The organism is Embleya sp. NPDC127516 (assembly GCF_044765325.1).
In the GTDB taxonomy this organism is placed as follows: domain Bacteria; phylum Actinomycetota; class Actinomycetes; order Streptomycetales; family Streptomycetaceae; genus Embleya.
The window spans coordinates 57,672-113,301 of sequence record NZ_JBIWJT010000034.1 but is presented as its reverse complement, the minus strand read 5'-3'; the positions used below and the strand labels follow the sequence as shown (position 1 = coordinate 113,301).

Sequence of the window (55,630 nt, the reverse complement as noted above, 5' to 3'; positions counted from 1 at the left end):
GCAGGACTACCAGCAGGGGAATCATTGTTTTACCTCCGACCCGCTTGTGCCCCACCCATTCGGGCGCATGCCTGAAAAGATGGCGGTTTACCGGGGTGTTTCCGGGACAGGATTCGGCGCCGTTTCCACCATTCCCACCGTTCCCTCGAAGCCCTTTCGCCGCGGTTTCCCTGTTTCCCTCGCGACTGCCAGGGCCGGAACCAGCGCCCGTCGGGCTCGTCGGGCATGGGTGCGAGTGGGTGGGCGATGGGATCGCGAGCGTGTTCACTCCGAAAGCGGCCGCGCCCATGACGTCGCGCAACGGCCCGGCACGGACCGTGGTCCACGCGTCCTGAGCGTCGGGGTGGGTGTGCGACCGGATCGACGGGGCAGGCGCGGCTCGAACCATTCGAGACGACGGCTCCCGCCGTGGCAATCCGCCTGCGGTGAAGGAGTTCGTCAGGAGTTGAGGAGTTCCCTGTGAGCACCGGCGACAACGTGTGGGGTCACCGTCCCGAGTCCGGCTACACCGCGGGGACGAGCCTGGCCGGATACAAGGTCGATGCCACCGACGGCCACATCGGCAAGGTCGACAAGCACAACGACGACGTCGACGCGTCCTACCTGGTGGTCGACACGGGTGTGTGGATCTTCGGCAAGCACGTCCTGCTCCCCGCGGGCACGATCGCGAGCATCGACACCGAGAACAAGGTCGTCCACGTCTCGCGCACCAAGGAGGAGATCAAGAACTCCCCCGAGTTCGACAAGGACAAGCACCTCGACGACCACGACCACCGCAGCCGCACCGGCGACTACTACGGCAACACGACACCGGGTACTCCCGGCGCCCCCGGCGCCGGCCCCGCAGGCACGTTGTAGTCCACGCGCAGACCCGACGATGGGTGGCGCTCCCTCGGCAACCAGGCCGGGCGGAGCGCCACCGGCGCGAGGGCACACGACGGCAAAATCCCACCATCGTGTGCACGACGGCTTCGCCGATCGGCACTCTTTGAATGTCGCGCGGGTCGAGAGGCGTTCGGCGGCCTGCGTCGTGTTGCGGCCCGCTTCGAGACAGTGACCGAGGAGGGATCGAGATTCAGGCCCATCCCGCCTCCACACGGTGGAGACCGCCGCCTCCCGGCTGCGCGACCTGGGCGAACGTTCGGCGGTCCCCTTGCTCCCGGCCCGCGACGCCGTCACACCCGGCAGTCACGCCCGAGCGTCGCGCCGCGCCGTCACCGCGGAGCGTGCGGTGGGGCGGGGAAGGTGGCGGAGTGGGTGTCGCGCCGTTCGGGGTCGGCGGACGACGCGTGGTCGGGGGCGGTGGGTCTGCCGTACCAGTCCAGGCAGACGACCAGGGCGTCGTCGTCGGGGACGGGGCGTCCGCGGTGGCCGGTGAGTTCGCGCAGGACCGCGCGAGGCATCTCGGCGGGCGGCAGCAGCCGGGTGGCGCTGATCGACCGGGCCAGCGCACGTTCGCCGTAGGCCTCGCCGGCCGGCGAGGCGACCGCGTGGACGCCGTCGCTGACGAACACGAGACGGTCCCCGGGCCGGACGTGGAATTCCTGCGCCGTGTAGTCGGTCTCCTCGAACATGCCCAGGGGCAGTTGCGCGTCGAAGTCGATCGGGGTCACCATTCCCTCGCGCAGGAGCAGCAGGCGCGGGGAGCCGGCGTCGACCACCTGGACTCGTCCGGTGGTCAGTTCGAAGTCCAGCAGCAGGACGGACAGGTACGCGTCGCCGCGGTGCTGGGCGTAGACCGCCTGGTCGGCGAGGGCCGCCTGGTCGGCAAGGGGGATGCCGGCGCGTCGGGCGTTGCGCAGGGCGTTGATCGTCAGGCTGCTGAGCAGGGCGGCGTCGATGCCCTCGCCCATGCCGTTGGTCACCGTCAGGACGAGGTGGTCGGCGCCGGCGGACCAGTCGAAGTTGTCGCCGTGGACGGCGTAGGCGGGCTCGAGCTGGGCGCCGATGGCGTATTCGTCGCGGCTGCAGGCTCGCCCGGGCAGGAGTTCCCACTGCATTTCGGCCGCCAGGGTCAGGCGGTCCTTGCGCCGGGCCCGGCGGTAGAGGTCGGTGTCGCGTTCGGCGACGGTCACCGCGTGAGCGAGCATCTCGGCGATGTCGGCGAGTTCGGTGGGGATCGCCGGCGAACAGGCGTCGGTCGGAAGGGTGACGGTGAGGACACCGAGGCGGTCGCCGCGTACGGTCACCGGGAGGTGGACGACCGTGGCTTCCGCGTATTCCTCGCGTGCGGGCTCCTGCGCGCCGAAGACCCGGCCCTGAGGGCTGTTGTCGATGGAGAGGGGTTCGGCGAGGGGTTCGGTGGCGGGCGGGAGCGCGGACACCGGAAGCAGGGCGGTCAGGCTGTAGTCGGCCATCAGCAGCTCGACGGATCCTGCCCGGTAGTGCCGCGTCAGCACGCCGCGGATGGCGTCGAGCAGTCCATGCGGGGGCGCGGCGCGCAACGCGCGCTCGGCTTCCTCGTATGCATTCACAGTATGTCTTCAGCCGTTCTCTGCGGGTGCGGCAAGGAGCACCCTTGTGGCGTGTCTGCGGAACGGCCCGGACCGCCTGTCGGATCAACCGCTTTTATAGCGTCTATTGTGGTGACGGCACGGCCGTCGGACCGACGGCCGTTTCGGGCGTCAGAGTAAGGCGGTGAGCGGGGTTACCTCCTCTCGACACGACCATTCGGACGAGACGGCGCGCGTTGCGACCGCGGCGGCCGAGTTGCTCGAGATGCTGCTGGGGCGCGCGTCCACGGCGCCCGTTTCTCCGTCACAGCTACGCGCGCTGTTCCTGCTGGAGCAGCACGAGGGCATCAACCTGCGCACGTTGGCCGACGGCTTGCGGTCGACGCCCTCCTCGACGAGTCGCCTGTGTGACCGCCTGCAGGCCGTGGGCTTCGTCGAGCGCCTGCCCAGCGCCAACAGCCGTCGTGAACTGCAGTTGCGGCTGAGCGGGCGGGGCTGTGCCTTCCTGGCGGATCTGCGGGCCCGCCGCGAGCGGGAACTGGCGGTCGTCACGGCGCGCATGTCGGGCGAATCGCGGGCGATGTTGCTGAAGGGGCTCGAATCCCTGCGCAACGCCGCCGTTCCTGTCATGGACGAGGCGGCGGACAACCCATCGCTCGCCCGGCGAGCGCGAACCGCCTGAGGCGACCGACCACCTCGCGCGGCCTGCGCGACGTGCCCCCTCCACCGTGTGCGGGGAGTGCCGAGCACGTCGGGCGCACACGTCCCGACCGGATGCCGGCCGATGCCGATCTCCCATGACGACCCCCCTCCGTCGGACGAGCGAGCAATGACGCCCGGCCGCAGGCAAACGGCTCGGACGACGACATCAATGTCATTCCCTGACGTCGACGGCTGTGCCCTGCCCCCCGGCGTCCCGACGCGAAGCGTATCGAATTATTGATCGATGACAAATGTTGCGGGTGGACATGCGTCACGGTTCGGTACGCGTGATCCGCCGCCGAACGCGCGAGCACGGACGGCTGCGCGCGCCGAGTCGACCACGACTCCCCCGCGCACTGGTCCGATCGGAAGGCCACGAAGCTGAATCCGGCCTACTGGCCTACCGGGCGGAGGAGTTGACGCGGCGCCTCGGCGTGCCGAAGTTGCACGACGGGTGCCTTGGCCTGGTTCGACCCGCGCCGGTACGGGTGGCGGGCGGGCGGTGGTGTCGCGGTTCGGTGGGATGGGGGGGGTGGGCCTCCCAGCCTCTCCGTGTGCGCCGAGGCTCGAGCCCCCTGCGTATGCAAGGGGGCTCGAGCCCACCGCGTTCGGGCGCCGGCCTTCAGCGGGAGGAGGCGGACTCGCCGCCGCTGTTCCCTCCCGCCGCGCAGCCGTGACCATCGTTGTCGGCGTCGGTGCGCCCGGTGAGGTATCCCTTGACGCCGGTGACATCGAGCAAGCGGGTCAGCTGCGCGGGTGGCCGATGCAGGTGCAGGGCGATTCCGGCGGAATGTGTGCGACGACGCAGGCCGATCAGAGCGGACAGTCCGCCGGAGTCGATGGCGGTCAGACCTTCCCAGTCCAGGTGCAGATGACACAGGGCCGGGCCGTGCCGCTCCAGATGCGTGTCCAGCACCGCGTTCACCCGCTGGGTGAACGCGTCGATGGTGTCGTATTCGAGGTCTCCCCGGATCGCCAGGCGCAGCGACTGTGTGTCGCCGGCCTGAATGTCGACGGAGAGCTCGACTGGCACGTAGGAGCTCATGCGATTCCTGGGCCGGAGTGGGCGGGCGCCGTGGGCAGGGTGTCGGTTGCGATGCCGAGGAAGGTGAGGGCGCGGGGAAAATCCCGCAGTTGCCCGGCGAGGACGTCCAAACCCATGCGCAAGCCCGCGGCGGGCACGTGGCGGGCGGCGAGAATGTCCGCGGTCCAGGTGACGAACGAGGTGAACAGCGCGACGTCGTCGACGTAGAGCGCCGTGGCGAGGAAGTCCACGATGTGGGCGAGATCCTCGGCGGTTCGTTCGCGCTGGGCCGCGCTGTACGTACGCATGCCGGGCCAACGCTCGTCCAGGGCGACCAGACACTGCCGCACCAGGGCGGTGCGGCCGGTCCTGACGAGGGTGTATTCCTGATCGGCGAGATGGGGCAGGTCGTCGATCTCGTGTCGCCGACCCGGGCGATGGCCGGCGACACCCTGGGCCAGGTGGTCGGCGGCTCGTCGCGCGTCGGGGGCCCAGGCGTCGGCTCGAAGAAGACGGGCGTAACGGCCGTCCTCGCCGAAGGCGGCGCCGCCGACCATGACCGGGATGCCGAGCGACTGCACGGCGGTCACCGCCTGGTGCGCGGTGGGCAGGTGGGTGGGCAGCGACGCCGACAGCAGCACGGCTGCCGGGTTGGTCTGGTGCACATGCGCGATCAGGTGCGGAGTCGGGGTATGGGCGCCCAGGAAGTCCACCCGCCAGCCGCGCCGGGTGAGGATCTCGGCCAGCAGCCGGGCGGGCAGGGAGTGCCATTCGCCATCCACACAGGCCACCGTGATCCGCCCCCGCGTCTGCGCGAGGGGCGGCGCCGGATGGTGGTGGGCGAGGGCGGCGATGACCCGGTCGGTGATCGCGGTGGCCGCGTGTTCCTCGGCCACACTGATCCGGTCCGCGGCCCATTCGACCCCGATGCGGTGTTGCACGCCCGCCACGACGTCCAGCAGGAGGCTCTCTCCGTCGGCCCCGGCATCGGCCGCCGCGGCGACCAGCCGCATCGCGCCGGGCTCGTCCCTGCCGATCACAGCCGTCCACAGGCGCTCCGAAAGCCCGGAGAGCGGGCATTGCTCCGAGACGTCGGCCATCACGGCTCCCGCCGTTGCGACTCGCGGCTCCCGTGCCCGACCTCGTGGAACTCGTCGTGGGCGCCGGCCGGGTTGGTGATCGCCAGCGTGGCCATGTCGTCGTGACGACCGCCTCCCAACCACTGCGCCGCCAGCATCTGTACCCGCTCCACCACGGCCTCCGCCGGCATCCGCGCACACTCCCGCAAAGCCTCCTGCAACCTCTCCTCACCGTAGAGCTGGTCGCCCAGCGGCCCGCCGCGGGCCTCGGTGATCCCGTCCGTGTAGAGCAGGCAGGTTTCGCCCGGTTCCAGAACCACATCCACGCTCCGCGCCCGGACCTCGGGCAGGGCTCCCACGAGTGTGCCGCCGGTGGCGGCTTCCTCCACCCGACCGTCGGCCCGGACGATCAGCGGCGGCAGATGTCCGGCGCTCGTCAGTCGCAGCAGCACCTGCCCCGAACTCCGCCGGACGGAAGCCAGCACCAGGGTCGCGAACCGGGTGTGGTGGGAGTTCATCAGCGCGTCGTTGAGGAGGACGAGGACCTGCTGGTGGTCACCGGACAGCGGCAACAGCGCGTGCAGGACGCTGCGGATCTTTCCGGTCAGGACGGCGGCTTCCAGACCTTTGCCCGCCACGTCGCCCAAGACGACGAAGGTCTCCTTGGACGCGTCCGCACCGGGATGGACGTCATAGAAGTCACCGCCGACACGCTCGTGGTCCTGTGACGCCCGATAGACACCGGCGTACTCCACGCCGTACACCCGCTCCAGCCGCGGCGGCAGCAGTTCCCGCAGCAGCGTGGCCGTGATCGACGCCTGCTCCGCGTACAGCCGCGCCGCCGACAGCGCGGCACCAGCCCGCGCCGCGAAGAGTCGCGCGAAGACCTCCTCGCCGTCCGTGAACGCCTGGTGCGTGCTGGACCGCAACAGGATCAGCACCCCGGCCGGCACCCCGTGCCCGGGCAGCGGGGTGACGATCACCGATCCGATCACACCGGCGAACCCGGGCGGTACGACCCAGCCGGGGACGTCGTCCGGGTCGATCCACCGCGTCGGCACCGGCGGGAATCCCTGCAACGCCTCCGCCAACCCGGGGACCGTTCGCGCGTCGATGGACACCACCGCCTGCGTGACCTCACCGCCGACCTGCGCGTACGTCAGCGCGTGCCGGCGACCCTGGGCCGGGGCGACGATGACCGCCGCATCGGCGAGGTGATCCGCGGCCATCCGTGCGGTCACCTCCGCGCAGCGCTCGACATTCAGCGACGACAGCAAAGCACCGGAGATCTCCGCGAGCAGCGCGGCTCGCTCACGCTCGCCGCGCAGCGCCTGCTCGGCCCGACGGAGATCGGTATCCTCCACCAGCCACCACACCACATCCCCGTTCTCGACCAGCGAGGGATGTGCCTCGAATGTACGGCCGGCGACAGCGCCCGACACGGCCGCCGGTGGCGCCCCGGCCGACGGCAGGCGGTGGTGGGCCTGTGCGAGCCAGTGCGGCAGGCCGCCTGCGGCCAGACCTTCCCCGGCCTCTTCGGCGTGCGCGAACAGGCGGCGCGCGCCTTCGTTGGTTTCGACGATGTCCCCGCCGCCGTCGGCGACGACAACGGGATAGGGGGCGTTGTTCCACGTGGTGCCGACGTGAACGTCACCACCGCGCGGAGTCTTGGGGGTACCCGAAGTACGGATCACAAGCCGGGGAACGCATCGCGCGCACCCCACCACCTCTCTGCCGCTGGAAAATAGTTGTCTTCCTGCAACCGTGTCCTATGCACCGGCTGTATGCAACACCCGACCCAGGTGCTCACAACTCGACTATTCAGTCACATAAGCACTATTTCGCCGCGTGCACTGGGCTCCTTTCCCGCGGACGGTCGGTGCGCGCAACCGAGCCTGTGCCGGCCGTGCTTGCGCGTGACGTGCGTCCGGGAACGGCCGGCGCGCGGGATCGTGCGCCTGTCCCCCGTGGTGGGGACGCCCGGTCTCGGGCGTCCCCGCCACGGGATGGTTCAGTCGAGGTCGGCTTCCTTCTCCCCGACGACGGTGTCGCGGTGGAAGTGGAACGGGCAGTGCGTTCCGCCCAGGCCGATCGTGGTGACGCGTTCGAAGCGAAAGCCGTGGCGGTCCGGATCGATCGCCTCGATCCAGGAACTGTCGAACGCGCACATGGCGGGCGTCAGTTCCGGGGCGGAGTTGGCGACCAGTACGTCGTGGTAGAAGCAGCGGTGCACGTCGAGGAGGTAGCTCCGGCCGTCGTCCACCGGGCGGTCGAAGGTGAACGTGGCGCCGAAGGATTGCTCCTCGCGGGTCTTCGACAGCGCGACCATGGCCGTGAACGGGTCGGGTGCGGCGTCGAGCATCGCGAGAGTTCCCGCCCGGAACGTCTCGTGGAACGGCTCGACGAACGCGGCTCGAACAGCGGCGAGGGCGTCGTCGCGGCCCAGACGCGGCAGCAGCGTGCGATACGCGGCGACCAGCACCAGGGTCAGACGCAGGTTGTGCCGGGACGGCTCGTCGTCGATCAGGTGCGCGTTGGCGGCCATGAGGTCGTCGTGCAACACGCGGATCGCGCCGAGCAGTTCGTCCGGGAGCGACCGCTCGCGAACGGTTCGGGCGATGTGGTCGTGGAACGCGTCGAGGAGAACTGCGGTGTCACGATCGGGATCGGGGACGTAGCCGCCCTCGTCGATCTCGATGTCGTGGTGGTCGGTGGCCATGACGGTCCTTCCGAGACGGGCTCGGTTCCGACGCACGGCACGGCGCCACCGGGGCAGGGCCGGCCGCGCTCGCAACCGGGCGAGCACGGCAGCGCGCTCCACCGACCGACCAGGCGCTGACGAACTTGGGTGAGTATCAATCTTGCCCGTCCAGTCTGGCAGATGGGCGGTCGCCCTGTCCCGCCCGGGCCACGGTCACACCGCCGTCGACGCCTCCTGCCTACGGCCGGCGGACGACACGAAGTCGTCACCGGCTGCCCGACGTTCGGGCAAGAGGTGGGCATTCGGGACGGATTCCCCTCGCCGCTCCCGTGCACCGACCTCCCGGGCCACGGAGTCCCGTCGCCGGCGGACTGCACCACGACACTCGGTCGGTTCCACGTTCCCCGGCCCGGATCGCCAACGCGGCGTTCCTCGGCCGGGCCCCGACTCGATGGGCGCCGACCCCGTCGCCCCCGGTCACCGTGGTGCGTGGGTCGAAAACGCTGCTCTCATACGTCCTCGGCGGCGGGTTTCAGGGTGCGGCGTCCGGCGACCGCCATGGCGTAGCCCGCTGCGGCACAGAGCGCGGTGACGACGAAGGCCCGCCGGAAAGCGCCGGTCACAGCCGCTCGTTGGCGACCGCGATCAGGACTGCCGAGGCCGAACAGCGCCATACACGCTGCCCGTCGGCGTCCGGCATCCCCCGGCGACCGCCGACGCGACCGCGGCCAAGGGGATACGACAGCGCGGTGAAGTACCGGTACGCGCGAAACACCGCGTCGACACGACCTTCCGCGGGGCCGTCGTGCTGTGCTGTGCGTCCACGCACCCCCCTCGCACCGGGTTCGGCGGCTCGCAACGCGAAGCGGTTCGCGGCGGGGCGCAGGGCCGTCGTCGAGATCGCTCCGGCCCGCCCCGGCCGGATCCCCTGGACCCGGCTTTGCCACCGTCCGGACAAGGAAGACAGATGACCGGCACCATCCGCCGCCGCGGCCCCGACATCACCGGCACGTGGTTGGCCGCGCTCCTCCTCATCGGCAACCTGGTCACGGTGCTCCTGCTCCCGCCCCTGGCCGCCGGACTCCTGGCCGCTCTCACCGGCCGACAACCCACCGGAGCCGAACTGCTCCGCGCCTACGGCGACCCGGATGCCTCCCGCTTTCCACCGCCGGACGTGATCGCGCTCTCGGTCGGCCTCCTGCTGCTGCTCGCCGCGATCGACCTGCCCTTCCTCGCCTACCTCCGCGACCGCGATCGGCGCCGGCACGTGGACTCCACCGCTCGGCTGTTGACACGTCGTGCCGACGTCCGGCGGGTCGGCACCGAAAGCGTGCGCGCCTCGGCGGCGCGGATCGCGTACCCCGTGGCGACGCCCGGGGTGTACGTCGGCCGCAGCGTGCGCGACGGGCGCGACGTGTGGGGCTCGTGGGAGGAGGTCCAGGTGGACATCTGCGGCCCGCGCACCGGCAAGACCACCTGCCGGGTCATCCCCAACATCGTCTCCGCCCCGGGCGCGCTGGTGGTCACCTCGTGCAAGCGGGACGTGGTCGACGCCACCCGCGAGGTGCGTCGACGAAACGGTCGGGTGTGGGTCTTCGATCCACACGACGTAGCACACGAGCCTCCCACCTGGTTCTGGGATCCACTGGGCATGGTGGCCGGCAACCTGAAGGACGCGGTCGGCGTCGCGGGTCTGATCGCGTTCACCCAGCGCGACACCCAGATGCGCTCGGACGGGTACTTCCAGCCGGCGGCGCAGAACCTGCTGGCGATGTTCCTGCTCGCCGCCAGCCTGGACAAGCAACCGATCACCGCGGTGCGACGTTGGTTGCTGCGCCCGGACGACGACGAGCCGGAGACCGTCCTGCGCGGCGCCGGGAACCTGCTGGCCGCCGAGGCGTGTGCGGCGAGCCGCGGTCTCCCCGCGGACCAGCGGTCGGGCGTCTACGGAGCGGCCGTGCAACTCGTGTCCTGGCTGGCGGCTCCCGAGGTGCTGCCGTGGATCACTCCGGGCGAAGGGCGCGAGGAGTTCGATTTCGTGGAGTTCGCCGTCGGCACCGACACGCTCTACATTCTTTCCAACGTGGACGACGCCCGTTCGAATCCCGCCGCCACGCTGCTCACCGGGGCCATGCTGGTCGCCGCCGAATATCGTGCGGCGGCGTGCTCGGGCGGCCGTCTGCCGGTCCCCTTCCTGGTGGTGATGGACGAGGCCGCCAACACCGCGCCGCTGCCGATCCTGCCCGATCGGCTCTCCCACTACGGGTCCCGGGGCGTGGTGGTGATGATGATGCTCCAGTCCTGGGCACAGGGCGTGCACGTGTGGGGCGAGGCCGGCATGGCGAAGATCTGGAACTCCTGCTCGGTGCGGGTCTACGGGGCCGGCGGCTCGGAAAGCGCGATGCTCCGCGCGCAATCGGTGTTCTCCGGCCGATTCGAGGCGGGTACCACCGCCGTCACGCACGCGTCCTCGGGCTGGTGGGGTTCGACGGTGACCAGAGCCACCCGGCCCGAGGTCGTGCTCGACGTGGCAGACCTGGCCGCGCTGCCGCGCGATCGCATGCTGGTGCAGATCAGCGGCGGCAGACCGCTGCTGGTGCGCTCGATACCGTGGTGGGAGGGTCCGCACGCCGACGCGATCCGAGCCTCGATCGCCCAACACGGCCCGTGACGGCGCCACGACGCGCACACCGGTCCGCTACCCGCCCGCGCCCGGCGCCCGACGCACGCCCATCCAGGCGGTCGCGAAATCCACGTACGGTCGGACCGGGACCAGGAAGGCGCGCGCCGCGCCCACCCGACCGCGGGAGATCGCCTCGGGATACCGCTCCTCGAAGTCCCGCCCCAGCGCCGGAAAGTCGTGGTCGCTCAGTGCCACGTCGGAGAAGGACCACCACGAACTCCCGCCCGAGGCGGCGACCTTGCAGGTGTAGCGGCGCTGCGACCGATGAGGGTGTCGGTACTCCGCCAGGTGGGCCACGGAAACGACGCCCCACCCGACGCCGATCGCGAGCACTCGGGCCTGCGCGTCGTACAACCGGCCCATCGGTGAATCCGGGCCGAAATGCGTCCTCCCGTGGCCTCGGGTGACCTCTTCGGCCCGGCCGCCCAGGGCCACGACCGAGGCCAGCGGATGGTCGCTGCGCAGCGCCCCGTCGTCGACACGAATCGACTCGGCGAACGCGCCCACCGCGGCCGACACCGACGCGCGCGGGTCCAACGGCCGGTGCAGATAGTCGGCCAGCTCCTCGACCGTCCGGCCGGCGGTGGCGTCGGCGAACGCCTGGGAGGTGATCGAGTTCTCCGGCGTGTACGCGGGCACCACCAGGGTTCCGTCGCCGCCGAGCACGGCCCGGAACGCCGACCGGAGATCCCGCGACTCGGCCCCGAGGCGGTCTCGACCGCGCACGGCCCGCAGCGAACTGTGCACCATCACCGTGTCGCCGGGTCGTAGGCCCAACTCGGTGAGGTCTCGGGCGAGTTCGACGACCCGGGCCGACTCTGCGCGGTGCGGTGTGGAGTCGGTGTACCAGGACGCGTCGGGAGTCGATGCCGCGAACACTGCTGCCTCTCCCGGGAGTTGGCTCGGCGTGGTGAATCGTGCGTGCCGCGGGCCGGTTCGGCGCCGCCGGATCGCGCGAATTGGCTGATCAGGCGCGGTCCTCGGCCTCGCCTCGGGCACGTGTCGCGCCCGAGAATCGGACCGAGTGTCGCGCACGGGCCCCCCGTCCCGTGTGACGTGTGCACGTGAGCAGGCGGAGGAGAGCAGGGTGGCCCATCCCGATGCCGCGCACCTCGATGCGAGAACCGAGGCGGTCTTGCCCGCTCCCGCGAGGGGGCGCGAACTCTACCGGGGCGGTGACCAGTCGCTGCTGCACCCGTTGCTCGACGCCCACTTCACCCGACACGCGATGGAGGTGGTGGGCCGCAGACCCCTGGACGCCCGCTTTCGGGTCCTGCACCAGGGAACGGTGAAGGCATACGACCTCAGCTACGGCACCGACGTGGTGATCAGTCCCGCCGAGCCACCCGCCGTCTACATCGTGCGCCTCGAACACCGCGGCCGAGCCTCGCTCAACGTCGAGGGCCGCACGCAACCCTTCTCCCCGAGCGTGGTCAACCCCGGACAGGTCGTGGTCGCCCGTTGGGACGCCGACACCGCCACCCGAATGCTCTGCATCCCCCGACAACTGGTGACCCGGGCCGTGCGCGACCAGATCGGCGAGACACCCGAGGAACCACTCGACTTCCACACCGCGTTCGACCCGCGCATCCCCCACGCACGCACCTGGCTCCGGATCGCCCGACGGTTCACCCGCGAGGCCGACAACGGACTGTTCGCCCGATCCCCCCTGGCCGTCGCACACTTCGAACTCGCACTCGTACACGGCCTGCTCGCCACCCAGCCGCACCGCCTGTCCGAACCCATCCGCCACCGCGCACCGGTCCGCGGCACCGGCCCACTCCAACGTGCCCTCGCATACTGCGAGACACACGCCGGAACACCCATCTCGGTCGCCGACATCGCCGCGGCCGCCCGAGTGAGCGTGCGCACCCTCCAGGAACAGTTCCGCATCCACCTGGACACCACCCCGATGGGTCATCTACGGCGCATCCGCCTGGCCGGCGCGCACGCCGACCTCCTGGCCGTGGCACAGGGCCGGACGCACGGCACCGTCACCGGCATCGCCGCCGCGTGGGGCTTCCCCGAACGCCGACACTTCGCCGCCCACTACCGGGCCGCCTACCACCGGCCCCCCTCACACACCATCGGCGGGCACGCGACCGACCCGCACCACCCCGCGCCCGCCCGATGACTCACGACGTGACCTCACCCACCCGCCGGCGCGCTCGCCAGATCCTTCGCGATCCTGGTCCGCACATGCGCGATGACCCGCATCATGTCCGGGCAGTACACCGTGGGATTGAGGAACCCGCTGCCCGCGCGATAGCGGTGGATGAAGAATCCGCCCCCGCAGACATCGCGGATCGAGCATGAGCGACACGTCGGCGACAGGCCCTCGATCCCGATCTGGCGAGCCACCACCGCCGGGTGCCGCAGCGCCGCGTCCAGCGGGTCGGTGAGCACCGACAATCCCGTGGCCGCCGCGCCGTCGAACGCCGACTTGATCGTGTCCACCTGCTCGATCCCACCGTCGGTGTCGATGGTCACGGTGGTCGCGGGGCCGATCCCCACCTGTTCGGACCGGGTGTGGCCGCCGAGGACCAAACTCAGCAGATCCTCGAACAGCTTGACCCGGGTCTCCTGGCGCGGTGCGTCGTACCAGCGATCGAAGGCCCGCACGATCCAGTCGCCGTAGGGTGTGCGGCTCGACCCCTCCTCGCGCAGGGGCGGCGGAGACGTCCAATTCCCGTGCGGCAGCACGAAGTCGAGCATCGGCGGCTCGTGCGTGAGCAGCGACTCGTACACCTCGACCGGATCGTTCGCCACGTCGATGACGCACAGCAGCCCGCCGAACAATCCCGGCCGCGACGGATCCCGCAGCCTGGCGACCGCCTCGGTCACCGCCCCGTGGCTCCCGCGCCCGTCGGCGAAGCGCCGATGGCGGTCGTTGGCGAGTTCGCCGCCGTCGACACTCACGCCGACCCGGAAGTCCAGTGCGTGCAGGGCGTCGAGCATGCGGTCGTTCAGGAGCAGACCGTTGGTCTGCACGCCGAACGAGACGTGTGTACTCGCCGGCACCTCGCGGCGTACGGCCTCGGCCATCCGCGTGATCAGGGCCGGTCCCGCGAGTAGCGGCTCGCCGCCGTGCACGATCAACTGCACGCGCTCCTGCCCGTGGGCGCGCACGTGTTCGCCGATACGGGCGGCGGTACGGTCCACGACCGCCGTCGACATCGTCTTGGCGCTAGATCGCCAGGATTCGTCGCCCATCTCGTACAGGTAGCAGTAGTCGCACGCGAGGTTGCAGCGGCTGTGCATTTTCACCACGAAGTGGGTGAAGGGCACGGGCTGCCACGTCGTGCCCAGGCTGTCGGGATCGAGCAGATCGGCCGGCCATTCCGCCGGTCTGCGTACGGGAGCTTCGAGGTTGACCACAGTGTCTGCTCCGGGTGGTTCCGAGGATTGCACCGGCGCGATCCGTGCGGGTGAGGGTGTTCCCGGCCGGGTCCGGCGGACCTCGGGAGTGTCCGAGGTCCGCCGGGGCATCAGCCGTTGCGTCGACCTCCGGCGTCACGTGCCGGTCGATCGAGGGTGACTGTTACTCGCCGCCGACGAAGCTGTTGTAGCCGATGCGCGGACCGCCGGCCTCGGACTCGGCGGCGACCCGACGCAGCGCGATGGCCAGCGGGGATTCGCCGGTGCGGTCGAACGCGGCGGGGGCGGCCGGGGAATCGGTGACGATGGACGTGGAATTCACGGGGTTCACGAGTGGCTCCTGTGTTCGATCCGGTGGGGCAACCTCAGGCTAGGAAAATCGGTCATCGCCGGCTCGGATCGCGAACGGAACTCGCGCGATCCGACCCGATCACCGCGCTTCCATACCCCCACCCGCACCCGGGGGTCGAGACCTCGATCCGGGCTGCCCGTCGAACCCCGCCGGCTTCCGTGTGTCGACCCGGCCGAACGCGGACCGCGAGCAGCGCGAGGCTCGGCGCGGTGCCGGGTCACCGGCGCTGCGGACTCCATTCGAAGAGCAGGATGGTCACGTCGTCCCGCAGTTGGTTGCGCTGGTAGTCGAGGATGGCGTGGATGAGCAGCCGCAGCACCTCGGCCGGGCGCTGTCCGGCGGAGGAGGAGCGGATGATGAAGTCGGTGAACCGGTCGAGGCCGAACTCCGCACCGTCCGCGTCGCGCGCCTCCACGACACCGTCGGTGTAGAGCAGGACACAATCGCCCGGTTCCAGGGTCGCCTCGTGGACCTGCCGGGCCGCCGGGGCGAGTGAACCGGCGAGGCCGATCGGAGGCTGTGGGGGGCTGTCCAGTGCCCCGGCGAGCACCCGCTCGGCACGGATCAGCAGCGGTGGGGGGTGACCACAGTTGACCCAGCGCAGCACCCCGGTCTCGGCGTCGAGCCGACACAACACGCCGGTGGAGAAGTGGTCGGGCAGCCACTGGGCGAGCGCCCGGTCGACGGAGCCGACCACGTCGGCCAGGTCGGCGCCGCCCCGGCGGGCGTTGCGCGCCGCGGCCATGGCGACCGACGTGGTCAGGCCGGCGGTCAGATCGTGGCCCATCGCGTCGAGGATCATGGTGTGCAGGATGTTCTTGACCACCGAGTGGTCGAAGGCGTCGCCCGCGACGTCGTACGCCGGTTCCAGGACGGCGGTCGATACGCACCTGCTGCTGCCGATGGTGCGGGGCGGCAGGAAGGCCCGCAGCATCTCGGCGGGCAACCGCATGGTCGCGGTGCGGGTGCGGGCGGCGAGCCAGTCGCTGTAGGCGCGCTTGGACGTGATCAGCATGGCGAACAGATGGGCCAGCATGCGACTGCGGCGCATCCGTGTCTCGTCGAGCGAGGCGGTCCGCACCGCCAGCACGCCCAGCCGCTCCGCACCGTCGACGAGAGGCACCCACAGGATCAAGCTTTCGTCGTCCTCGGCCACCCGTGGAGAGACCGTGCGGTAGGCCCAACCGGCCGCCGAGAGGTCCACCGGCAGCGGCTCCAGGGCCTCGTCGAGTGGGATGAGCAGCTGCTGCTGCAGGTCGACGAGGTAGATCAACGCGGTGTCCAGGCCGAGGGCACGGGCGCATCGGATCGCCAAGGCGGGCAGTTCGACCGGCAGGGCCGTCTGCGCCTCGACGATCAGCTCTTCCAGCCGATCCTCGTCGATGGCGGTGTCGGGACCGGGGAACGCGTGCGGTGTGTCCGACACGAGGATCACCCCTTCCGTGCCCAGTTTCACACCGATCCCGCCCTCCCTCACCTCAGCCCGGCTCACGCCGGCCCGCCGGTCACCCGAACCCGGCCGGGTGATCGACGGGCCTGCGGATCACGCGGCAGGCACCGGCTCGGCCGGCCGACCCTGGACCCGATGCGCGTGCTACGGATCGGGCCGCTCCTCCCGCCGCGAACCGATGTCGCGGATCTACTGCTTGTCGACGACGACGTGTTGGGATGCCTCCGCCAACCCCTGCTCGCTGCCGAGATCGAAGTAGGTGCCGCGACTGACGGTTACGGCGATCGCAGTGGACCGGACGACTTCCGACAGTCCGTCGGTGAGGCGGTACTCTCCGGACTCTTCGTGTTCCCCCACCGCGCCGAGGACGGGAAGAAATTCCGCGGGGAACGCGTACCTGCTGATATTGATCAGGACCTTCCCGCCGTCGGGTCGGGTTCCACCGGCGTCCTTCTCGACGAGATCCGTCAGGTGCAGTCGCCCGTCGCTTTCGACCGTTTCGAGGCGGCCGTAGCGGTCGAGGGCACTCGCCGGCGACGGTTGTCCCACGAGGGCATATCCGCCACTGCCGCCCGCATCGCGCCCCAGTTGCGTGAGTGTCGATTGTCCATGCCGCTCGACGAGCAGGTCGTCACTGGAGACGAAGAAGAAGGCGTCGTCGGCGATGAAGTCTCGTGCGAGCATCACCGGGACGGCGGTACCGTACCGGTCCTCCAGGTCTTGCTCGATGAAGGTGATCGAGGGAACCGAGGCGAGTTCGTCGAGCGCACGCGCCTTTTCACCCCAACCTCGTCGGCCGAGCAGGGCACGCAGTTCGGTGTCGTCCTCGTAATAGCGCTGGATCTGGGTGCTTCCCCGGCGTACCACGATCGCGATTTCCCGCACGCCGGCGGCAGCGCACTCACGGACGATGTAGTCGATCGTCGGCCGGCGTCCGATGGGCAACATCGCCTTCTCGATCACCTTGGTAATCGGGAACATGCGCGTTCCCAACCCTGCCGCCGCGATGACCGCCTTGCGAATGTTGTCCACAGATGTACTCCTCGACGCGCGACGGCAGGGCCGTCCGCCGGGCCGGGCCGCACGGTTGTACGTCGTGCGGCTTCCACCGTCCTCGGAACGGCCCTGGCGGACAGGTCACGATAACGCCGCGAGGGAGTGCCACGAGAAGTCCGGGCGGTGTCAGCCATGCCGGCCGATTCGACGACGGGACCGGACGGGGTGTTCCGCGTATCGGACTCTCAGCCGGGTCCTCGCTGCTCTGCACGATCGGGGTGAGGCACGCTGACGGCCAGGACCGCCGTGTCGTCGTCCACCCCGGCACCGAGGGTGTCGAGCAGGTCGCGGATGGCGTCGATGGCGTGCCGGGCGGTGGTGGGGGCCAGCGTACGGGCGAAGTCGAGGAGGGCATCGTCGCCGTAGCGGTCCCCGCGGCCGCCGGTGTGCGCCTCGGTGAGGCCGTCGGTGTGCAGGAGCAGGGTTTCACCCGCTTCGAGGCGGAAGGTGATGGTGGTGATGTGGGCGTCGGGCAGTGCGCCGATGAGCTGGCCGCCGGGGGTGGGCAGATAGTCGGCAGTGCCGTCCGCGCGCATCAGCAGAGCCGGCGGGTGGCCGCCGCCGGCCAAGGAGATGCGGAAGCCGCCGTGGTCGCCCTCGGGCGTGAGCAGGCCGAAGAGGACCGTGCAGAACCGGGGGTCGATGCCGTTGTACTCGTGGTTGAGAACGGTGTTGAGGTTGTGCAGGACGGCGGCCGGGTCCGGGTCGTAGACCGCGGCGGCGCGCAGCGTGTAGCGGGCCAGGGAGGTGACGGCGGCCGCGGCGGCGCCCTTGCCGCACACGTCGCCCAGGAAGATTCCCCAGGTGCCGTGCGCGAGTGGGAACAGGTCGTAGAAGTCGCCGCCGACCTCGTCGGCCGAGGCGATGTGGTAGTGCGCGGCGACGTCCAGGCCCGGCACGTTCGCCAGGGCCGGCGGCAGCAGGGTCTGCTGGAGTGTGGTGGTGAGGCGCCGCAGGCGTTCGCGCTCGCGCTCGGACTCCCGGCGGGCACGCAGCAGCTCTTCCTCGTAGGCACGGCGTTCGCGGGCGTCGAAGACGGTGGTGCGGATCAGCAGCGGCTGCCCGTCGTCGCCGGTCTTGACCGTGGAGGTCACCAGGATCGGGAGTCGGCTGCCGTCGGCCGCCTTCATCTCCAGCGCGATGCCGTTGATCTGGCCCTGCATGCGCAGCAGGGGCGCAAAGTGTGTTTCGTGGTAGAGGCGTCCGCCGACGGTGAGGAGGTCGGAAAACCTTTTGCGGCCCACCAGGTCGCCGCGCTCGTAGCCGAGCCACTCCAGGAGGGTGGTGTTGACCTTGGCGATCTGCCCGTCCAGCAGCGTGGACAGGTATCCGCACGGGGCGTGCTCGTAGAGATCCTCGGCGCTGTCCTCCAGCAGTGCGGAGAACGTGCGGTCGTGGTCCGTATGCCCGTCCCGGTCACGGCCGGCTCGGGACATCACCGCGGCGTTCCGGCGAACGCGGCGAACGCCTCGGTCGTCTCCTCGGGGGCGCCGAGCCGGGGGTAATGCCCGGTGGCGCTACGGGTGACAAGGCGCACCACCAGGCGCCACATGTTCCGGTCGCGGCCGAACCCGTGCGCCGGCATCACCATCGGTGCGCTTGCCCGGCCGGACACCCGCACCCGGCTCCCGCTTCGCACATTCATACGATCCATCCTCGCAGAGACGTAAAAGGCCAGGACCGCGAGAACGCGCGCTCGCCGCCGTGCGGGCCGTGCCCGGCGCCGTTCACCGCCTTACCGAGCAAGCGCCCGAGCCGCCCCGGAGCCGGACGCTCCGCACGTTCATCGCGGCAGCGCGCCATCGCGGCGTGCACCAGGAGTTCCCGCGACAACTCCACCTCGAAACGGGAAGAGGGTCTCTGCCGTCGGCCGCGGGGGCGGGCTCCCGTTGCTTGCCGTACGGCAAGCAAGTGATCGTCGCGGGACCACGAACGCCCACCCCGCTGCAAGCCGCAGGTGCCACGGACTTTCACTTGACTTCCCACTCAATTCAATATGGAATCAACTCCATGGAAAGTGAGGGCAGACGCTCGTACCGGATGGGCGCCCGGGCCGCGGCACTGGAGGCCACCCGGGCGCGCGTCATCGGCTCGGCGGCCGAACTGTGGTCGCAGCGTTGGCACGACGAGGTGACGTTGCAGCACATCGCCGACGCGGCCGGCGTGTCGGTGCAGACGATCGTCAACCACTTCGGCGGCAAGGACGGCCTCGCCGACGCCGTCGCCGACGCGGTGGCGGCACAGACCGAGCTCGCGCGCCAGGCGCCGACCGGGGACGTGGCGGCCATCGTCGCCGTCCTCTTCGCCGACTACGAACAACAAGGCGACGCCAACGTGCTCTGGATCGCGCAGATGGACCGGATCCCCGCTGCCGCCCGGGCCGCCGCACACGCCCGCGGTCTCCACCGGGCCTGGCTGGAACGGGTCTTCGCCGACCGGCTCCCCGCCGCCGGCCCGGCCCGCGATCACGCGCTGAACCTGCACTACGCCGCCACGGACATCTACCTGTGGAAGTTGTGGCGCCGTGACCTCGGGCTCTCCCGCGAGGAAGCCGAGCGAGCCATGCGCGACATGTTGACCGCGATCGACCCTCGGAAGGAACACCATGCCTAGCAACTTCCTCTTCGCCACGTGGGCCGGCGGCGGAGCCGTGCCCCCCGTACTGTCGGTCGCCCGCGCGCTCCGCGAACGCGGCCACGGCGTGCGGGTGCTGGCCGACGAGTCGCTGCGCGACGAGATCGTGGGCGCGGGCCTGGAGGCGGTCGCCTGGACCACCGCGCCGCAAGGCGACCCCAGCGACCCGAGCAAGGACGTCATCCGCGACTTCGAGGCCCGCACGCCGCTCGGCGCGGCCGCCCGGCTGCGCGACCGCATCGTCTGCGGGCCGGCGTCCGACTACGCCCGGGACACACTCGCCGAGTTGCGTGCCCGGCCGACGGACGTGCTGGTGTCCGAGCACATGCTGCTGGGCGTGGCCACCGCGGGTGAGGCGGCCGGCGTCCCGACGGCCTCGCTGACGACGACGATCTATCCGTTCCCCACCCCGGGGGCACCGCCGCCCGGTCCCGGCTTCGCTCCGGCGAAGGGCGCGCCGGGCCGGCTGCGCGACCGCATCGTGACGCGGTTGTCCGGCAAACCGTGGGTGAAGGGGCTACCGGCCCTGAACAGCGCACGCGTCGAGAACGGCCTGGAACCGCTCGACTCGGTCGTCGAGGCGTTCGAGCGCGTCGACCGAATACTCGTGCTTTCGCCCCGGGCCTTCGATCACGCCGGGCGGCAGTTCCCCGAGCACATACGGCACGTCGGGCCGCGCCTGGAAGACCCCGCCTGGGCCGGGGACCTGACGCTGCCGGACGGCGACGCACCACTGGTACTGGTCGGCCTGAGCTCGTCGTTCATGAAGCAGCACGACCTGCTGGAGCGCATCGCCGAAGCCCTCGGCACCCTGCCGGTCCGCGGGCTGCTGACCACCGGCCCCGCCGTGGACCCGGCAACGGTACGCGCGCCCGCCAATGTCCTGGTCACCGCCTCCGCCCCGCACAGCCTCGCGCTGCGGCACACCGCCGTGACCGTCACGCACGCCGGCCACGGGACCACGGTCAAGTCGCTGGGCGCCGGGGTCCCCATGGTCTGCGTGCCGCTCGGCCGCGACCAGATCGAGGTGGCGCGGCACGTCCGACTGGCGGGCGCCGGCGTCTCCGTGGGCAAGGGCGCCTCGGCGCGCACGATCGCGCGCGCCGTCGAGCGGGTGCTGAACGACCCGTCGTACCGCTCCGCCGCGGAGCGGATGGCGCGGGCGATCGCCGCCGAGACCGCCACCGACCGGGCGGTCGCCGAACTGGAGGCCCTCGCCGAGCAGCGCGCGCCCGGGGCCGCCCGCACACCCGACCACGAGTCGATCGAGCCATCAGGGCAGGCAGGGACATTCGCGAGCTGACGTCCCGTCACCGTCCCCCGCTCCACCGTCCCCGCAATCGGTCCGCGAGATCCTCGGCTCGCACGCACACGTGCCGCCTCCGCGCGGGTCCCGGCGGGAGGGACCGTACGGAGGCGGCGGGTTCGTGTGCGGTGGCCGGAGATCCACCGTCCGCGCGGGGTGCGCGGCGGTCAGCCGACCGGCGCCTCGGCGCGGGTGTCGCCTGCCTCCGGCTCGGTGGGGCGGATGGTTTCGGCGGGCGGGTTCGCGGTGCGACGCGCCCACAGGTAGTAGAGCATCGACGTGACCGCGAGGCCGACGATCCAGGAGATGTCCGCGCCGTCCAGCTTCTTGGTGAGCGCGCCGGTGTACAACTTGGTGGCCAGGAACGGGATCTGCACCACCACGCCCACGACGTAGCAGGTCAGCGCGGTGACGTTCCAACGACCGTAACGGCCGTTCGGGTCGTAGAGCGCGGGGATGTCGACGCGCTCGCGCGAGATGAGGTAGTAGTCGACCAGGTTGATCGCGCTCCACGGCGTGAAGACCATCAGGAGCAACAGTACGAAGTTCTTGAAGTTGGTCAGGAAGTCCGCGCTGGCCGCCATCGCGATGACCACCGTGACCGCCGTGAACCCGATGATGTACGCCGCGCGGGCGGCCTGCGAGATCCGTGAACGCCCGTCGAACGCCGTCACGATCGTCAGGATCGACATGAAGCCGCCGTATGCGTTCAGGCAGTTGACGGTCAGCTTGCCGACCACGATCACCAAGTAGATGAGGAACGCCACGAACGCGGGGCCCGCCAGATCGCCGAGGAAGCCGACCTGGTCCGGCAGGAACGCCTTGCCCGCGACGGCCGCGGTGAGCGCCCCCAGCGTCATGGCGATCTGGGAACCGACGACGGAGCCCGCGAACGTCGACCAGAACGTCGCGCGGTGGCTGGTGTCGCGCGGCAGGTAGCGCGAGTAGTCGGCGACGTACGGGCCGAAGGTGAGCTGCCACCCGGCGCCGAGGCCGATGGCGAGCAGGAACGTCGCGATGTCGAAGCCCGTTACGCCCACGTGCGCGCCGACGTCGTACTGCGTGAAGAGGCGGATCATCAGGTAGCCGAGGCCGAGCACGCCGATGACGGTCGCGATGCGGCCCGCGACGTGGATCAGACGGTAGCCGGTGACCGCCACCACCGCGGTGAGCGCGCCGAAGATCAGGATGCCGACCTTGGCGTTGTCGATGTGCAGCATCTCGCACACGGCCTGACCGGCCAGGACGGTGCCGGTCGCGGCGAAGCCGAGGTACATCAGGATCACCAGCAGCAACGGCAGGACCGCACCGTAGACGCCGAACTGCGCCCGGCTGGAGATCATCTGCGGAACCCCGAGCTTCGGCCCCTGCGCCGAGTGCAGCGCCATCACGGCCCCGCCCAGCACGTTGCCGATGAGCAGGGCGAATATCGCCCACAGCGCGTCGGCGCCGAAGACCACCGCCAAGGCGCCGTCGACGATCGCGGTGATCTGCATGTTGGCGCCGAACCACAGGGTGAACTGGCTGAGTGGCGTGCCGTGCCGCTCGGCGTCGGGGATCACCTCGATGGTGCGGCGTTCCAGCGCGAGGCCCCCCTCGGAGGTCTGCTCGATCGGCATGCGTGGCTCCCAAGGCGTAGCGGCGATCACGCCGAACTGTGTCTGTGTCCCGCCGAATCTGGCATGGGGATGAACAGACTTCAAGATCATGAATGAAGAATTTCATTCGGTGGACACCACATCACACCCCGGCCACGGACGCGCCCAGGCTGATTGCCCGCGGTGAGAGGACTGAGCCGCCTTGTCCGGGCCGAGACGGACGGGCCGCGGGCCGCGTGCGTCGCCTACCGGGGCGGAGGGGATGCGAGCACGATGATGTCGTCCTCGTACAGGCTGCCGGCGACCACCGTGCCCTCGTGCTCCGCGACGCCGGTGACGAAGCCGTACGAGACGTTGTCGGCGCGCAGATCGTGGACGACGCGCGAGTCGAGGTCGAAGGCCATGACCCAGGCGACGGGTGTGGCCTTGGGTCGTAGAGCCTCGGGCAGGTTCCACAGGAGGACACGCGGGAGCCCCGGCAGGGGCAGCAGCCTGTCCAGCAGCGCGTTGCGGGGCGCGGCAATCGACACCCAGAGCAGCCCGTCGCTTCCGAGGCTCATGTTGTCGGGCAGGCCGGCGAGGTTCTCCACGAACGGCTCGTCGGTTCCGGCCTTCGGGCCGGTGAGCCGGTGACGGCTGATCCGGTACCCGGCGGTCTCGGCCACGAGCAGGTGGGAGGCGTCCGGGGCGAGGACGAGTCCGTTGCCGAATTTGAGGCCGTCGCGCAGCACGGTGACCGTGCCGTCGGGGTCTCGGCGGCAGAGCAGGCCGGTGCAGGAGTGCTCGACGATGTCGCCGACGTAGTGCTCCAGGTCCCAGCGGCGGGTGGATACGGTGAACCAGACGGTTCCGTCGGGGCCTTCGACGACGTTGCTGACGAAGGTGAGCGGCCGGCCCGCGATGGTGTCGACGAGCACCTCGACGGATCCGTCGGCGGACATGCGCAGCAGACCCCGGTTGTGATCGCAGATCAGGATGCCGCCGTCGGCGGCCGGTTCCAATCCCAGCGGACGGCCGCCGGTGTTGCCCACCACCGTGTGGGTTCCGGCGGCGGGGTCGATACGCACGATGCGGCCGTCGCCGAGACCGGTGAGCAGGTTGCCCCGCCTGTCGAAGATCACGTCCTCGGGGCCGTGACCGCCGGTGGCGATGCGGCGGCCGACGACCAAACGGCCGGTGACGGCTGTGCGCCCCTCGTCGGCGGGGGCGGGGGGCGGAGTCCAACGGCGGGGCGAGATGAGGCGTCGATTCAAGGACATGTCAGGCTCCCTACCCAGGCGGCGGGAAGCCGCCCGGGGTGCCCGCCACGGCGCGCGGCATGGACGTCCGGCCGTCTCGAAGGCACGGAGTTCGGCGAACGGTTCGGGCGACCTCTGCGAACCCGTCCCGGGTCGGCGGCCCGGGCGGACGCATGGAACGAACCTCGTCCCGCGTCCCGGCCGGACCGCAGGTCGGATGTCCCGTGAACCCCTTCATCGCATACGTTTTGGGTATTATGTGCGTTTCCGTCCCGGGAGAGGGGCCACGCATGGATGGGCTCGGGAAACCGGATCCCGGATCCGTCGACGACGCGAGACTCGGGACGCTACGAACCGCCTGCGCGGACGCCGACGTCGACGAGCTCGAGCTGGCCCGACTGGCGTTGCATCACGCGGTGACTGCGACGGGGGCCCTGGCCGGATTCGTGCACCTGCGGGCGCAGGACCGAAACGTGCTGAGATTGGCCGCGATCAGCGGACTCCGGGCGAGCCACGCGGTTCGGTGGGAGGACCTCCCCGCCGACGGCTCCAACGGACCGGCACGGGCGATGCGCGAGGGCAAACCCATCGCACTGGCCCTCTCCGACGCCGACCGAGGCGACGGCGCCGGTGGCGACGGCACCGGGGGCGACGGCGCCAGTGGGGACGGCATCGACGCGGCCGACGGTCGGCCGCTCGGGTACGGTGCCGCGGCAATGTTGGTCCTGCCCATCCTCGACAGCCGGCAGGGCGTCGGAACCCTCACCCTGATCACCACGACGCCCGTGCCCGAGGAACGACGCGCGTTCCTTTCCCGTCTGGTGGACACGGTGGGCACCCGGCCGGCGCGGGCCTCCACCTCGGAACGCGTGATGCTGCCCTGGTGGTCGGGATCGGGATCACGTCTACGCGAGGCCATGGCGGGCGTACGGGTCGCCACGTGGGAATGGGACATGCGGACCGGGGAACTGCTCATCGACGAGGTGGGCTTCGACGTGATTCTGAAAAGCGCCGGATTGCGCCGTGACGAGTGGGACAACCGAGTCGAGACCTGGATGCAACGGGTGCACCCCGACGACCTGGAGGGAGTGCTCGCGGCGATGGAAGAGGCCATCGCCCGACACGAGGTGTACTCGGTCGAGTATCGGGTGCGTTCGGCGAACGGACGGGTCAACTGGGTCGAACTGCGAGGCCACACCACCTACGCCGACGACGAGACCCCGTTGCGGATGACCGGCACCGGGTGGATGACCACCGCCGAGCGGATGACGGAGCAGGCCGTCACTCGCGTCCTGCGCCATCTCCCCGACGCGTTCCTGATCGTGGACCCCGCCGACTGGCGCGTACTGTACGCCAACGACCGGGCGAGTCTTCTCGCGACCGCCCACACCTCCCTGACCGGACGCACGCCCTGGGAGGTGATCCCCGAACTCGCGGACCGGGGACTCCCGGAGCAGTTCGCGAAAGCGTTGGACAGCGACCTGCCGGTGACGGTCGACATACGGCTGGGCGAGACCTGGCAGCGACTGCGCCTGGTGGTGGCGGACCCCTACCTCGTGGTCTTCATGGCGGATGTGACCGCGAAGCTGGAGGCCGAACGAGCCGCCGTCGAACGCGGACGCCGGATCGGGGCATTGGCGGAAGCCCTCGCCCAGAGCCTGACCACCCGGGACGTGGTCGACGCCGTGGCGGCCGAAATCCTCCCGGCGTTCGGTGCCGACAGCGTGCTGATGTACGCCCGGGAGGACACGAGTCTGCGCCTGGTGGGGACGGTCGGCTACGACCCGGCGCTCGTCGCCCGACTGAGGGACTTGGACGAGCCGCGTCCCCTGTACACCGACGTTGCGCAGTTCATCCCCTCGCTGGAGGCGTTCGTCGAGCGCTACCCCGAGCTCGCCGACCTGGCCCGATCGGGCGAACGACGAGCCTGGGCGCTACTGCCGCTCACGGCCGGCGGCCATCCGGTCGGCAGTTGCGTGATCGGTTTCCTGCACCCTCGTTCCTTCGCCGGCGCCGAACGCGGAGTACTCATCGCCCTGAGCGGTTTGATCGCCCAGGCGATGGAGCGGGCCCGCCTCTACGACCGTGAGCACGAACGCGCTCGCCGATTGCAGGAACAACTGCTGCCCTGGCGGCTCCCCCAAACAGCGGCCCTGACTTCCACCGCCCGATACCGTCCCGCGGGCAAGGGCGTCGACGTGGGCGGCGACTGGTACGACGCCATTCCGCTCTCGGCCGAGCGCGTCGCCCTGGTCATCGGCGACGTGATGGGACACGGGCTGTCCGAGGCGATCACCATGAGTCGACTGCGCACCGCGGTCTCGACCCTGGCGATCCTGGACCATCCGCCGGAGGAGATGCTCGCCCACCTCAACGACGTCGTCGCCGGCCTCGACGGCGACCTGTACGTGACCTGCCTCTACGCCGTGTACGACTCCACGACCGGGGTGTGTACGCTCGCCTCCGCCGGCCAGCCGCCGCCGGCCGTGGTCGACCCGGACGGCACGACGCGGTTCCTCGAACCCCCCATCGGCCCACCCTTGGGGACGGCTCAACTCCCCTACCAGACCCTTGACTTCGTGCTGTCCGAGGGAAGTCTGCTGGTGCTCTACACGGACGGTCTGATCGGCGTCGCGGACTCGGACCCCGAGGTCGGGATGAGCCGACTGCACAAGGCACTGACCGACGCGGCCGGCGAACAGCGGCAGGAGCGCGCGTCCGACGACGAGGCCACCGAACTGGGTCGGTTGTGCGACTCCGTCGTCGGCGCGCTGCTCCCCGGCTCCGGGCATTCGACGGACGACGCCGCGATCATGGCCGTGCGCGCCCACCGGCTCGCCCCGGAACACGTGGTCTCGAGGGATCTCCCATTCGAACCCTCCTCGGCGGGCCTGGCCCGCGAGCTCGTGCGTGATCAACTCCCCCGGTGGGGCTGGGAGGACCTGATTCCGAGCACCGAGTTGGTGGTGAGCGAGCTGATCGGCAACACGATCCGGCACGCCGCGGGACCGATCGCCCTACGCCTGATCCGCGGCACTACGCTGACCTGCGAAATCCAGGACGGTAGTCAATCCAGTCCGCGCACTCGGCACGCCGCGCTCATGGACGAGAACGGCCGCGGCCTGCAACTGGTGGCGGCGATGACCCACCGCTGGGGCACCCGGTACACCAGTTCCGGCAGCAAGACCCTGTGGACGGAACAACTGCCTCCCGCTTCCCGGGAATGAACCACCCGATCGGCCGACGTCGCTCGCAGGGTGAGAGGCTGGTTCGGTGATCAGGCGAAACTCCCCTCTGAGACCGTTCGTGGCGACGCTGGCCGCGTACGATCTCGGGCCGGGCCCGGCCGGTGTCCACCGCGGGCTTCCCTCCTCCACCCTGTCGATCACCATCCCCGAGGACGATTCTCTCGAGATCGGGTGGGTCGCGCGTTCCGCCTCGCGCAATCGCCACCGCGCCGTCGTGGCCGGCCTGCACATGGACGCGGCCGAGCTGCGGCAAAGAGGCTGCACCCGCGGCGTGTACGTGACGCTCAGCCCGCTGGGCGCCGGCGCGTTGCTGGGGCTGCCGGCGTCTGCTCTGGCCCATCACGTCGTCGATCTCGCCGACGTGGTCCCCGCCCTGGCGGACCTTCCGGAGCGGATGGCGGCCTGCCGGACCTGGCCGCAACGTCGCGCGCTCGTCGAACACGCCCTGCTCGGCGGCCTCGCCCGGCACGGCGACGGCGAGAACGCCGACGAACTGCGCGCCATGCTCGCGGCCCTGTCCCGCACCACCCGGGTGGATGAGGCCGCCCGGCGGATCGGATGTTCGAGACGGCACCTCAGCAGCAGGATCCGTACGGAGTGCGGGGTGACGCCGAAGGAGTACCAGCGTCTGGTCCGCTTCGAAACCGCCCGGCGTCGGCTCGCGGCCGTCGACACCGCCGCAGTCGGTCTGGCGGACGTGGCCGCCGCGTCGGGATTTGCCGATCAGGCGCATCTCTCCCGGGAGTGGCGGGCCATGGCCGGGTGCACACCCACCGAGTGGCTGCGCGCCGAAGGCCCGTCGGCCCCCGACCACTCACTCGGCGAAGCGCCCGCGTCCGGTTGACGCGCGATCGGGCCGGGCTCGTTCCCAAACGTTCAAGACTCCACCGCCGCCCGGCTTGATGATCGACGCATGACGCAGCTCCGGATTCTCCCTCGCCTGATCGTGTCCGACCCCGACCGTGCGTCGGCCTTCTACCAGGATGTCCTCGGCGCCGAGGAGGTGTTCCGTGCGCCGGGCGACGATGGCCGGCCCACCGTCGTGGAGCACCGCCTCGGCGGGTCGTCCTTCCGGGTCTCACCCGCTGTCTCGGCATGGGGATGGGTCTCCCCACGTGATCTGGGCGGCTCCGCGGTCCTGCTGGAGATCGAAGTCGACAACCCGGACGAGGTCGGGGAACGGATGACGGCCCACGGCGCCGAGGTGGTCGTGACGATCGAGAATCGGCCGTACGGGAAGCGCTCGGGCCGCATCCGCGACCCGTTCGGCCACCTGTGGATCATCACCGGAGAGCTTCGCTGAGCAAGACACCGGCGTCGTCGGGGCCCCGAAGCCCTCCCTTTGCCGCGGTTCATGGGCAGCGGCGGAGTGGCGTCGATGGCGGACCGCCATCCGCCGACGGTCGATCAAGGCAGGATCTCGACGTAGCCGTCGGTTCCGTGTACCCGGATCCGTTGTCCGTCGCGGATCAGGCGAGTGGCCTGCTCCACACCCACGACGGCGGGCAGGCCGTACTCCCGGGCGATCACCGCGCCGTGGGTCATCAAGCCGCCGACCTCCGTCACCAGTGCGGCGATTCCGAGGAACAGGGGCGACCAACTGGGGTCCGTGAAGGCCGTGACCAGGATGTCGCCCGCTTCGAGATCGGCCTCCGACATGTCATGGATGACGCGGGCCCTCCCCTCGATCGTCCCGGCGGACACCGGCAGGCCGACCAGGGCCCCGGCGGGCACATCCTCACGCCGGTACGCCCCGGTGACGGCCTCGCCCTCCGAGGTGAGCACCCGGGGCGGTGTGAGCGCGTGGTACGACCGGAACGCGTCCTTGCGTTCGCGGACGAGCCGGACGAGCCGGTCATCCAGCCGGTTCGAGCGCGAGACGTCGTGGAACTCCCCGAACGTGAGGTGGAAGACGTCCTCCCGCTCGGGGAGCACGCCGGCCCGCACCAGGCGCTCGGCCTCCGCCAGCAGGGCTTGCTTGTAGACGAAGAAGCGGCAAATGATGTTGTACTTCGGGTACTCGCGGTACCCGATGAAGGTGCGGACCCGGTCGATCATCCGCTTGGCCTCGTCGGCTTTGTGCTCCCCGTCCGGCAGGGCCCGCAAGCGGGACAGCACGTCCCGCTCCTTCTCCCGCGCCTTCCGCAGCCCCTGCTCGAAGCGCCGTTCGGCGGCGCCCGGCTCGAAGTTCCGGACGTTGTCGAGGATCACGGGCACCAGCGCGGTGGGGCGCTCGCGCCAACGCGGCCTGGTGATGTCGATCTCGCCGACGCAGCGCATCCCGTACCGATCGAGGTAGGCCTCGATGGCGTCGCGCGCCTCCCGCCCGCCCGCGAGCTTCGCCAGTTCGTCCAGGAAGCCCTCGTCCTCGACGCCCCGCAGGAACGCCACCACCTCCGGATGCGGGCGGATCACGTCCGCGACGTCGAGCAGCGCCAGTCCCATCTCCGACGTGACGTTGTCGGGAGCGGACAGCGTCAGCGTGTCGGCCGCGTTCTTCTCCCCCAGCCACTCCCGCAACTTGTCGTTGAGCCACCAGGTGGCTTCCATCCCCGCCATGATCACCCGCATGCTCAGCGGGTCACCGAGGACTCGCTTGTGCTCCTGGAAGGCCTCCGCCAGGTAGTCGAACAGCGCCGGTCCGGTCTTCGTCCGGATCTCGCACCTCAGGGTGGCGATGGACGCCCGGCTGCGCTCGATCAACTCGGTGACGATGGCCGGATCGGTCTCGATCGGGGTGGGCGGGTCGCCGGCCGGCGGCCCGCCGGGGCCCGCGTCCGGGAGCAACGGGACGAAGTCGTCGCGGTCCAGGACGGTCGCCAACGCGTCCCCGGTCAGCGGATCGCCCCTACCCACCATCTCCAGGAGGCCGGCGCGGCCCTCGGGCGAGGCCACGGCCCGGGTGACGTCGACGAACAACCTCCCGCCGGCCTCGTGCATCGGCGCCATGGCCATCAGCCGCCACATCGAGAGCCCCAGGGGCTTCATCGGGTCGGTCATCATCTGCTGATGACCGACCGAGACGTAGACGCGATTCTCCTGGTCGCCGATCTCGGGGATGGGGAACAGCGTCGTGATCGGCCGGCTCTGGACGATCCGGAAGTCGTCGTCGTTCAGACACCATTCGATGTCCTGCGGACGGCCGAAGTGCGCCTCGATCCGCCGCCCGAGTCGGACGAGCCGCACGACCTGCGCGTCCGTCAGCGCCGGCTCCTCCTGCCGCCGCACGTCGACCGCCACTTCCCGCGTACCGCCGGCCGACAGGGCCTGCACGGCACGCTGTTTGGCGGCGATCGTCCTGGCGACGACTTCGCCGTCCCGCACCTTGAACACGTCAGGGTTCACCAGGCCGGAGACCAGGGCCTCGCCGAGGCCGAAGCCGGCGTCCACGGTGGAGACCTTCCGGTTGCCCGTGACGGGGTCGGCCGTGAACAGGATGCCCGACGCGTGCGGAAAGACCATCCGCTGCACGACCACGGCCATGTGGACCGTGCGGTGGTCGATGTCGTTGCGCCGGCGGTAGGTCACGGCCCGTTCGGTGAACAGCGAGGCCCAGCACCGGCTGACGTGCCGGAGGATCGCCGTCGGACCCACGACGTTGAGGTACGTGTCCTGCTGGCCCGCGAAGGAGGCCGTGGGCAAGTCCTCCGCCGTCGCGCTCGATCGCACGGCGTAGGCGGCCTGTTCGCCGAATCGCGCGAGCGCGCCGGTGATCGCCGTCGCGAGATCGCTCGGGACGGTGATCCCTTCGATGGTCCGCCGGATCTCCGCGCTCAGTGTACGGATCGCCTCCCGGTCGTCCGGGTCCACGCGTGACAGCAGATCGAGCCGATCCTCGATCGACGGCGCCTGCGCCATGATCCGGCGGAAGGCGTCCGTCGTCACGCAAAAGCCGGTCGGCACGCGGATGCCCTCGATCCGCGACAGTCCGCCCAGGTGTGCGCCCTTGCCGCCGACGACCGCGACCTGCGTCTCGTCGATCTCTTGCAGGTCCAACACGTACTGCTCGATCATTGCCATCCCTCCGAGGCAGCCACCGTGCCCCATTGCCCCGCATCGGCCGGTCGGATCACCGGCTCGTCCGGCTCTGTCGAACCGCTTGTCGGGCACGTCCTCATCGGTGGTTGTTCTCTCCGACGAGTCCCGCCCGCGATCACTTGGCGAGGTCCACCGTCGGACGGACGTCACCGCATCCCCGGAGGGCGACGGCAACCCACCTGTGTCGTGCCCATTTCCGCAGGTGGTAGCCTCGGTCGAGGATTCTGCGGCACCACCGGGGCCTTGCCGCAAGTCCCCCTGTGCGCTATAACTTGGGAGAGGCAAGGAGAGCGATTTCCTTGCCTTTCGTCTTTTGTCGCAACGGACAGGCTCACGGGATAACGACGACCCGTGTCGCCGACGAGAGTTCCGGCCGCCGCGTTCACGTACCGGGTTTGATCTCCGTGCCCTGTGCGGAAAGCAGGCGCCATCCGCCGGTGTGGCGAACCGAGAAGACGTGGGTGTAGCGGCTTGCGGCAGTGAAGGACGAACCGTCGGTCCGCGTGAAGTCCATGCTCGTCCGGCCGACGATGACACCCACATCGCCGATGCGCCGAACGACGGCCTCGTCCGGGAAGGACCGCACGGCCGGGAATCGCACGGCGCCGGAAACGACGGCTTCCAGCAGCACGGCCTTGGTGACCGAAACACCGTCGCCGACGCCGACGAGGATGAAATCGTCGGTCGTTGGTTCGTCCAGGCGCGCACCGTCCGCGGCGACCAGCGCCCGGAAGAAGTCCTGATCGCACTCGATCAGCGCGGCGCGGTCGGCCGGGTTCGCCGTGGTGGTCATCGACGTGGTTTCCGTTCTCCTCGTTGGCGATGGCAATCGCTCGAGGACGCTACGCCTTGACGTCGGCGTCAACGCCAACACGACAGCCGTGTTCCCGAAGGCCGCGAGGTCACCCGGCGAGGGGCGGCTTCAGTCCTCGCGCCCGACACCTCGATCGGGTGCGCTCATGTCCCCGGTCCCGGGCGTGCCGTCGGCGAGCCCGTAGCGCAGGTACACGGTGCCCTGCGGACCGGCCGCCGGCGGTTCGAGGAGGGTGAGGTTCGTGGGCACCGCGCCGGCGTCGAACACCTTCTTCCCGACGCCCAGCACGATTGGATGCACCCAGAGGTCGAGACGGTCGAAGAGCTTCTCGCGCAGGAGGCTCTGCACCAGGTTCAGGCTCCCGACGACCTTCACGTGCTCGTGCCGGCCCCGGATCTCGCGTACCGCGTCGGCGAGATCCGGACCGAGTTGCGTGGACCCGGCCCACGAGAGGTCGGGCCTGCCGCGGGAGGCCACGTACTTCGGGACGCTGTTGAAGAGCGTGGCGATCTCGTTGTCCTCGCCGCCCTCCTGGTGCGGCCAGTAGGCGGCGAAGATGTCATACGTCCGCCGGCCGAGCAGCAGGGCATCCGTGCCCTCGTACGCGGCACCGATCTGCGCCCCGGCGACCTCGTCCAGCAGGGGCGCCTGCCAGCCGCCGAACGGGAACCCCACCGGGTCCTCGTCGGGGCCGCCGGGCGACTGCCCGACCAGGTCGAGGGTTGCGAACATCTCGATGTGGATGAGTCCCATGTCCTGCTCCCGATGAGTCGGTTGTCTCGGTGGGGAGGTAGACCTGTGGGAGTCGGCAGACTCATCGCCGCGACGGCACCGGCTCCGTATAAGTCTCCCGAAGCGCCCGGGCGCGGTGCGCTGCCTCCGTCCACCGGCGCGAACGGCGCACGGACGTTCCCCACCCACGATAGATCACGGGCCGCGTCCCAACGCGGTGGCTGCCCTGTGCCCGCGTTACTGCGGGTCACCGGCGCGATACGGCGGTGGGAGCGGCCGGCCCTCTCCCCCGGCTCGTTCTGCCGGCACCGGCCGGCGGTCCGAGTCGGGGTCAGGGTCAAGGTGAGGGTGAGGGTGAGCCCGGGCAGCCCGGCATCCGACCCCGGTGCGTCGTATCGCCGACCGACCGACCGCTTCGCGACCGGCGCGAACTACTCGACCGGCGCCTGGGATCGGCCGGGTCGACCGGCGGGCAACACCTCACGAATCGCCTCGGCGAGCGCCCGCCGCTCCTCGGCCAATTCCGTCCGCGTCGCCTCGGATGCCCGGTACATCCGCCGAGCGCGTCCCGCGATCTCGCGACGCTCGGCGATCAGCACGCCGTCCGCCTCCATCCGGCGCAGCAGCGGATTCACCGTGGCGAAGGTGACCTCGAAGTCGTGTTCGGCCAGGTCCGCGAGCATCCACGCACTGTGGAACTCCCGTTCGACCGCCCGGTCGATGATGTGTCGCCGCATTGCGCTCCGCCCAGACCTACCCACCACGGTCCCTTCTCCCCCGAGGCCATGCGGCCTGCCTGCGTCCCCGTCCGAGCACACCGGCCTCAGTCAACAGGCTCGAACCGGGCCGATCTGCCACCTCACGCTGAACGCAATGAGAACAGTGGGTAACCGACGATCCGATCCGCCGGCGGGCGCCGACGCGATGTCGAAGTACGCGGACGGGGTGCGGGAGGCGGCCCGCGTCGTTGCTACTCCGTGTCACCGGATCCGATGTCGACGCCGCCCCACGCCTGGGCCGGCCCCCGTGGCGACTCCTGCTCCCGCCCGTGGACCACCCTGCGAGCGGCAACGTCGGTGCCTATGTGGGCAATCCGACGGCGCGTTCCCCGTTGCGCCGTTGTTGGACGACGACGGCGACGACGAGGAGCGCCCCTTGGGCGACGTTTTGCCAGAAGGAGTTGACTCCGACGACGTTGAGGCCGTTTTCGAGGGCGCCGAGGAGGAAGACGGCGAGGAGTGTGCCGCCGATGCCGCCCTTGCCGCCCTTGAGGGCGCAGCCGCCGAGTGCGGCCGCGGTGATGGCCTTGAGTTCCAGTCCTTCGCTGCCGGAGGTCGGCTGGCCGGAACCGGTGCGCGCGGTCAGGATGACTCCGGCGATCGCCGCGACGACGCCGGCGAGGGCGTACACGGCCACCAGGTACTTGTTGATGTTGATGCCGGCTAGGCGGGCCGCGGTGTCGTTGCCGCCGATGGCGTAGATGTTGCGGCCGATGTCGGTGTACTTGAGCAGGACGTGCACGGCCACGGCGACCACGAACAACGTCCAGATCTGGACGGACAGTCCGAGGATCTTGCCGCGGGCGACGAAGATGAAGAAGTCGTCGCCGAGCACGTAGCCCTGTGCGCGGCCGCCCGCCAGCAGTTGGGCGACACCCTTGTACGCGGCGAGGGTGGCCAGCGTGGCGATGACGGGGTTGACCCGCCCGTACACGATGACGATGCCGTTGACCACGCCCGCCGCGATGCCGACGCCGACCGCGGCGAGAACGCCCAGGGCCGCGTTGCCGTCGGTCGAGGTGAACGCCATGGCGCTGACGACGGACGCGATGCCCGCCTGCGAGCCGACCGAGATGTCGAGCGCGCCGCAGATGATGACGACGGTCTGTACGACCGCGAGCAGGCCGGTCACCGCGACCGTGTCGCCGATCACGGTCATGTTGGCGGTGGTGAGGTAGCCGTCGTCGAGCCAGGCGAACGTGCCGACGACGACGATGAGCGCACCGATGAGGCTGGTGTTCTGCGCGCCGACGGCCGTGGCGACGCGTCGGGGCCACGCCCGGGCGTGGCCGCCGGTGGTGGTGGCGGGCATCGGCGGCGGCGCGTTGGTCGTGGTGGTCATGACGGGTTCCCCTGGGTCGGTTCGGCGAGGTCGTATGCCATGGCGAGGGCGAGGATGCTCTCCTCGTCGGCGTCCGCGCGGTCGAGTTCGCCGGTGATCCCGCCGTTTTGCATCACGACGATGCGATCCGCGAGACCGAGCACCTCGGGCAGTTCGGAGGAGATGACGAGGATGGCGACACCGGCCCCGGCCAACTCGTCGATGAGACGGTAGATTTCCGCCTTGGCACCGATGTCGATGCCGCGGGTGGGTTCGTCCAGGATCAGGATCTTGGGTCGACGAGCGAGCCAGCGGGCCAGGACGACCTTTTGCTGGTTGCCGCCGGACAGCTTGCGCACCTCGTGGTCGATGGAGGGGGTGCGCACTTCGAGGCGGTCGACGAACTCCTGCGCGAGGCTTCGTTCGCGACGCGAGCTGACGAATCGAAAGCGACGCAGGCGGTCGAGGACCGCGACGCTGATGTTGTGCCGGACCGAGCCGGTCATGAACAGCGCCTGGGCCTTGCGTTCCTCGGGTGCGTACCCGATGCCCACCCGAACGGCGTCCTGGGGAATGCGCAGCCGGAGCGGCCGACCCTCGACGCGTACCTCGCCGGAGCGGATCGGCAGGTCTCCCACGAGGGCGGCGGCCAGTTCGGATCGCCCGGCGCCGACCAGACCGGCCAGGGCAACGACCTCGCCCTCGCGTACCTCCAGGTTCACGTTCGACACGTGTTCGCTGGTGAGGTCGCGGACGTCCAGGACGACGCGGTCGCGCGCGCTGCGTCTGCGGGCGAACAGGGCCGACAGGTCGCGGCCGACCATGAGGCGTACGACCTCGCCCTCGTCTGTGCGCGAGGCGTCGCGTACGCCGGCGAGTTCGCCGTCGCGCAGGACGGCGATGCGGTCCGCGAGTCGGAAGATCTCCTGCATGCGGTGCGAGACGTAGATGATGGCGAGACCCTGGTCGCGGAGTCGCCGGATGAGGTCGAAGAGCGCGTCCACCTCGTGTTCGGACAGCGACGAGGTCGGTTCGTCGAAGGCCAGGACGGTGGCCTCGGTGGTCAGCGCGCGCAGGATTTCAACGAGTTGGCGCTGCGCGGGCGAGAGTTGGGAACCGAGCGCCTCGGGGGCGATGGCGTGTGCGAATCCCAGGCGTTCGAGGTCGGCGCGCATGCGCCGGTACAGCGTGCCTCGGTCGAGCATGCGGCCCGTCTTGCGCGGCAGCGCGCCGATGTAGACGTTCTCGGCCACGCTGACGTGCGGGACGATCTCGGGCTCCTGCGCGATCACGCGGATCCCGTGCCTGCGGGCGTCGGCGGGGCTGTGGAGTTCGCGTGGTGTGCCGGCGACGAGGACGCGGCCGTCGCCGGGTCGATGGTCGCCGTTGATGATCCGGATCAGGGTGGACTTCCCGGCGCCGTTCTCCCCCATCAGCGCGGTGACGGTGCCGCGGGGGAAGTCCAGCGTGATGCCGCGCAGTGCGTGGACTCCGGCGAAGTCCTTGTGGATGTTCTCGACGGCGAGCGCGGGGCCCGGGAGGTCGAGGGGTGGGCTTTTCGTCATGACTGGACCTCGAGGGCGTTCGGGAGGTCGCGGCGACCCGTGTGGGCGCCCGGGTCGCCGCGACTCGTGCCGGGCGGTGCCGTCAGGGGTGGCGGCGGGCTGGTCGACGCGGCCGCGAGCCGAACCGGGTCACGTGCACTTGAGGCCGGATTGTTGCCAGTTCGACGGGTCGACCATCTTGGTGGTCGCGAACGCCTCGGCGGGGAAGGGCTTGCCGTTCCTGAGCCGATCGACCATGGTCTGCACGGCGAGGCCGCCGACCTCGTGGCCATTGATGAACAACGCGGCCTTCATTCCGCTCGGCTTGCCGGAACCCCAGTCCTTGCACGCCAGATGGGCGCCCAGTCCGACGCCGATCACGTCCTCGGATCCATAGCCGCCGTTCTGCAGCGCGGTGACCGCGCCACTGACGTTCTCGTCGTTGCAACCCCACACGATCCAGTGCTTCACCGATCGGTTGCCGCTCACCGTGGCCGCCGTCTTGTTCTGCGCGTCGGGCGGCGTGTTGTCGGTGCCGACCTTGAGCACCTTGACGTCCGCGCCGGTCGCTTGTTTGAACGCCTCGTGGGCGGCCTCGACCCGATCGGTGCAGACCGTCACGTCCTGCTTCCAGGCGGCGATGATCGCGGTGTCGGCCGGAGTCCAGCCCGCCTTCTTGAATTCCTCGGCCGCTCGCCGGCCCACCTGCGTGCCCATCTGGGGACCGCTGAAGCCCACGCGCGGAACCAGCTTGTCCTTGGCGCATTTGGTCGGATCGGCCCCGCCGACGCAGATCTGGTCGTCGGACGCGAGCAGCGGTGCGCCGCCCCGCGTGGCGATGTCGACGACCTGCGGTCCCACCGCGGGGTCGGGCACGACGATCACGATCCCGTTGTACTTCTGCGCCATTGCCGCCTGAACCTCGCTGACGGCCTTGTTGGTGTCGTTTCCGAGGTTGACGACCTTGAGGTCGACCCCGAGGTCCTTGGCCTTCGCGCGGGCGCCGTCCGCCTCGTCCACGAAGTACTGCTGGTCACCTTGCTTCTGCAAATAGGCGATCTTGATGGTGCCGGATAAGGAAACCGGTGGGCCCGAGGGCGATCCGGACTTGTTCTCGTCCTTGCCGGACGAACAGGCCGTGAGCGCCACGGCGAATGCGAACGCCGCCACCATCGCGGCCCTCCGCCGGGTGCGTCTGTGGTGCGTCATGGTCAGCCCCTGTGAATGTCGGCGGTCCGGGAGAACCGCGCATGTTCGATGGTCGATGCGTCCACATGCCCGGCCGTCATGCTTCGCTCCCCTCGACGGAAGCGCTCCGACCTGCCGAAACGGGAGATTCTCGAGGTGGACTCCTCTTGCGCTCGGAAAAGTCGATCTTGCAATCGAACATGAAGGCGCGGTATTCACTCGTAATGCGACTCACATATCTAGCAGTTCCAACATTAACCAACAAGACTCGGTTTGGTAAATACTCTTGCCGCGGCCTCCACCCGACAGGAAAGGGTGCGCACAAAGGATCTTTCCGATAGGCAGAGCGCGGCGCGGGAAACGAACACTGCTATGTTGGAATATGTTGGTTACCTACGGGCGGGAGGATCGGCAATGCTGGCACGTCAGCGACAAAACACGATCTTGGAAATGGTCGCCGATCAGGGTTCCGTCCGCGTCGCGACGCTGGTGCGGAAATTCGGGGTCTCGGACATGACCATTCGACGCGACCTCGAAGTACTGGCCGCGCAGGGTCTGATCGTCAAAGTGCACGGCGGCGCCACGTCGAGGGACGGCAGCTCGACCGAGGAACCGGGCTTCGTGACCAAGTCCGGGCTGCAGGCCGCGGAGAAGGAGGCGATAGCCCGGCGTGCGGCGGCAATGGTCGCGCCGAACAGCGCCATCGCGTTGTCGGCTGGGACGACGACCTGGACACTGGCGCGGCAACTCGTCGACGTTCCGGGGCTCACGGTGGTCACCAACTCGATTCCGGTCGCGGACGTGTTCCACCAATCCGGCCGATCCGATCAGACCGTGGTGATCGTGGGTGGCGTGCGCACGCCGTCGGACGCGCTGGTGGGTCCCGTCGCGGTCGCGGCGTTACGCAGCCTCAACGTCGACATGCTCATGCTGGGCGTCCACGGCATCAGCCCGCGCGTCGGATTCACCACGCCCAACCTGCTGGAGGCGGAGACCAATCACGCCCTCGTGCGAGCCGCCCGCCGTCTGGTCGTGGTCGCCGACCACACCAAGTGGGGCCTGATCGGGATCAGCACGATCGCCCGACTCGGCGACGCGGACACGCTGATCATGGACACGGGCCTGCCCCAGGAAGCACGCGAGCAACTGAACGAACACATCGAAGAACTCGTCGTGGTCGATCCCGTGGATCCGGCCGCCTCCTGACGGACCATCACCGCACGAACCCGGGCCCGAACCTCGGCGCGAACGACGGAGTCGGGGTGTCCAACCCCGGTCGTCAAGAACGGAGTTGGACACCCTCGCGATGCCGTCCGCGGGCGACGGGCGGTGTCAGCGACGTAGCGCGATCCGGTACTGCTGCGTGGCGGCGGGCAGACCGTCCGTACCGTTTGGCCTTGGCCCACTCCCGGACGAGGAACGAGCCGAACTGTGGTCGGCGTTCTTCCTGCCGGTGATCAGGTCGGCGACGCCGGCGGCGGCCTTGTCGGGCAGGCCGGCGGTCAACGTCGTCGCGGGTCGCCACATCACCACGGGGATCGTCCTCAACGGCCGACTCCTGCAAGGCGCCCATGGAGCCGCCGGCGAGATCGGCGTCCTCCCGGAGTCACGCCGGCGGAGCGCCCTCGACGCCATGGCCGCGGGGCCGCGGGGCCACCATTCGCGCGGCAGCGGCCGGCGACACCGATGCCGGACCAGGGGCGAAGAGCTCGCCGAACACCTGGCCGTATCGGATCAACGCATCTTGTCCCGTAGGGAGTTGATGTGCTGTCAGAATTGTCGACGCCGCCGCCCGCCGCGACCTCGTCTCGTCGTGGCGTCGAGCGCGCGGCGGGGGATTGGGGGGTGCGGCAATGACCGAGCACACGATCGGTGGGGCAGACGGTACTCCACCCGAACGGCCCGCGAACGAGGCGGAACTGAAGCCCGCGTTGCACGCGGTGCTGCGGGGCCAGGCGAACAGCGCCATGCAGAAGTGGAAGGACAACGCCAACCAGCAGGTGGACGCGCAACTCGCGCACCTCGCCGACCCGGTGCGCCGGGCGCTGTGGAAGGCCCAGATGGTCGCGCTCATCGACCACTTGGCGCTGGGGGTGTTCGAGGACCTGAAGGTCCACTTCGAAGCTTCCGTCGAGGACGCCCTCGAGGAACTGCTGTCGGTCCGGCACGACGACATCATGAGCGCCGACGTGACCGGCGCACGACTCAAGACCGCCACCAGGGACCGGCTCGGAGCGTTCACCTCGCCCACCAAGCTGATGATCGGCCTCCTGGCCGCGCTGCCGGGCGCGAACGCCAAGCTGGCGGCGTTCGCCCAGCGCTCGACCACCGTCGAACTGCACCGCACGACCACGCTGGCCTCGTACACCGCGGCGTTCGACGACCTCGCCACGATCGTCGCCGATGCGGACGCCGCCCTACTGGACATCGGCTCGTTCCAGCTCACCGTGATCCTCGAACCGCTCACCGCCCCGTTGGTCAAGCACCGCAACGTCGCCCTGCCCCTGCTCCAGGTCACCACGGTCCACCTCGGCGCGCAGATCGACGTGCAACTCGGCACGTCCTACACGCTCTCCGAGGACCAGCAGAAGCAGCGGATCACCAACGTGTGCGCCGCGCCGATCAGCGCGGTCGTCACGGCAAGCCTGAATCTGTCCGGCAGCGTGAGCCTGGTACGGCCCGAGGTCGTCGGCCGGTTCACGTGCCTGTCCACGATGGGGACACTCGCACTGGAGGCGTGCACCTCGATGGTCACGTTCTACGGCAAGCCGTGGCTGGTGTGCATCGCGGGCCTGGAGCCGGAGGAGATCGCGCAGGTCCTCGCGCACTGCCGGAACAACACGATCCTCGCCGCGCTCAAGAAGCGAATGCCGGCGAAGTCGACCGCGCTCGAACTGTCCAAGGCGGTCAACGTACTCGCGTGGCGCGGCGTCGACTGGGATGTCGTGTGCGCCACGATCAACAAGCTCGGCTACACGGAGATCCAGCTTCCCGGCGGGGTCACCGCGCTGACCTGGATCCCCATCCACGAGTCGTGGGTTCCGCGGGCGTTCTGCACCGCGAGCATGGAAACCGACCTGGTCTGTCTGAAACACATGAAAGAGGAGACCGGGAAGACGCCCTCGATCGTCAAGCTCACGAAGTACTTCACCGAACTGGTGGCCGCCTGCGTCGAGGCGTGCGCGCAGTGGCGCCAGGCAGGGCGCCCGGCGGACTTCGACCTGGTGGTACAGCCGCCGCAGGGCGTGGCCGTGTGGAAGATCCGCGTCCGCAAGCTGTACGGCAACCCCCAGGTGTTCCACGTCGACAGCGGGTATGCCAAATCCCCATGGGTGAAGCACCCGAACTGACCCTCCCCCGAAGGCCGGTGCGAACGCCCCACGGCGATCCGCACCGGCCCTCCCCACGCCACGACACAACCGCCGCCGCGCATGTCGACGCGCCGAGTTCGCCCTTTCCCGACCTGCGCCCAACGGTCGTCCGACCCGGTGCCGTCCCAGAACCAACCGGTGAACATCTCACCGGGGTTGGCCAACATCCCGTTCCCCGGTACGGGGGCGTCCAACCACGTCTCGAAATCCCGCCGTGCCCTCGGTATACGCGTGGCCGGCAGGAAACTCTCCGACACCGTGCCTCCGAAGTCCTCAGCCAACCCCGAGGCGGAAACTACACGCGGCCGACGACACGAACGACCGCGCCCCGAACCACCGCCACCCTCTTCGTCGATGGGCGCGCGAGGCTCCCGCCCCCACAGGGGCTCCGCACGGACCCACCGCGTCCGTGCGCTACGGCACCGCGCCAACCAGGCCGCGAGAAAGGGAATGTGGGTGCCAGTCGTCGTCCGACGAGGTCCACAGACGTATGTCACGTTCCAGGAGCGCCGCGTACAACTCGCCTGGCGGCAGCCAACTGTCCAAGGGGACGGCTCCGGCGGCCTTCAATCGGCCGGTGAGGAGCCTCTCCACCGCGATTCCCGCGAGCAGGGCGGGCATGCGACCGCCGTGCCGACGCGCGGTCATGCCCACGCGGCGGGTCACCGTACGGCCGTCCCGATCGCCGGCGACCTCGACCATGAACGCCCCCGCCTCATCGCCCGCGCGCCCGGCGAGCCAGGACAATCCGCGGACCACCGACGTCCACTCCTGCGGACGACGGGGCCTGCCCGTCCGCGCCCTGACCACCGCGAATGCCCCCAAGGCCCGGTTCAGCATGGGGAATTCGCTACCTGCCTTGAAGCTGACCGTGCGCGCCCCGAACAGGTCCGGCAGCACGTCCAGATCGGCCATCTCGTACACCTGATGAACCAGTCGTCTGCCGATCGGCGGCGGGAATCGCACCCACTCCGGCTCCGACCAACCGTGCACCACCGTCGGTACACCACCTCGCGGGGCCTCGAAACGCAGCCCCGCACCGTGCAGCATGGCCGCGAACATCGCCGGTCCCCGGTGACGCCGAGTGTCCGGCGCCGCGGCGCAGCGGATGGCGTCGACCCGTTGAAGGCCCCGCACCATGTCTGCCACCAGCAACGCCTGAAGCCCCGGGACCACCGACGCCCCGATCAGTACCGGAACCGAAGCCGACCGCGCCGCCGCGAGCGCGCCGCGCCGGAACGCCCGGTCCTCGCTGATGTCGACGTACGGAACACCCGCGGCAAGCGCGGCCCGCAATGGCCCCCAGGGAGGCGTGCCATCCGGCTCCATCGACTGGAAGGGCCCGGCGCAGTGCACCACGGCCGCGGCACCCTCCACGATCCGGGCCAGACTCCGTACGTCCGCGTGGTCCGCGATCGCCCAGTCGACGCGCGGCGAATCGAAAGCCTCGGCCGGCCGGCGCCGGGCGACCACGGTCACCGCGACGTGCGGCTGACGCAGCAGGTCATCCACAACATACCGGCCGTAAAAGCCGGTTCCCCCCACGACGACCACCCGCTGTTCCCCCATGCACGGGACACTAACACCGCGGTTGACCTGGTTGGATGCCGCTGCGCCCCCCGCCGCCGAATCCGACCCTCCCACCGATGCCGCGTCGGCGTCTGCACGGACGTTCGCCGCCGCAGGCGTCCACAACATCGCCTGGGGCTGCCACGCCGCGATCGACCCTCAGTGGCTCTTCCGCTTCGCGGACATGCCGCCGCAGGAACACCCGCAGATCTTCGCGACCCTCGGCATGGTGCTCGGCCTCTACGGCATGCTCTACCTCGACGTCGCGCTGCGCCCCGAGCACGGCTTCCTCGTCGCGGCCGTCGGATTCGTCGGCAAGATCCTCGGACCGCTCGGCTGGTTGTGGCTGTACGCCTCGGGCCAATGGCCGTCGGCGTCCGGCATCATCCTCGTCACCAACGACCTGATCCGGTGGCTTCCCTTCGCCTGCTACCTGCGCGACTCCTGGCCGCACTGGGCGGCCCAATGGCGCGAACCACGGCCCCCGGCCGAGCAGCGGTCACCCGGAGTCCCGGCCGAGGACGCTCCGCCGGGACCGAGTGAGGGTGGCGGAAACGCACGTGCGGCTCGCTCGGTCGGGTGGCTAGCCTGACGCCGTCCGTCGAGGGGGAACGCATGAGCGAGTGGGCCACGCTGCTGAGTCGCGCGCCGCGCCGGGTGATGGTGCCGGTGCTGGAACGGTGCGGCGCGGAGATCCGGCGCGGCGTCCTCGGTGGAGCCGCCACCCCGGATCCCCGCGTTGTCGACGCGGTGATCGCGCACGGATCGCCCGCGTCGCGCCACCTGCTCGCCGAGAATCCGGCCGTCGCGCCGCGGACCCTGCGCCGACTGGCCGACCACGCCGACGGCCCACTGGCCTGGCGCCTGGCCGTCCATCCCCGCATCGATCGAGATCTGATGGTGCGCGTGATGGCGATCGCCGACCCGGGCCGAGCCGTGCTCGACAGCTCTCCGTACGACCGCACGGTGGCGGAACGGTACGCGCTCGTCGAATCGGTGAATCCCGAACACATCGTGCACGGCCTGCGCGGGCTGATCGTGCGCGGTTGCCCTCCCACCGCCCGATCCGTCGCATTTCGCGCCGCCCACAATCTGCTGGGCGCACTGGGCCCGAAAGCCGGCCGTGCGCTGTTCACGAGGCATGGACCGCTCATGGACGATGCCGATCGGGACGTGGTGACACGTGCGTTCGCCCATCGCGACGGTCCGGCCATCCTCGACCGGCTCAGCGTCTTCAAAGCCCGGCGGCAGATTCTCGTCCGGCGGTTGCACAACCTCGACGTCGGCCTGCCCGACGGGCACTACTACTACGCCGCGTACATCCACCCCTCGGAAATGCATCTGCTGCTGCTGTCCCCGCGAGCGACGCTGGAATGGGACGAGGTACTGCGCGCCGACGAGGCGCGGCCGTGGGGACCGGTCGGCGCCCTCACCCTCGCCGATCAGCCCGGTTGCCCCGACGAACTCCGGTCCCGCGCGGAGGCGGTCCGGTTCGACCTGCGGACGACAGGAACCCCCGATGCCGATCGCGCCATCGGTCCGTGGTGGCATCGGGTCCCGCCGGGTGCGCGGGTGACACCGCGGGGGTCGGTGCCCGCGGCGCCGCCCCGGTCGCAGGCCCTCCACTCCCTCGGGCCCGCGACCTCGGACGCCTACGATCGCACGTTGCGCGCACTCACCGACGAGTTCCTCGCCGATCACGTCGACGCGTGGGTCGTGGCGTTGCGGATGCTTCCCGAATTCCAGGGCAGCATGATCGAGTTGCTGGAGACGGCCGGTCGCTCGGCGGGTGGCCCGGTGTCGCGGACCCGCCGATCACAGGCGTGACCTCGCGGTGCAGGGCCGGGTGTTCGGGTCCGCCCGTGACCGCCGGGAGTCGGGCTCGGCCGGAATCGGCGGGTCGCTCGAGTCTTCGGAAGCCTCCGCAGCGGTCGATGACGGAGCATCGGCACGCCGAATCGGGTGAATCCGTGGCCCGGCCCCGGCGCGGCTCCGGACAGCCGGCCGGCCGGGCGACACCGTGGGTCGTGTCGCGGAGTGTTCGCGTGTGGGCCCGAACGACCCCGTCGACACGTCGCGGCCGGCCGCCCCACCCCTCGGGCGCCGGCCGCGCCCTACGCGCGACACCGCGCACGTCGTCGTAACCGAACGCGGCCAGGCGCCAGACGACGGCCGGAGATGCGGTCGAAGTCGCTGTCGCGTCGTAGCTGCGCAAGATCCGATTCCTTTCGTTCGCTGCCGCACGCTCCCGCGAACGGACCATCCTGCGGTACCGCGACCGCCGTGTCGCGGTTGGCCCGACGCCGCGACCCGAGCGAACACCCGACGCGTCCGGGTCCGTCGGCGAATGTGATGGTGCGGCGACGAGGTGCCGTATGACTCCGTCCGAAACCAGCGACGCGTCCGGCCCGGGAACATGCGCCGAATTGCCGATCACCGGTGGGATCTTGCGGTGCACCCTTGCCGATCACCCGTCGGACCCGCGATACACCCTTGCCGACGACCCATCACATCCCCCATCCACCAGTGCCCGATCACCGATCGGTATTGCGGTACACCGAGGGCCGGACGCCGACCCGACTCAGGAAAGCCGCGGACAGCGCTCCGGGACTCGCGAAACCGCAACGCTCGGCGATCTGTCCGATGGTGAGGGTGCCGTCGGCCGGCAACTGCCGCGCTCGCTCGATCCGCAGCCGGGTGAGGAACCGATGCGGTGTCTCGCCGGTCGCCTCCCGGAAGACGCGGATGAAGTGGTAGACGCTCAGGTGTGCTTCGGCGGCGATGTCGGCCGGCGTCAGCGGCTCGGCCATCCGGTCGCGCATGACGGCGACGCCCACCCGGACCGCCGCGTGTTCGGGGCCCGGCAGGCGTTCCTGCCAGCCCCGGGTCAGCAGGTGCGCAGCCAGGAACGCGGCGGCCGATTCCGCATACAGATCGTTCGCACCGCCGGCGGCGGGCAGCGCGCGCAAGAGATGTTCGACAACCGGATCGCCCGCACCCGCCGCAGCCGCCGGCGCTTCGAAGTCCGGGTCCGCACCGCCCAGGTGGGCGGCGGCTCGATCGACGGTCGCAGACGGGATGTGCACCTGGATGGTGCGCATGGCGGACGTCGTCCGGTAGGTGCGTACGCTCGACCGACCGGGAACCACGAGTTCCAGATTGCCGGGAAGCAGGCGACTGCGGATCGCTCTCCCGTCGGACTGTGTCCGCATGACCGCGTCGCCGGCCACACAGAGCACCAGATGCAGGTCGCAGACACCGGGCAGCCGAAGCTGATCGACCTCGGGCGCATGGTCGAAGCACTGCACGAGCAGCGAACGCCAGCCCGCCTCACTCCAACTGCAATAAGTGCGCCGCACGGCGGATACGTCGGAGTCTGCGTACGGTGCCAGATCGAAGTCAGGCGAATCGAACACGAGACAACCCTGGCCTCGCACCTTCGCCGACCACGGCCCGAGCGCAGGGATGGAGGCGGGGAACGAGGCGCCCGGCCAATCGATCCCGCGGGATGCCGCGCGAAGGGCCGGCACGGCAACCCTGCGGGGACGCTGCGGGCAAGGTCGGATTCGCGGCCCCGCCCTGGTTGCGAAATTCCCTCGGCGGTCAGAGGAGTTGGGCGGGGGTGGCGGCGGTGAGGCCGCCGTCGACGACGATGTCCTGGCCGTTGATGTAGGACGCTTCGTCGGAGAGCAGGAAGGCCACCGCCGCGGCGATGTCGTCCGAGGTGCCCACGCGGCCTGCGGCGACCACCGCGCCGACGCCGGCCCGCGCCTCGTCGGAGGCCTCGGCGCGGTACGCCGGGGTGTCGGTGTAGCCGGGGCTCACCGAATTGACCCGGATGCGGCGCGGCGCCAGTTCGGCGGCCAGGGTCGGGGCCAGGCTGTGCGCCGCGGCTTTGGTGGCCGTGTAGAGCGCGGTGTTGGGGACCCCGTGGTGCACGGCGAAGGACGCGTTGATCAGGATCGCGCCCCCGTCGGCAAGCAGCGGAAGCGCCTTCTGCACGGTGAAGAACGCCGCCTTGAAGTTGCCGTCGACGACGCGCGTGAACTCGGCTTCGGTAACCTCGCCGACGGGCTGGAAGGCCCCGATCCCCGCGTTGGCGAACACCGCGTCGAGGCGGCCGTGGCGTTCCCGGATCGCGGCGAACAAGGCGTCCAGGTCGCACGGGTCGGTCGCGTCGCCGGAGATGCCGAGGACGCGGTCGCCGCGGTCCGCAGGGGCGTCGGCAATTGCGGAAGCGGGGGTGGCGGCGACGGAGAGGTCGGCGACGGTGCTGTCGAGGCGGACCTTGTCGCGTCCGGTGACGATCACCCGGGCACCCTCGTCGAGGAGCCTGCGGGCGGCCTCCAGGCCCATGCCGCTGGTGCCGCCGGTGACGAGGACGATCTTGCCGCCGAAGCGGGTGCTGTTGTGCGTCATGGATCCAGCGTGCGGGGCCGGCTCGCGGCTATACAGTGCGCGTTTATCGTGGGTGTGGCACCACCAGGATGATCCGCGCGCTCCGCCCGAGGAAGGTCAGGCCGGGGTGGCGAGCCGCAGGTGGCGCAGGGTTGCGAGGCGGGCTTCGGTGTCCGTGCCGGGCCGCGGGTTGTACAGGACGACGTTCCAGTACGGATGGTCGGCGACGGTCAGCGTCGTCGCGTCGAAGTGCAGGTCCCCGGCCTCCGGGTGCCGCAGCGCGTTCACGGCCTGGGCGGGGGCGCCGACTTCGTGCCCGGCCCACAGCTCGGCGAACTCGGGGCTGGCGTCGCGAAGTCCGTCGACCACCCGTGCGAACGCGGAGTCGCCCGGCGCGTGGGCCGCGTCGGCGCGGTACGCGGCCACCACGGCGGGCGCTCCTGCCGCCCACAGGTCGGGGATCGCGCGGTAGCGGGGACTGGTGAAGTACGTGACGAGACAGTTACGGGCGGTGCCGTCGAAGTCGAAGACCGCGCGTGCCGGGTCGTTGAAGGCCAGGACGTTCCAGGAGCGGTCGCGCAGCACCGCGGGCCGCGGGGCCCACGCGTCCAGCAACTGCCGGATTTCGGCTGTCACCTCGGCCGCGGGCTCGCCGCCGGCGGGCGGCGGGTTGAGGCCGGCGAGCAGATAGAGGTGAACGCGCTCCGGATCGCTCAGCCGCAGCGCACCGGCGATCGCGTCGAGCACCTCGGTCGAGACGGAGATGTCACGGCCCTGTTCGAGCCACGTGTACCAGGACACCCCTACCCCGGCCAGCACCGCCACCTCCTCGCGGCGCAGCCCCGGGGTACGACGTCGGCCCGCGGGGGGCAATCCGACGTCGCCCGGTGTGAGCCGCGCCCGGCGATCCCGCAGAAAGTCCCGGAGCGCTTCGCGGCGTTGTTCCGAGGAGCCGCCGGAAGTCGACGAAGTGCTGGTCATCCCCCCACTCTGCCACTTCCCGGGTGCTCGGACCCCGGCCGGGCCCGCCCGGCGCAGGCGGCTGAGGACGGTCCGGTGGAGGGCCGCGTCGGCTCGGCGGTCGCCGGCCCCGTTGAGCCTGCGGCGCCGGGTCTTTGCGGAGGACGCCTCGATCGGGCCGGCCCGAACCTACCCGGCGGTAGCCTCTCGGTCGGTGTGGTCCGCGGGGCCGGCCGGATCGGATCGGAGGCGAGCGAGCATCGCGTCGACCGCCTTGCGTCCGGCCATCCGGAACGAGCCCTTGTGCGAGTCGACCATGTGCAGCCTGACCTCGGTGATCGTGAGCGCCCCCACCAGGCGCTCGTCCGGGTACCGCAGCGCCCACTCCTCCTCGATCCCGGCGACGAACGCGGTCAGATACGCAACCGGCAGCGCGTCGCCGACGATGCGTACCTCGGGATCCAACTCGACCCACAGCGAGTCGTCTCCCCAGCCGGTGGTCGGCGCGAAGTCGAAGGTCACGAAGGCGAAGTCGGACGGACAGGAGGTCTGCCGCACATACCCGACCCGGACGCCGCGCAGGGTGCGCGCAGAAGGACACTGCGGAGGGACGGGCACGACATCGGTCATGCCGACATGTTAGGAACACACGTACGAGTGACGTCACAACGGTGCACCGGCCCCACCTGTGCGCCCACGCCCCGCGCCCCAGCCCGGGCTGATGGCACGTCACCATCGGGCCGAGTCGCACGACCGTCCTCACCGACACCGGCGAGCCACGGTCGCGGCAAAAGCACCCAAAGCCACACATGGCGGCGGACGATGTCGGATGCCGCATGCACGTGCCGTAGCAGCATGGATGCCCCGTGCGTGCGCATGGAGTTGTGGGCATGCGGGTCGCGCATCGGTATGGGGGGACGAAGAGTGGGTAGGGACCCGGGCGTTGTCGGGACCTATCCGGGGAGATTGCATGACGGCATTGCCGCGCCGAATACGGCGTCCCCCTCCGCGTAGCGGCGGCATCCTCGACGGTCGCTATCGCCTGGGGCAATTGCTGGGCGCGGGCGGTACCGCCGACGTCTTCCGGGCGGTCGATCTGCGACTGCGGCGGGAGGTCGCGGTCAAGGTCTTCCGACCCGGCGTGTGTGCGATGACAGCGGAACGGTTCTGCCAGGAGGCGGTGTTGCTGGGCAGGTTGTCGCATCCTGCCCTCGTCACGGTGCACGATGTCGGCTGGCACGAGAGTTGCACGTATGTGGTGATGCGCCTGATCAAGGGTGGCACCCTGCGGGAACACATCCTGGACGGCCCCCTGACCGGCGCCCGGGTTGCCAGGCTCGGCGCACGACTGGCCTCGGCATTGGAATACGTGCACGCGGCCGGCATCGTGCATCGGGACGTGAAGCCGTCCAACGTCCTGATCGGCCCCGGCGACGCCCCGTATCTGGCTGACTTCGGAATCTCGCGCCTCGTCGACGAACCCACCCGCTCCACGCCCGGCACGATCGTCGGCACCATCCCTTACCTCGCGCCCGAGCAGATCCTCGGACAGGGCTCCGGGCCCGCGTGCGACATCCACGCCCTCGGCCTGGTCCTGCTGGAGGCGCTGAAGGGCGAACGCGAATACCCGGGCACCTCCCTCGAGGCCGCCGTGGCTCGCTCGCTGCGCTCGCCGCACATCCCTTCCTACGTGCCTGGCGAACTCGCGTCCGCGATCGGGGCGATGACGCGAGCCGATCCCGCCGCCAGGCCCGGCGCCGCCGAGTGCGTCCGCCTGCTCGACGCCGCCGCGTCATCGTCCGGACCCACGTCCGGCGCGCCGCGCACACCGGTCGTCGCGAACGGCCACGCTGCCCTCACCGAGGTCCTTCCGTCGACGTCGGCCTCGGCCTCGGCCTCGGTCTCGGTCTCACCGTCGGCCGCATCAGGTACGGGGACGGCGCAGCGGAGACGACGTCACCTGACGACCGCGGGTCTGGTGGCCGGCATCATCCTGAGCGCGACCGTGGCGACCGTGGCGGTCCTGAACGACCACAGCGCCTCGGACGCGGACAACAGCCGTCCCGCGCCGACCACCGCGCCCCTCCCGCCTTCGACGCAGGCCCCCGCCCCACCCACCGTCCCCCCGACGACAACCTCCGTCCCGACGTCCTCGGCAGCACCCACGCTCGCGACCGCTCTCCCTCCGCCCCGTGGCACAACCCGCCCCGTCGACAATCAGGTCTCCTCACCCGCCGGCGACGAGTCCCCGACCCGAGGCTCGACCAAGAAGCCGAAAGGCGAAACCAAGCCAAAGGACAAAAGAAACAAATCCGGTACATCCCCCGATATTCCGGAGAAGTAGACCGGCAGCCACCCGCACCCGTTCCGGAGAACGACCGGAGACCCAGGTCCTTCACCGCCCTCACCGCCCTCACCGCCCTCACCGATCACGGCGAACACGGCGAACGGCTGGGAGAGTTCTAAACGTTCAACGACCGCGCGATGCGCCTCGCGGCGAAGCTGGGGTTCACCCGGGGTGGAGCGGTTCGAGGAGTACGGCGCCGAACAATGGTTCGGCGTGTACTCCTCGCTCACGCCATCCGATTGAGCCCCTCCTCCACACGCAAGTACACAAGCCGGCCCACGTGGTCGTCGAACTCGCCGAGGTGGCCGAGGGCCGGGAGGTCCTACGCCTTGCGATCGCACGCGCCGAACACCGTCAAGCCCACGGCGCTCCGTCGGACATGGCTCAGCGACGTCCCAGGATCTCCGCGACCCGGGTGAACCCGTCGCTGCCGTGGCCCAGTCCGATGGCGCGGCGGGCCATGCCCTCGGCCGCGCGCATCACGCCGGCGTCGATGCCGTGTGCTTCCGAGGCGTGCACGATGTGCGCCATGGACGCTGCCGCCGACGTGATCGGGTTGCCCTCGCCGGAGTAGGTACCGTCGTCCACCTCCTCGGCGGACTGCTCGATGATCGCGGGCAGGATCGCCCCGATGCCCTTGGCGAACGGCGCCAGTTCCCGCGCGCCGATGCCCTCCGCCTTCGCCAGTGCGAGGGCGTGCGCGTAGCCGGCCATCGCGGTCCAGAAGATGTCGAGTAGCGCGACGTCGTACGCCGCCGCCCGGCCGATGTCCTCGCCGAGGTGGGTGTGGGTGCCGCCCAGTGCGTCCAGTACCGGCCGGTGCTCGCGGTAGAGGTCCGCCGGTCCGCTGTAGATGAACACCCCCGCCGGCGTTCCGATGGTCGTGGTCGGCGTCATGATCGCCCCGTCCAGGTACCGGACGCCCCGCTCGGCCGCCCATGCGGCGGTATCGCGGGCCCTGTCCGGCGTGTCGGCGGTCAGGTTCGCCACCGTGTGCCCCTTCAGCGCGTCGGCCACTTCGGCGCGGCGCAGTACGGCATCCGCCGCGTCGTAGTCGACCACGCAGACCACGGTCAGCGCACTTGCCGCGACCGCCTCCTCGGGCGACCCGGCACCGATCGCGCCGCGCGCGACCAGGTCGTGTTCCCGGCCCGGCGTCCGGTTCCAGACCGTGGTCCGCAGCCCGGCGTCGACGAACGCGCCGGCCAGGCTTCGCCCCATCGGACCCAGACCGAGCACGGTGACGGCAGACTGTTCGGTGTGTGAGGACATGATTCGACTCCCGTGAAACAAGCGGAACAAATGGAATAGCGGGACAAACGGAGCGTGTGGAAATGTCGACGGACGACGATCGACCGACGACAGGGAATGGAGGGGCGAGATGACGCGCAGTCGGGCCCGGGACACGAACGTCTGCGGAGTGACGGCCGCGATCGCGGTGATCGACGGCAAGTGGAAGACCGCGCTGCTGTGGGCCATGGAGTTCGGCCCGCAGCGCCCCGGAGAACTGCGTCGGCGACTGCCGGGCCTGAGCGAGAAGGTGCTGACTCAGGCGCTGCGCGAGATGGAGGACGACGGGATCGTGCGCCGTGAGGTGTACGACGTGCTGCCGTTGAAGACCCTGTACTCGCTGACCGACTTCGGCCGCGACCTCGCCGACGCGCTCGCTCCCCTGTCCGACTGGGGGCACCGCCGCCTGGAGCGGCTCGCCGGCACCCAGCCGGTCTCGTGATCCATCCGTCACCCCACGTCTCGCCCGCTTCGGCGGCCTCTCGACCGCCCGCAACCAGCCTCTCCTCGCCGCCGCCCGCCGCCAAGTACCCACAAAAAAGTGGGTACCGGGCGGCTCGCGGACGCAGCGCCGACGTCCGTTCGCTCGTGGGATCGGCGACGCCGGCGAGGCGTCCCGGGCACCCTCCGGGAGGTGGCTGCGGGAAAGGCGATCCACTCCGTGGACGCGGCCGCGTGCGCCGGTGGTCAGCAGGGAGCGCGCGGGTCGTCTGCGTCCCGCGCCTGGGTGCGGACCTCTTGGGGTGTGGTGTCGTACAGGGCGCGGAAGGCCCGGCTGAGGTCGCCGGGACGGAGCCCCCAGCGCACGGCGGTCTCACCGATGGTGCGATGCCGTAGTGCCGGGTCGGCCAGGTCGGCGTGGCAGCGTTCCAGGCGGCGGCGCCGGATCGTCGAGGCCACGGACTCCGGTTCGTCGCGGAAGAGTTCGTGGAGGGCACGCACGGAGATGTGGTGATGGGCGGCGATCGCGGCGGGCCGCAGTGCGGGGTCGGCCAGATGGTGGTCGATGAACACGCGCACGCGAGCGAGCAGCGCCGCCTTTCGGGTGGCGGCGGGCAGGGTGCCATGGGCGTCGAGAACGGCCGCGAGCACGGTCGAGGCGAGGTCGACGCCGATGGCACCCAGGCGGGCCAGGTGTCCGGGAGAACTGCCGCGCGCGGCTCGGGGCAGTTGCGCGAGGTAGGAGGCGAGCAACGAAGCCGGTCCGGTGCGGGTGCAGACGGGTTCGCCGAGCAGCCGGTCGGCACGGCCGCCCGCGAGCGGGAGGGTGCCGCGCGGCAGGCGCATCAGCGTCAGCCGGGTCCGGCGGCCGGCGTCGGTGAAGTCGCAGTCGAGCGGGTGGGAGGTGGAGAACAGCGTCATACCGCCTGCCTCCAGACAGGCGGTACGACGGCTCTGCTCCAATCGGATCGGGGTACCGCGCACCAGCACCAGGTAGTAGCACTCGGGATCGTGGCGGCGGATCTGCACCGCGGAGCGGCGCGCCGTCATCGGCGAGAAGCCGAAGGCCGTCACCTGCGTGTGCGGCGCCTCCACCGCTTGCGCGGCGCCGGAAAACCGGGCCGAGTGCGCGCTGCGAATGGACACGGGCATGACCTGCCGGCCGACCATCTCCGCCCACCAACCGAACCGGTCCGGCGCCGGGACGCCGTCGCTGCTCACCACCGAAGACCCCGCCGTGCCGGGAACCTGCCACGAAGCTTCCTCATGGACGGTCATCCGGCGATCCTGCCGCACGGGACGAAGACCCGGGAGAACCTTTCAGGCCCATGAAACACCGCGCGTGGAGCAGGACCACCGCACACGCAACCCGCGCAATCCCGACACCATCCCTTCCATGCGCCATTCCATGCGAGCGGAGCGCCCGGTCGGCACCCGCCGGCGTAAACGTGCCGGTAGCACCGTCGCCCAATGGCCCCCGGACAACGCCCACTTCGCAGTCACCCCCGTGCCTCGTCGATGTGGTTCGGCGTCCCGGGCCGCCGCGAAGTCGGCTCCGGCGGACGGGGATCGCGAGCAACCGGGGCCCGCGCAGCGGTGCCCGGTCCAGGGCCGGGGTCACTCCGTGACGGTCGGGTGCGTGCCCAGGAACGGGCGCACTTCGAGCCATTCGTGGATCGGGCGCCCGCCCGCCCCGGGGGCGGCCGACAACTCCCCGGCCAGTTCGACGGCGCGCTCGTAGCTCTCGACGTCGATCACCATCCACCCGGCGATCAGGTCCTTGGTCTCGGCGAACGGACCGTCGGTGACCGGCGGGCGCCCCTCGCCGTCGTAGCGCACGAACGTCCCCTCCGGGGCGAGCGCCCGACTGTCCACGAACTCGCCGGTCTCCTCCAGCCAGGCCGCGAAGTCGTTCATGTACTTCACGTGCGCCGAGATCTCCTCCGGCGTCCACTTCTCCATCGGCACGTCGTTGACCGAGGCCGGAGCGCCGCGGTAGTGCTTGAGCAACAGGTACTTGGCCATCGTGATTCTCCTCGCCCGTGCGACCTGTTGTGGTCGCGTTCACACCGGGGACGGAGCCGGTCACGGGTTCTCGACATCGACGGCCGAGGTTTCTCGCCTCTCGCCGGGGACCGGACGGCTCGGCCGGCTGAAGGGGCGTACGAAGGGGAGCGGGCCGGGCATCATCCGATCGGCCGACCCGGGGGTCGACCGCTCGGGTGCGCGACGGCAGCCGCTCCGGGGATCCGGCTGCCGGCCCGCGCAGTGACGATGGAGGCAGTCGGCGCGACGGAAAGGACCGGCTGCCATGAAGCGAAACCCGAAGTCGGACAACAACGCGGTGAGCGAGCCGCACACCGCGTCGGGCGCTCCCCCGGTCGCCCGGTGGCGGTCCGGCGCGTCCGTCGTGGTGCTGGGAACCGTGGCCGCCGTGCTGGTGAGCGGCTGCGGGAGCGGCGACGGCGGCTCCGGTTCGAGTACGGCGCCGCCCGCGTCCGCGAGCGCCGCCCCGTCCGGCCCGGCCGTGTCATCGCCACCTGCCGCGCCGCCGAACGCCGCCGAGGCCCCCGGATCCGCGACCCCCGCAACACGCCTGCCACCCGGAGGGACCATGACCACGACACCGCCCCGCGGAACCCCGCGGGACGACCGGGCCCTGCTCGACGCATCGCGCAAGGGCGACACCGCCGGCGTACGTGCCGCGCTGGAGCGGGGCGCGAACGTCGAGGCGCGCGACGGCGACCGGCGTACGCCCCTGCTGCTCGCCGCGATCGAGGACCACGTCGAGGCCGCGCGCATCCTGGTCGCCGCGGGCGCCGATCCCGACGCGCGCGACTACCGCGACGACACGGCGTGGCTCGTGACCGGTGTGACCGGCAGCGTGGAGATGGCCCGTACGCTGCTGCCCGCCGACCCCGACCCGACGTTGCGAAACCGGTACGGCGGCACCGCGCTGATCCCCGCGAGCGAGCGAGGCCACGTCGAATATGTGCGCTTCGCGACCGCCGAAACCCGCATCGACGTCGACCACGTGAACAATCTCGGCTGGACCGCACTGCTGGAGGCGGTCATCCTCGGCGACGGCGGCCCCGACCACCAGGAGGTCGTCCGGCTCCTGCTCGCGGCCGGCGCCGACCCCCGCATCGCGGACAAGAGCGGGGTCACACCGCTGCGGCACGCCCAGGATCGCGGGTACCGCGCGATCGCCGACATCCTCCGGGCGACCCCCTGAAGGACCGCGGCGCAGTGCCGAACCCGCCGTGCGGGCGGCCTGTCGCCGGTTCCGACGGCCGGCACGCCGAGGGCTGCCACCAGCAGGCGTGCGGTGCCGAACCGGTGAGAGGTTCGGGCCACCAGAGGCGACGTCGCGGCGAACGTCAGCAGCGGGAGAGTGCTCAGCAACCCGCCCCAGCTCGACGCCAGGCCACTGCTGTGCTCGATCGCCGGCAGCAGCGTACCGACGCCGGTGAGACCGGTCCGCAGGTTCGCCGCCACGAGGCACATATGGGAACGCCCGGGCGGCCCTTGGCCACGCGGGCTTCAGGCCCGGACCGGGACCGTCGAAGCGGCCCGCCCGGCCCGGGTCACGAGCCGGCCGGTCGCGCGGGCGTGGCACACCCCCGCGACCGGCCCCCGGCCGTTAAGACCCCGGGCCCGGACTCGCCGGGCGCCGTCCGTCACTCGCGGGCGCCTCCCGAGCGCAGGAAACGTTCGATCGGGAGGGTGGCCGCGCCGAGGGCCACCGCGTCCGGGCCCAGGCGGGCGAGTTCGATGATGGTGCCCTCGAAGGGGCGGCGCAGGGAGTGTTCGGCGGCGTGGGACTGGATGGCCGGGAGCATGCGTGCGCCCACCACCAGGCCGGCCCAGCCGCCCAGGACGACGCGTTGCGGGTTGAGCAGGTTGATCAGGTTGCCGATGCCGACACCGAGGTAG

Annotated in this window: 47 protein-coding genes and 1 pseudogene (1 of these 48 running past the window's edge); 17 read left to right on the top strand and 31 right to left on the bottom strand. The window is 70.5% G+C overall.

Annotated features, from left to right (window positions below; genetic code table 11):
* Window positions 1-459: 459 nt before the first annotated feature.
* Window positions 460-858 (top strand): PRC-barrel domain containing protein, encoded by a 399-nt coding sequence (locus ACIRL2_RS42190; RefSeq protein ID WP_402239671.1) that lies wholly within the window; start codon window positions 460-462, stop codon window positions 856-858.
* 356 nt (window positions 859-1,214) lie between these two features.
* Here ACIRL2_RS42190 and ACIRL2_RS42185 read toward each other — a convergent pair whose 3' ends face one another.
* The gene (locus ACIRL2_RS42185; RefSeq protein WP_402239669.1) at window positions 1,215-2,474 is read right to left on the bottom strand and encodes a PP2C family protein-serine/threonine phosphatase; all 1,260 of its coding nucleotides are present in this window, start codon (window positions 2,472-2,474) and stop codon (window positions 1,215-1,217) included.
* 244 nt (window positions 2,475-2,718) lie between these two features.
* Here ACIRL2_RS42185 and ACIRL2_RS42180 point away from each other — a divergent pair, with 244 nt between their 5' ends.
* A complete protein-coding gene (locus ACIRL2_RS42180) occupies window positions 2,719-3,135 on the top strand; it encodes a MarR family transcriptional regulator (RefSeq protein WP_395860938.1) in 417 nt (138 codons plus the stop codon).
* 642 nt (window positions 3,136-3,777) lie between these two features.
* Here ACIRL2_RS42180 and ACIRL2_RS42175 read toward each other — a convergent pair.
* The 4 genes from ACIRL2_RS42175 to ACIRL2_RS42160 form a co-directional block, all read right to left on the bottom strand.
* Window positions 3,778-4,200 carry an STAS domain-containing protein gene (locus tag ACIRL2_RS42175; RefSeq protein WP_395859946.1) on the bottom strand — a complete coding sequence of 141 codons (423 nt, stop codon included), beginning with the start codon at window positions 4,198-4,200 and terminating at the stop codon, window positions 3,778-3,780.
* Window positions 4,197-5,279 carry a B12-binding domain-containing protein gene (locus ACIRL2_RS42170; protein ID WP_402239666.1) on the bottom strand — a complete coding sequence of 361 codons (1,083 nt, stop codon included), beginning with the start codon at window positions 5,277-5,279 and terminating at the stop codon, window positions 4,197-4,199. Before ACIRL2_RS42170 ends, ACIRL2_RS42175 begins: the two co-directional genes overlap by 4 nt.
* Window positions 5,279-6,952, bottom strand: coding sequence for a PP2C family protein-serine/threonine phosphatase (locus ACIRL2_RS42165; protein WP_402239664.1), 1,674 nt, complete (start codon window positions 6,950-6,952; stop codon window positions 5,279-5,281). The genes ACIRL2_RS42170 and ACIRL2_RS42165 overlap by 1 nt, the downstream gene beginning before the upstream one ends.
* Window positions 6,953-7,269: 317 nt before the next feature.
* Window positions 7,270-7,977: an L-2-amino-thiazoline-4-carboxylic acid hydrolase gene (locus ACIRL2_RS42160; RefSeq protein ID WP_395859954.1), complete on the bottom strand. Its 708-nt coding sequence runs from the start codon at window positions 7,975-7,977 to the stop codon at window positions 7,270-7,272.
* 949 nt (window positions 7,978-8,926) lie between these two features.
* Between ACIRL2_RS42160 and ACIRL2_RS42155 the strand changes: the two genes are divergently transcribed.
* A complete protein-coding gene (locus ACIRL2_RS42155) occupies window positions 8,927-10,630 on the top strand; it encodes a type IV secretory system conjugative DNA transfer family protein (RefSeq protein WP_402239661.1) in 1,704 nt (567 codons plus the stop codon).
* A gap of 27 nt (window positions 10,631-10,657) precedes the next feature.
* Here the strand turns inward: ACIRL2_RS42155 and ACIRL2_RS42150 are convergent, their stop codons facing one another.
* Window positions 10,658-11,521 carry an aminoglycoside N(3)-acetyltransferase gene (locus tag ACIRL2_RS42150; RefSeq protein WP_395859958.1) on the bottom strand — a complete coding sequence of 288 codons (864 nt, stop codon included), beginning with the start codon at window positions 11,519-11,521 and terminating at the stop codon, window positions 10,658-10,660.
* 208 nt (window positions 11,522-11,729) lie between these two features.
* Between ACIRL2_RS42150 and ACIRL2_RS42145 the strand changes: the two genes are divergently transcribed.
* A complete protein-coding gene (locus ACIRL2_RS42145; RefSeq protein WP_402239659.1) occupies window positions 11,730-12,776 on the top strand; it encodes an AraC family transcriptional regulator in 1,047 nt (348 codons plus the stop codon).
* 14 nt (window positions 12,777-12,790) lie between these two features.
* Here the strand turns inward: ACIRL2_RS42145 and ACIRL2_RS42140 are convergent, their stop codons facing one another.
* The 6 genes from ACIRL2_RS42140 to ACIRL2_RS42115 all read right to left on the bottom strand — a co-directional run bounded on the left by ACIRL2_RS42140 (window position 12,791) and on the right by ACIRL2_RS42115 (window position 18,523).
* Window positions 12,791-14,020 (bottom strand): FxsB family cyclophane-forming radical SAM/SPASM peptide maturase, encoded by a 1,230-nt coding sequence (locus ACIRL2_RS42140; protein WP_395859962.1) that lies wholly within the window; start codon window positions 14,018-14,020, stop codon window positions 12,791-12,793.
* A 163-nt stretch (window positions 14,021-14,183) separates the two neighbouring features.
* Window positions 14,184-14,351 (bottom strand): hypothetical protein, encoded by a 168-nt coding sequence (locus ACIRL2_RS42135; RefSeq protein WP_402239657.1) that lies wholly within the window; start codon window positions 14,349-14,351, stop codon window positions 14,184-14,186.
* Between the two features lie 238 nt (window positions 14,352-14,589).
* Window positions 14,590-15,807 carry a PP2C family protein-serine/threonine phosphatase gene (locus tag ACIRL2_RS42130; protein WP_395860940.1) on the bottom strand — a complete coding sequence of 406 codons (1,218 nt, stop codon included), beginning with the start codon at window positions 15,805-15,807 and terminating at the stop codon, window positions 14,590-14,592.
* A 204-nt stretch (window positions 15,808-16,011) separates the two neighbouring features.
* Entirely contained in the window at window positions 16,012-16,854 is an 843-nt protein-coding gene (locus ACIRL2_RS42125) for a sugar phosphate nucleotidyltransferase (RefSeq protein ID WP_402239654.1), read from the bottom strand.
* Window positions 16,855-17,063: 209 nt separating this feature from the next.
* Entirely contained in the window at window positions 17,064-18,314 is a 1,251-nt protein-coding gene (locus ACIRL2_RS42120) for a SpoIIE family protein phosphatase (protein WP_402239651.1), read from the bottom strand.
* Window positions 18,314-18,523: a hypothetical protein gene (locus tag ACIRL2_RS42115; RefSeq protein ID WP_395859971.1), complete on the bottom strand. Its 210-nt coding sequence runs from the start codon at window positions 18,521-18,523 to the stop codon at window positions 18,314-18,316. The genes ACIRL2_RS42120 and ACIRL2_RS42115 overlap by 1 nt, the downstream gene beginning before the upstream one ends.
* A 365-nt stretch (window positions 18,524-18,888) precedes the next feature.
* On the opposite strand from ACIRL2_RS42115, the gene ACIRL2_RS42110 reads away from it, so the two are divergent.
* Window positions 18,889-19,491 carry a helix-turn-helix domain-containing protein gene (locus tag ACIRL2_RS42110; protein WP_331769877.1) on the top strand — a complete coding sequence of 201 codons (603 nt, stop codon included), beginning with the start codon at window positions 18,889-18,891 and terminating at the stop codon, window positions 19,489-19,491.
* Window positions 19,484-20,815 (top strand): glycosyltransferase, encoded by a 1,332-nt coding sequence (locus ACIRL2_RS42105; RefSeq protein WP_402239649.1) that lies wholly within the window; start codon window positions 19,484-19,486, stop codon window positions 20,813-20,815. Before ACIRL2_RS42110 ends, ACIRL2_RS42105 begins: the two co-directional genes overlap by 8 nt.
* A gap of 170 nt (window positions 20,816-20,985) precedes the next feature.
* Here the strand turns inward: ACIRL2_RS42105 and ACIRL2_RS42100 are convergent, their stop codons facing one another.
* Together ACIRL2_RS42100 and ACIRL2_RS42095 are read right to left on the bottom strand one after the other, a co-directional pair.
* Window positions 20,986-22,437, bottom strand: coding sequence for a purine-cytosine permease family protein (locus tag ACIRL2_RS42100; RefSeq protein ID WP_402239648.1), 1,452 nt, complete (start codon window positions 22,435-22,437; stop codon window positions 20,986-20,988).
* A 224-nt stretch (window positions 22,438-22,661) separates the two neighbouring features.
* On the bottom strand, window positions 22,662-23,675 hold the full coding sequence (locus tag ACIRL2_RS42095) for an SMP-30/gluconolactonase/LRE family protein (RefSeq protein ID WP_395859977.1): 1,014 nt from the start codon (window positions 23,673-23,675) through the stop codon (window positions 22,662-22,664).
* A gap of 269 nt (window positions 23,676-23,944) precedes the next feature.
* On the opposite strand from ACIRL2_RS42095, the gene ACIRL2_RS42090 reads away from it, so the two are divergent.
* From ACIRL2_RS42090 to ACIRL2_RS42080, 3 genes are all read left to right on the top strand, one after another.
* Window positions 23,945-26,881 (top strand): SpoIIE family protein phosphatase, encoded by a 2,937-nt coding sequence (locus ACIRL2_RS42090; RefSeq protein WP_402239645.1) that lies wholly within the window; start codon window positions 23,945-23,947, stop codon window positions 26,879-26,881.
* A 46-nt stretch (window positions 26,882-26,927) separates the two neighbouring features.
* The gene (locus ACIRL2_RS42085; protein WP_402239642.1) at window positions 26,928-27,746 is read left to right on the top strand and encodes a helix-turn-helix domain-containing protein; all 819 of its coding nucleotides are present in this window, start codon (window positions 26,928-26,930) and stop codon (window positions 27,744-27,746) included.
* Window positions 27,747-27,815: 69 nt separating this feature from the next.
* The gene (locus ACIRL2_RS42080) at window positions 27,816-28,205 is read left to right on the top strand and encodes a VOC family protein (protein ID WP_395859983.1); all 390 of its coding nucleotides are present in this window, start codon (window positions 27,816-27,818) and stop codon (window positions 28,203-28,205) included.
* A gap of 104 nt (window positions 28,206-28,309) precedes the next feature.
* Here ACIRL2_RS42080 and rph read toward each other — a convergent pair whose 3' ends face one another.
* The 7 genes from rph to ACIRL2_RS42045 all read right to left on the bottom strand — a co-directional run bounded on the left by rph (window position 28,310) and on the right by ACIRL2_RS42045 (window position 37,339).
* On the bottom strand, window positions 28,310-30,916 hold the full coding sequence (gene rph / locus ACIRL2_RS42075) for a rifamycin-inactivating phosphotransferase (RefSeq protein WP_395859985.1): 2,607 nt from the start codon (window positions 30,914-30,916) through the stop codon (window positions 28,310-28,312).
* Window positions 30,917-31,322: 406 nt separating this feature from the next.
* Entirely contained in the window at window positions 31,323-31,814 is a 492-nt protein-coding gene (locus ACIRL2_RS42070; RefSeq protein ID WP_395859987.1) for a nuclear transport factor 2 family protein, read from the bottom strand.
* Between the two features lie 48 nt (window positions 31,815-31,862).
* Window positions 31,863-32,507, bottom strand: a complete 645-nt coding sequence (locus ACIRL2_RS42065; protein ID WP_402239638.1) for a dihydrofolate reductase family protein — start codon at window positions 32,505-32,507, stop codon at window positions 31,863-31,865.
* 410 nt (window positions 32,508-32,917) lie between these two features.
* Complete coding sequence (locus ACIRL2_RS42060) at window positions 32,918-33,223, bottom strand: PadR family transcriptional regulator (protein ID WP_395859990.1); 306 nt, start codon at window positions 33,221-33,223, stop codon at window positions 32,918-32,920.
* Window positions 33,224-33,566: 343 nt separating this feature from the next.
* Complete coding sequence (locus tag ACIRL2_RS42055; RefSeq protein WP_402239635.1) at window positions 33,567-34,607, bottom strand: ABC transporter permease; 1,041 nt, start codon at window positions 34,605-34,607, stop codon at window positions 33,567-33,569.
* Complete coding sequence (locus tag ACIRL2_RS42050; protein ID WP_402239632.1) at window positions 34,604-36,151, bottom strand: sugar ABC transporter ATP-binding protein; 1,548 nt, start codon at window positions 36,149-36,151, stop codon at window positions 34,604-34,606. The genes ACIRL2_RS42055 and ACIRL2_RS42050 overlap by 4 nt, the downstream gene beginning before the upstream one ends.
* A gap of 129 nt (window positions 36,152-36,280) precedes the next feature.
* The gene (locus tag ACIRL2_RS42045) at window positions 36,281-37,339 is read right to left on the bottom strand and encodes a substrate-binding domain-containing protein (RefSeq protein WP_402239630.1); all 1,059 of its coding nucleotides are present in this window, start codon (window positions 37,337-37,339) and stop codon (window positions 36,281-36,283) included.
* A gap of 393 nt (window positions 37,340-37,732) precedes the next feature.
* Between ACIRL2_RS42045 and ACIRL2_RS42040 the strand changes: the two genes are divergently transcribed.
* On the top strand, window positions 37,733-38,524 hold the full coding sequence (locus ACIRL2_RS42040) for a DeoR/GlpR family DNA-binding transcription regulator (protein ID WP_395859997.1): 792 nt from the start codon (window positions 37,733-37,735) through the stop codon (window positions 38,522-38,524).
* Window positions 38,525-38,650: 126 nt separating this feature from the next.
* On the opposite strand, the gene ACIRL2_RS42035 is transcribed toward ACIRL2_RS42040, so the two are convergent.
* Entirely contained in the window at window positions 38,651-38,866 is a 216-nt protein-coding gene (locus tag ACIRL2_RS42035; RefSeq protein ID WP_402239627.1) for a hypothetical protein, read from the bottom strand.
* 305 nt (window positions 38,867-39,171) lie between these two features.
* On the opposite strand from ACIRL2_RS42035, the gene ACIRL2_RS42030 reads away from it, so the two are divergent.
* The gene (locus ACIRL2_RS42030; protein WP_395860001.1) at window positions 39,172-40,668 is read left to right on the top strand and encodes a hypothetical protein; all 1,497 of its coding nucleotides are present in this window, start codon (window positions 39,172-39,174) and stop codon (window positions 40,666-40,668) included.
* Window positions 40,669-41,103: 435 nt separating this feature from the next.
* On the opposite strand, the gene ACIRL2_RS42025 is transcribed toward ACIRL2_RS42030, so the two are convergent.
* Window positions 41,104-42,258, bottom strand: a complete 1,155-nt coding sequence (locus tag ACIRL2_RS42025) for a saccharopine dehydrogenase NADP-binding domain-containing protein (RefSeq protein WP_395860003.1) — start codon at window positions 42,256-42,258, stop codon at window positions 41,104-41,106.
* A gap of 22 nt (window positions 42,259-42,280) precedes the next feature.
* On the opposite strand from ACIRL2_RS42025, the gene ACIRL2_RS42020 reads away from it, so the two are divergent.
* Window positions 42,281-42,850: a hypothetical protein gene (locus ACIRL2_RS42020; protein WP_395860005.1), complete on the top strand. Its 570-nt coding sequence runs from the start codon at window positions 42,281-42,283 to the stop codon at window positions 42,848-42,850.
* Window positions 42,851-42,873: 23 nt separating this feature from the next.
* Window positions 42,874-44,085, top strand: a complete 1,212-nt coding sequence (locus tag ACIRL2_RS42015; RefSeq protein ID WP_402239623.1) for a hypothetical protein — start codon at window positions 42,874-42,876, stop codon at window positions 44,083-44,085.
* 707 nt (window positions 44,086-44,792) lie between these two features.
* On the opposite strand, the gene ACIRL2_RS42010 is transcribed toward ACIRL2_RS42015, so the two are convergent.
* The 4 genes from ACIRL2_RS42010 to ACIRL2_RS41995 all read right to left on the bottom strand — a co-directional run bounded on the left by ACIRL2_RS42010 (window position 44,793) and on the right by ACIRL2_RS41995 (window position 48,246).
* On the bottom strand, window positions 44,793-45,674 hold the full coding sequence (locus ACIRL2_RS42010) for a helix-turn-helix domain-containing protein (RefSeq protein ID WP_402239620.1): 882 nt from the start codon (window positions 45,672-45,674) through the stop codon (window positions 44,793-44,795).
* 187 nt (window positions 45,675-45,861) lie between these two features.
* Entirely contained in the window at window positions 45,862-46,677 is an 816-nt protein-coding gene (locus ACIRL2_RS42005) for an SDR family NAD(P)-dependent oxidoreductase (protein WP_402239619.1), read from the bottom strand.
* A 96-nt stretch (window positions 46,678-46,773) separates the two neighbouring features.
* Window positions 46,774-47,637 (bottom strand): helix-turn-helix transcriptional regulator, encoded by an 864-nt coding sequence (locus ACIRL2_RS42000; protein ID WP_402239617.1) that lies wholly within the window; start codon window positions 47,635-47,637, stop codon window positions 46,774-46,776.
* A gap of 168 nt (window positions 47,638-47,805) precedes the next feature.
* Window positions 47,806-48,246 (bottom strand): hypothetical protein, encoded by a 441-nt coding sequence (locus ACIRL2_RS41995; protein ID WP_402239616.1) that lies wholly within the window; start codon window positions 48,244-48,246, stop codon window positions 47,806-47,808.
* Window positions 48,247-48,586: 340 nt separating this feature from the next.
* Between ACIRL2_RS41995 and ACIRL2_RS41990 the strand changes: the two genes are divergently transcribed.
* Both ACIRL2_RS41990 and ACIRL2_RS41985 read left to right on the top strand, forming a co-directional pair.
* The gene (locus ACIRL2_RS41990; RefSeq protein ID WP_402239614.1) at window positions 48,587-49,960 is read left to right on the top strand and encodes a serine/threonine-protein kinase; all 1,374 of its coding nucleotides are present in this window, start codon (window positions 48,587-48,589) and stop codon (window positions 49,958-49,960) included.
* A gap of 122 nt (window positions 49,961-50,082) precedes the next feature.
* Window positions 50,083-50,206 (top strand): annotated as a pseudogene (locus tag ACIRL2_RS41985) (GNAT family N-acetyltransferase); the annotation flags it as partial.
* A gap of 141 nt (window positions 50,207-50,347) precedes the next feature.
* Here ACIRL2_RS41985 and ACIRL2_RS41980 read toward each other — a convergent pair.
* Window positions 50,348-51,235 (bottom strand): NAD(P)-dependent oxidoreductase, encoded by an 888-nt coding sequence (locus tag ACIRL2_RS41980; protein WP_402239611.1) that lies wholly within the window; start codon window positions 51,233-51,235, stop codon window positions 50,348-50,350.
* Window positions 51,236-51,344: 109 nt separating this feature from the next.
* Between ACIRL2_RS41980 and ACIRL2_RS41975 the strand changes: the two genes are divergently transcribed.
* The gene (locus tag ACIRL2_RS41975; protein ID WP_402239609.1) at window positions 51,345-51,695 is read left to right on the top strand and encodes a winged helix-turn-helix transcriptional regulator; all 351 of its coding nucleotides are present in this window, start codon (window positions 51,345-51,347) and stop codon (window positions 51,693-51,695) included.
* Window positions 51,696-51,940: 245 nt separating this feature from the next.
* Here the strand turns inward: ACIRL2_RS41975 and ACIRL2_RS41970 are convergent, their stop codons facing one another.
* Window positions 51,941-52,972: a helix-turn-helix domain-containing protein gene (locus tag ACIRL2_RS41970; RefSeq protein WP_402239607.1), complete on the bottom strand. Its 1,032-nt coding sequence runs from the start codon at window positions 52,970-52,972 to the stop codon at window positions 51,941-51,943.
* A gap of 339 nt (window positions 52,973-53,311) precedes the next feature.
* Complete coding sequence (locus ACIRL2_RS41965; RefSeq protein ID WP_402239604.1) at window positions 53,312-53,719, bottom strand: YciI family protein; 408 nt, start codon at window positions 53,717-53,719, stop codon at window positions 53,312-53,314.
* A 589-nt stretch (window positions 53,720-54,308) separates the two neighbouring features.
* Between ACIRL2_RS41965 and ACIRL2_RS41960 the strand changes: the two genes are divergently transcribed.
* Entirely contained in the window at window positions 54,309-54,929 is a 621-nt protein-coding gene (locus ACIRL2_RS41960; protein WP_395860943.1) for an ankyrin repeat domain-containing protein, read from the top strand.
* Between the two features lie 445 nt (window positions 54,930-55,374).
* On the opposite strand, the gene ACIRL2_RS41955 is transcribed toward ACIRL2_RS41960, so the two are convergent.
* Window positions 55,375-55,630, bottom strand: the 3' end of a protein-coding gene (locus tag ACIRL2_RS41955) for an ROK family protein (protein ID WP_395860025.1). Its footprint extends 983 nt past the window's final position; 256 of the gene's 1,239 nt are visible here — the last part of the coding sequence; its start codon lies beyond the right edge, outside the window; its stop codon occupies window positions 55,375-55,377.

Coding starts and splice junctions, on each gene's coding strand:
- ACIRL2_RS42100 (WP_402239648.1), bottom strand. CDS start 22,437: ATGCCGATCGAGCAGACCTCCGAGGGGGGCCTCGCGCTGGAACGCCGC.
- ACIRL2_RS42040 (WP_395859997.1), top strand. CDS start 37,733: ATGCTGGCACGTCAGCGACAAAACACGATCTTGGAAATGGTCGCCGAT.
- ACIRL2_RS42000 (WP_402239617.1), bottom strand. CDS start 47,637: ATGACCAGCACTTCGTCGACTTCCGGCGGCTCCTCGGAACAACGCCGC.
- rph (WP_395859985.1), bottom strand. CDS start 30,916: ATGATCGAGCAGTACGTGTTGGACCTGCAAGAGATCGACGAGACGCAG.
- ACIRL2_RS42055 (WP_402239635.1), bottom strand. CDS start 34,607: ATGACCACCACGACCAACGCGCCGCCGCCGATGCCCGCCACCACCACC.
- ACIRL2_RS42065 (WP_402239638.1), bottom strand. CDS start 32,507: ATGGGACTCATCCACATCGAGATGTTCGCAACCCTCGACCTGGTCGGG.
- ACIRL2_RS42080 (WP_395859983.1), top strand. CDS start 27,816: ATGACGCAGCTCCGGATTCTCCCTCGCCTGATCGTGTCCGACCCCGAC.
- ACIRL2_RS41965 (WP_402239604.1), bottom strand. CDS start 53,719: ATGGCCAAGTACCTGTTGCTCAAGCACTACCGCGGCGCTCCGGCCTCG.
- ACIRL2_RS42095 (WP_395859977.1), bottom strand. CDS start 23,675: ATGTCCTTGAATCGACGCCTCATCTCGCCCCGCCGTTGGACTCCGCCC.
- ACIRL2_RS42105 (WP_402239649.1), top strand. CDS start 19,484: ATGCCTAGCAACTTCCTCTTCGCCACGTGGGCCGGCGGCGGAGCCGTG.
- ACIRL2_RS42005 (WP_402239619.1), bottom strand. CDS start 46,677: ATGACGCACAACAGCACCCGCTTCGGCGGCAAGATCGTCCTCGTCACC.
- ACIRL2_RS42115 (WP_395859971.1), bottom strand. CDS start 18,523: ATGAATGTGCGAAGCGGGAGCCGGGTGCGGGTGTCCGGCCGGGCAAGC.
- ACIRL2_RS42050 (WP_402239632.1), bottom strand. CDS start 36,151: ATGACGAAAAGCCCACCCCTCGACCTCCCGGGCCCCGCGCTCGCCGTC.
- ACIRL2_RS42160 (WP_395859954.1), bottom strand. CDS start 7,977: ATGGCCACCGACCACCACGACATCGAGATCGACGAGGGCGGCTACGTC.
- ACIRL2_RS42030 (WP_395860001.1), top strand. CDS start 39,172: ATGACCGAGCACACGATCGGTGGGGCAGACGGTACTCCACCCGAACGG.
- ACIRL2_RS42180 (WP_395860938.1), top strand. CDS start 2,719: ATGCTGCTGGGGCGCGCGTCCACGGCGCCCGTTTCTCCGTCACAGCTA.
- ACIRL2_RS41995 (WP_402239616.1), bottom strand. CDS start 48,246: ATGACCGATGTCGTGCCCGTCCCTCCGCAGTGTCCTTCTGCGCGCACC.
- ACIRL2_RS42015 (WP_402239623.1), top strand. CDS start 42,874: ATGAGCGAGTGGGCCACGCTGCTGAGTCGCGCGCCGCGCCGGGTGATG.
- ACIRL2_RS41990 (WP_402239614.1), top strand. CDS start 48,587: ATGACGGCATTGCCGCGCCGAATACGGCGTCCCCCTCCGCGTAGCGGC.
- ACIRL2_RS42175 (WP_395859946.1), bottom strand. CDS start 4,200: ATGAGCTCCTACGTGCCAGTCGAGCTCTCCGTCGACATTCAGGCCGGC.
- ACIRL2_RS42110 (WP_331769877.1), top strand. CDS start 18,889: ATGGAAAGTGAGGGCAGACGCTCGTACCGGATGGGCGCCCGGGCCGCG.
- ACIRL2_RS41980 (WP_402239611.1), bottom strand. CDS start 51,235: ATGTCCTCACACACCGAACAGTCTGCCGTCACCGTGCTCGGTCTGGGT.
- ACIRL2_RS42025 (WP_395860003.1), bottom strand. CDS start 42,258: ATGGGGGAACAGCGGGTGGTCGTCGTGGGGGGAACCGGCTTTTACGGC.
- ACIRL2_RS42120 (WP_402239651.1), bottom strand. CDS start 18,314: ATGTCCCGAGCCGGCCGTGACCGGGACGGGCATACGGACCACGACCGC.
- ACIRL2_RS42060 (WP_395859990.1), bottom strand. CDS start 33,223: ATGCGGCGACACATCATCGACCGGGCGGTCGAACGGGAGTTCCACAGT.
- ACIRL2_RS41970 (WP_402239607.1), bottom strand. CDS start 52,972: ATGACCGTCCATGAGGAAGCTTCGTGGCAGGTTCCCGGCACGGCGGGG.
- ACIRL2_RS42090 (WP_402239645.1), top strand. CDS start 23,945: ATGGATGGGCTCGGGAAACCGGATCCCGGATCCGTCGACGACGCGAGA.
- ACIRL2_RS41960 (WP_395860943.1), top strand. CDS start 54,309: ATGACCACGACACCGCCCCGCGGAACCCCGCGGGACGACCGGGCCCTG.
- ACIRL2_RS42045 (WP_402239630.1), bottom strand. CDS start 37,339: ATGACGCACCACAGACGCACCCGGCGGAGGGCCGCGATGGTGGCGGCG.
- ACIRL2_RS42155 (WP_402239661.1), top strand. CDS start 8,927: ATGACCGGCACCATCCGCCGCCGCGGCCCCGACATCACCGGCACGTGG.
- ACIRL2_RS41975 (WP_402239609.1), top strand. CDS start 51,345: ATGACGCGCAGTCGGGCCCGGGACACGAACGTCTGCGGAGTGACGGCC.
- ACIRL2_RS42170 (WP_402239666.1), bottom strand. CDS start 5,279: ATGGCCGACGTCTCGGAGCAATGCCCGCTCTCCGGGCTTTCGGAGCGC.